Source organism: Bacillus sp. FSL K6-0073 (assembly GCF_038006085.1).
Taxonomy (GTDB): Bacteria; Bacillota; Bacilli; order Bacillales; family Bacillaceae_G; genus Bacillus_A; species Bacillus_A cereus.
In genome coordinates this window covers 1,722,138-1,779,543 of sequence record NZ_JBBOUN010000001.1, presented here as the reverse complement: position 1 = coordinate 1,779,543, position 57,406 = coordinate 1,722,138, and the positions used below count along the sequence as shown (strand labels likewise).

The following is a 57,406-nucleotide window of genomic DNA, read 5'->3' as shown; positions in this document are numbered from 1 at the left end:
CTTTCGTATCTCGTTTCCAATCTAAAGCAAACTGCTCTTCTAAATCTTTTGCTCCTTCTCCTTTAAGCCGTACATGATAATCACGCCAATATCCAAATCGCTTATCTTTCCCTAAGTACTCATCTCCTATATTAAATCCGCCTGTATAGCCAATATCCCCATCAATCGTCGTAATACGGCGATGATTACGATGGTGAAGTGAATAAAATCCGAATGGCAATGCAGGTTTTCTACTATATGTAAAATGCACACCACTTTCCCGCAATTCATTTATCATCTTTCTTTCAAATGATAAATCATTAATGCGATCAACTGATAAATAGACGTTTACTCCTTCTTTTGCTTTCTCTTTTAATAAGTTTAAAAAAGTATGACTACTTTTATCATCCGACAAAATGAAGAAATAAGTGTAGATGGAGCTTTTGGCTTCTCTTATATCAGTAAATAATTGTTTATAAAAAGACTTCCCTTCTACATATAATTGAAAGTCACTATAATGAGGCGCATACTCTGTCGGCATGTTTTTTCCAGCTTCCATTTTCCTACCTAAGGTAACATCGATATGCATACAAATTAAAATAAAAACGAAAATAGCAATAATTATAGAAGTAACTCTTAATATTTTTTTAATCATTTTGGTTTCCTTCCAATCATATTCCTTACTATTTCGTAGTGTTTCATTTAAATATGTTTTCATACGAAATGTATTTCTTATTTTTATTGATACTAAACAGTTAAAGGAGATATGAATATGAGAAAAGGAAAAACTCCTATTGTTTTTATCCCAGGTCTTTTCGGTTCAATGAGCAATATTATTATTCCCGGCACTGGTAATTGGAGTTTTGGACTTTCTGCATTTATTTACGAACCATTCATCATGATGCTAGAAAGTATGGGCTACGAACGAAATAAAGACTTGTTCATCTGTTTTTATGACTGGCGGCAGCGTATTGTTTTTTCTACACAAAAATATTTATTACAAACGATTGCTTATGCTAAAAAGATTACAGGTTGCGATAAACTAAATTTAATTTGTCATAGTATGGGCGGCCTTCTTGGACGTTCTTACGTTCAAAGTGACGAATATAAAAATGATGTGAATCAACTTATAATACTCTGCACACCAAACGCTGGATCTCCACCAAATTATAGTTATTGGACTGGAGGCAGTCTCCCTATCCATGCCTCTTCTAAAATAAATATCGTTCATTTTTATATGGAACAATATATTTGTTACTTCAGCATCTTACATAAAATGAATAAAGTTGAGGCGATACACATTTACTTTCCAGGATTACAAGATGTTATTCCTTGTAAAGATTACGGAAATTATTTATTTATAAAATCCGACTCTTCTATTACATTTCTTCCTTATAGTAAGATGAAAACGAAAAACCCTTTCCTCGATATATTAAATACAAATAGATTTATTATACAAAAAAGAAATATTGAAACGACACTCATTGCCGGAGATGGAGAGGAAACAACTCAATATTTACAAGTCGTCCCTTCACATTCCAAACTGAAATGGACAGACGGCAAAGTCGTCAGTGATTTACTTACAAAACATGGTGACGGTAACGCTGTTCTACATAGCGTTTTTCTTCTAAAGGGACATAAATATGTTTTGCATGCTTCACATAACGAAGTGCTCTACAAAAGCATTCCTATACTACAAAAGATACTCTAAATTTCAAACAAAAAAGGTATGGCATTAAGCCACACCTTTTCACATTAAACAAAATTTCTCGCATCATTATTTCTTCCAAACTTATAAATAGCAATTAAGAAGAATGCAATTGCGAAAGCTAATAAAATTAAAATGTTTAAATACAACTCCGAGAATGGTATTCCCTGCTGTAGTTTTGATATCGTATCTAACAACCAGCGCTGCGGAAGAAAATTAGCTACTTTTTGTACTGCACTTGGCATAATGTCATATGGGAAATAACATCCAGCAAGTAAGCATGTTGGTACAATGATCATATTTTGCATCGCATTTGCCGATGCTGAGTTTTTCGAAAAAGCTACAAGGACTAATGATATTCCAATTGCGATTAATGCAAATAGCATTAGTACGCCCATCATCACTATGAAAGGCATATTGATATTCGTATGAAAAACATTCGTTAGGAATAGGATTGTAATCAAAATTTGTACTGTTAGTATTATCATATTTACTCCGACATTAGATAATATAAACTTCTTCCCATCTATCGGCGTTGATAATAGTCTAAAGTACGTTCTATTCTCTTTTTCTTTTAAAATATGACCTGATAAGTTCGCTGCTGAAAACAGCATAAACATAATAAGGTAACCCATCGTTTGATTTGTCATATCTTTATTTTTCGAAGTATCTTCTAGCGTCTCAGTTTTCATTTTAAATGAACCTTTTTGATACCCTGCGTACATATTATCAAACGCACTTTGATCTGTTCCTGCCACTTTACTAATAGCTGCTATATTATCAATATAATTATATAAATATGATTTTATAAATCCTGTTACTTGATCACCTTTAATCGATGAAATTTCAATATGCTCTGGTTTCCCTTCTCGAACACTTTTTGAAAAACCAGAATCTAATGTAATAACTCCATCAAGTTTTTTGGAAGTGAATTTATCTTCTATTTGAGACTCCTTAACCTTACTCACATTCACATGATTTAATCCTTCTAAAAACTTTATCGTATCATTTGCTATCGGCTCATTTTCTTTATTTACAATCCCGATATTTAACGTTCCTTGCCCTGCATTTCCGTATATCGAGAAGGAAATGAGCGTCCCTATTATCGGCAAACTAATAATAATGAATAACCCTTTTTTATTTTTCAAAAGTACAGATAACGTTTTTTGTATGAGCCATAAAATATCCTTCATACTATAGCCCCTCCCGTCTACGTAATGCAATAATTGCAATTAATAAAAAGAGTGCTGATATTCCAAGGTTTAAAGAAATGACTGGTAGTGCTGCCCCTACATCATTTGCATAAATAATTTTCATAACAGCTGTATTTGCCCAAGTTAATGGCGATAAATTCGTAACGAAATTTTCTTCTACTACGAAATATGCACCTCCAAAAATAGAAGCTAATTGCACAACAACCATAATAATTGCCCTAGACGCTTCAGCTGTTTTCGTGATATATCCGATTCCTAAACCGAAGCTAATTGCTAGAAAGACTTGTGTTAATAAAATAAGAAATATGATTCCAAGATGGTCGCCCCAATTCGCTTGAAAAACAAATTTACTAAATAACATGACGAGTAATATGCACAGGGCATTTGCTACTAGGCTACCAAGTACTTTTCCAATGAATATTTCAGCTTTACTTATAGGTGCAGCAATGAGACGATCTCCTGTTTTACGTATTCGTTCTCCTCGAATTAAAGAACTCGCTCCCATCGCAGCATATAGTGCAATCATCGTTGTCATTACAACCGCATAGTAATCCATAGAACCTGGTTTTTTCGCAGCTTGTAAGGATGTTTCTTTTATATAATCATTATGATTTCCGTTTGAAATAACTGTGCTCACCTTAGTAGGATCTACTTTTGCAACTTCGACCGCTACATTGTACTTATCAACAAATGTTGTAAGCATTCCTTCCACAATACTCCCCTCAATACTACTTTTGTCACTTCCGTAAAATTTTGCACCATCTTTATTTAACTCTACATAAGCAGCATATTTATTTTTCTTCACTTCTTCTTTCCCATCTATACTGCCGGAAGCTTTTTTAAAATGAATACCTGATTTATCCACTTCTTTCGTAAATGCTGCAAATGATTGAGAAAACGTGCTACTCGCTTCATCTTTATATAGCACTTGTATATCTTTAATCGAATGACTATCACTATTAAATGCGTTGGTTAACGCTGTTCCTAACACAAGCATAAGTACAATCGGAAATGCTAACATAAAAACTAAAGTTCTTACGTCTCTGAAATCTCTTTTAATATGCATAATTGCAATATTGAAGATGTTCAATTGATGAACCTCCCTTTACCTTTTCTTCATTTACCTTTTATTTATCTCGTAAGTTTCTTCCGGTTAACGTAAGAAATACTGTTTCTAAGTTTGGAGCCTGCTCCTCTAATGAACGAATTTCAATGTCATGATTAATGAAATGCTGAATAATTTGATTTAAATTATTTAATCCTGCATCCGAGTTTACCTTGATTACGTTCTCTTCAATTTGAACAGCTTTCACACCGTTTATCTCTTTTAACTTTTCTACATCTAAATTTTCTACTGACTTCACTTCAATCCAAATATCTTTCGTATCTGTAATAATCGCTTTTAACTGTTCTTTCGTACCTTCTGCAATCACTTTACCGTGGTCGACAATTGCGATTTTCGTACAAATCTCTTCTACTTCTTCCATGTAGTGGCTCGTGTAAATAATCGTACTTCCCATTTCATTTAATTTACGTACTGACTGCAAAATGTAGTTTCTTGACTGTGGATCAATTCCAACTGTCGGCTCATCCATAATAATCAACTTCGGTCTATGAGCAATTGCACAAGCGATATTCAGTCTTCGTTTCATCCCGCCAGAAAAGTTTTTCGGATAACTTTTATGTTTATCGCTAAGTCCTACAAATTGAAGAGCTTCCTCTACCCTAGCTTTTAATTCGGCTCCTCGTAATCCGTACAACCCAGCAAAGAATTTCACATTTTCATAGGCAGTTAACTCTTCATAAATCGCAATATCTTGCGGAACAATACCAATATTCATCTTTGCAAATCGATTATGTTTCTTTATATTTTTTCCTAGTATGCTAATTTCACCTTCATTACTTCTTAACAAGCCAGCAATCATATTTATCGTTGTACTCTTACCAGCACCATTTGATCCTAAAAAGCCAAATATTTCTCCTTCTTTAATAGATAAAGACATATTATCAACTGCGATGAAATCACCAAATTTTTTCGTTAAATTTTTAATTTCTAATGTATTCATCATTTTCACCCCTATTTCGGTTTCTCTGCTTTTAGTATAAACAAAAAGAATGAACCTGCTCAGTGCAGAAGTTCATTCTTTTCACATGAGAATATTCACTTTTTTCATATGAGATGGTTCATCTTCGTCCCATTCTCTTATATCGGCAACAACATCGTCACTGAAAAGCCACTTGTTCCATCTACAATAATTTTTCCGTTTACTGAAGCTGTTCGCTCCTCCATCCCCATAATACCGAGACCTTTTTTAACAAGAGCTGCCCCTTTTCCGTTATCCTTCACTTGCACCTTAACCATCTTGTTAAGCACATGAATATCTATAGAAATAACTGTAGCATCAGCATATTTCATTGCATTTGTTAGTGCTTCTGTAACATTCTCACCGATAATTTTCCACTGAATGGGAGAAATCATATCTAAGTTCCCTTTATATACAAAAGGAATATTCACATCATTCTTACCGGCAAATTCCTCTATGAATAATTTCATACGATGAATACCAATTTGCTCAGTTGGTGGCTTCATATTTTTTAATGTAATGCGAATACTTTCAATTCCATCTTTTGAAATGTGAATTGCATTTTGTAATAACTCCGCAGATTTTTCTTTATCTATTTCCATTAACCTTTTTGCTGCTTCCATTTGAATAAGCGCACCCGTCATCGAGTGACCAATTTTATCATGAATTTCTTGCGATAACCGATTTCTCTCTTCTAGCTTAAATGTGTATTCAGATTGTCTTATGTACTCTTTATTTTCATGTAAGCTTTTCGTAAGTCGTTGCATATCTTTTCGCATCTTATCATTTTGCGATTCAAGCTTTACTACACGCGATATATATCGATCTGCAATAGTTAAAACGAGAAAAGAAAATGCAACAATTAATCCATAAGTCATTCGAATACTTTCATCTGCAATCGTAATTGGGAGCATCATAACGACAAAGCGTGGCCAATTCTTTTCTATGTAATAGAATGTAATTTCGTATAAGTTCAAAGGTAAAAACAAAATAAAAAATGGATGAACCCTCCATGTAAATAACATAACTACGCCAATGGATATACAGATTAATATTTTTTTATACGTATCTTTTTTAAATATAGAAATCATTACGTTTACAGAAAGGTAAATAAGTAAAGTAAATATAACCCACGGTAAATTTGCTACATTTGCGTAAATATAACTGAACACAATATATAAAAAGACAATTAATTTACTTACAGTTAACCAAAATTCCATATCATTAATCTACTTTCCCTGTTAAGTAATAAATCGCAATTTGTGTGCGATGTTCAAGTCCAGTTTTCCCTAAAACTGATGTAATATAATTTGCAATTGTTCCCTCAGATATAAAAAGCTGTTTCGAAATTTCTTTATTTGAGAAACCTTTTGCAATTAATGCGATAATACTAAGCTCCCTTTCTGTGAAAAGGCTCTTATCAATTTTACATTCTTCCTCTTTACTTTCCATTAAATTAGACTTAATTTTATCGAGGACAACATCTTGCATAACAGTTTGACCGTTATATACTCCTTTTATCGCATCACGAATACGCTCCGGATCGTTATTTTTTAATAAATAACCTTTCGCTCCGTTTTTTACTGCATCCAAAATATACTCATCATCATCAAACGTCGTTAAAATAAGCGGTTTTGTTTTCGTCTCTTCACAAATGAACTTCGTCGCCTCTACACCGTTCATATTTGGCATACGAACATCTAAAAGAGCAATATCAACTTCATGCTTTTTACAATACGCTACAGCATCTTCCCCATCATTTACAGTATCTACTACTTCAAACTCTTCGTATGTATTTAAAATAATTTTCATGCCCTCTCTAATAAAAGAGTTATCATCTGCTATTAATATTTTAATTTTCATGTTTGTTAGTATGAACCTTTCCCTACTAACATTCACATCCTTTCTCCGTATAACATTTCCTACTTGCTCATTATATACTTCTCTTTACCATTTTTTCACACCTTTTTTCATCTAGCTCTCCCGCAAAAAATATATTATTCTTTTTTTACAAAATGTGTAGGGTGACTTATCATTCTTTACGTCTATATAATAGAATGCGTCAAAAAGGAGGGAGAGACCGATTGAGGAAAAACAATTAATTGAAAAAGCACAGCAAGGAAGCGAGCATGCTTTTCGTATCCTTGTACAAACATATCGTCATTATATTTTTCAAGTTATCTTTTCTATTTTAAGACATGAAGAAGATGCGAAAGATGTTACACAAGAAGTATTCGTAAAAATTCACACCTCTCTCCCAAATTATCAATTTCGCGGATTAAAAACGTGGATGGCACGTATTGCCACCAATCACGCTATTGATTATAAGAGAAAGAAAGCTAGAGAAAGTGAAGAACTCTCCTTATGTAAAGAAGCTGAGGAAAATATACAGTCCTCTCATAATATTGAGGCTTTATTATTGACGAAAGAGCAAAAATTACTCATTGCTCAAAAACTGAGAGAACTTCCCGAAAATTACCGTGACGTCGTTCTCGCACATTACTTAGAAGAAAAGAGCTATCAAGAAATTGCTTTACAGGAAAACATCGAAGTAAAAACAGTCGAAATGAAACTGTATCGAGCACGAAAATGGATTAAAAAACATTGGAAGGAGGAAGAGTTTCTATGATGCATTATTCAAAAGAAGATTGGCGCAATTATACATTAGATTTTATAGAAAGCAATGAACGTGAATCTATGGAAGAACATCTTTATGAATGTGATCATTGTTTAGCACTTTATATGGAAAGTATTGATGAACAACATGAAAACCTTCCAATGATAAATGATGATTCATTTACGAACGAAGTTATGACGCAAATTAATTTTGAAACACTACAGTCTAATGAAAATATAAAAACAACCTCACTAAAGCGCACGATCATTCATTACATAATTGCGACTGCGGCTACAATTATTTTTATGGTAAGTGGTTTATTTCAGTATATTTTTACAGCGACATCAAATTTAGAGAAATCTTCAAAACATAACGAGTCTTCTATTTCACAACAAATTGTAAACAAATCGGTAGACACATCGAAAAAGGACGGAGGTTCAAAGCATGAATAAAAATCCCTTTTTAGCACTTGTATTAGGGCTAATTCCTGGGCTTGGACATTTATACTTAAAAAAGCTAGGACGGTTTATTTTATATAGCGGAGGATCACTATTTCTATTCTCCTTTGCAGTATTTTGTACCATAGTAGTAAGAGAACGTGATATTGCTTTTCTTTCTCTATTTTTACTAGCTGTTCTATGGGTAATTAACTTACTAGATTTAGTTATCACCATTATAAACCAAACGAAAAAGCAAGAAGCTGGAGAAGTGATAAATTCCTCTAAAGAGAGCGAACGATTTTATATCATTCTCTTATCCATCATCCCTGGACTTGGCCATTTCCAATTAGGACTTATGCAACGCGGACTTACATTTTTAGTAGCTTGCACAGGAATCGGAAGTATGATCATTTTCGTTGCACTTTTAACATCGCAAGAAAGTTTTCTTATCTTCCTTATTACGTTACCTGTTTTATGGATTTATAATTTCTTTGACGTTGTTCAGCAACTACAGAAAAAAGAACGTGGCGAGCAATTAATTGACCGTACTATTTTCGAAGATTTTGAAGAGCACCGCGAGCAGGGAAAGAAAAGTAAAACATTTGCTTCTATTTTAGCGATGTTCCCTGGAGCAGGTCATATGTATTTAGGCTTACAACGCCGTGGTCTTCAGCTTATGGCAGCCTTCTTACTATCTATTTATTTACTCGACTTATTAAGACTTTCTGCGTTTTTATTTTTAGTACCAATCATTTGGTTCTATAGCTTTTTTGATGCGTTACAGCAAACAGCAAAATACGGAAAAGAACGAGTTCAAGACGAACCCATTATCGATTATTTTATAAATCATCAAAGATGGATCGGTATCGGATTAATTACACTCGGTGGTTATTATTTATTAAATCAAACAGTCCTTCCTATTTTGAATGATTATTTTGTAACTATATTTAATATTCATCTTAGTGAACTATATTATCGCTATTTCCAAACATCTATCGTTGCACTCCTTTTAATTGGCGGCGGCTTTAAATTGTTACTTGGAAATAAAGAAAACAAAGGTGGGACAAGCGAATGAGGACTTGGCGTGTTGGAACATTCTCAATGGGGCTTTCTATTATATCGTTAGGATGCTTTTTACTATTTTCAGTCGTAAAAGGAATTCAAGTATTAGATACACTAACTGCATGGTGGCCAGTTTTACTCATCATACTTGGAGCCGAAGTTTTACTATACCTTCTATTTTCTAAGAAGGAACAATCATTTATTAAATATGATATTTTTAGTATTTTCTTTATCGGTGTTTTAGGAAGCGTCGGAATTGCTTTTTACTGTTTATTATCAACTGGATTACTAGAAGAAGTTCGTCACTCTATTAACACAACGAGGCAAACGAGTAATATTCCAGACGGACAATTTGATATACCTGAATCTATCAAAAAAATCGTAGTAGATGCAGGACATCAACCTCTAACGATAGAGGGAAATAATACAAATCAAATTCATCTTTTGGGAACTTATGAAATGACAACGAAAGCAAATGAAAAACTCAATTTAAAACGAGATGATTTTCTTTCAGTTCAAACGGCTGGAGAAACGATGTATATCACTTTAAAATCATTACCTGTTCAGCATACGTTATTTAATTCAGCACCACAGGTGAAACCAACGCTTGTTCTTCCGCAAAATAAAAATGTGGAAATCCGTGCTTCAAATAACGAACTATCTCTTTATCCAGGTCAATTACAAAATAATTGGTTTGTACAGGAAGGCTCAAGAGTGTCTGTCCATCTTGCAAAAGAAAGTGATGTATCTTTAACAGCAGTAACGAATCAAAAAGAAACCCATGGAAGTACACCTTGGGAACAAGTAGAAGATTTAACGAAAAACGAAAATACTTCTTCAGAAGAACATCCAGAATTAAACAACCAAGAACATTGGTATAAAAATTCGATTAAAACTGGAAATGGGACGTACAAGTTAAATATTGAGAAAGCTTATAATTTGAATATGAGTGTTCTCGAAAAATAAAAAACCTTCCGCAATTGCGGAAGGTTTTTCTCATATAATCGCTTTAATTCCTTCTAACACTAATCCAATCATAAATCCGCAAACCGCCCCGTTCACTCGGATCCACTGCAAATCTTTACCGACATTATTTTCAATCATTTCGATTAACGTTTTATCATCTAACTTATCAAGGTTTTCTTGTACAAGCTTACCAATTTTCGAATGGTTCTTCTCAACAAGACTTACAACTTGTTTTTGTAACCAATCTTCTATTTTTTGAACTGTCTGTTCATCTTCTTTTATTTTATTCATTTGTTTTTGTAAAAATGAAATAACATATTTATCAGCAAATTCTTCATTATTTACAAAAGCAACTGCTCTTTGTTGTACTTGCTCTAGCATCTCTTTTATTTTGTCAGTAGCATCCCAATTCGCAATCCACTTTTCTTTCCAATTTTCTAATTCCTTTAATAAGGCTTCATTTTCTTTTACATTGATAATTTCTTGACGAATCTTCGCTAATATAAGTTGTCTTGTGCTATTATCAGCCTCTTGTAGGCTGTTAATATTACTAATGATAAACTTCTGCAAAATGCCGCCAATTTTATCTTCATCTACAATATTCATAAATGATTTCAAAGTAAACTGCAAGAATCCATCTACTTTTATATTTTCCATCGCCTTCATACCTAAGCTACCGAGCTGGTAACGAGCTTCATCTTGCGCTGTCCAATCTTTTACCTTCACTAATATGTAATCAAGTGTCTTCTCATCATATTCTTGCACAACTAATTGATCAACAAGCACTTGTAAAATGTTATTTGTATTAATTGTATGTAAATACGTCTTTAATTCTTTTTCAATAATAACCGCTAATTTTTCTGTATCGATTGAAACAATCGCCTTCTCAGCAATCGTTACAATGCCTTTTTTCACAGCATCAGACTGCATTTCTCTCTCTGCAATTTGTAGCACCATTTGTGCTAGCTGCATTTCTTTTACTTTATTCGTAATACTTTCTTTCGTTAGCCACTCATTTTCTAACGTATTGATGAGCCCTTTCGTTACTCGTTTACGGTTTTTAGGTAACAAAGCTGTATGCGGAATTGGAATTCCCATCGGGTGACGGAATAAAGCAGTAACCGCAAACCAATCTGCAAGCCCGCCAACTAACCCAGCTTCAAATCCCCCTTGTATAATCTCTCCTGCTACCGTTCCTTGAAAAGGGATAGAAGCCGCAAAGCCTATCCCCATAACCCCAAGCGAAATACCCGCTATATATTTAGTCTGTAATGACATCGTATACACATCCTCTTATTATGTAAAATAAAGCTTTTTTGTTGTATTTATTCCATATTAGTTATCCTTTATATATACTATAAAGAACTATTGTGAAAATAACAAAGATTTTTATGTACATGAAAAAATGAGGCTACAATTAGCCTCATTTTTCTTATACCGTTAACTCCAAACCTTTCCTATAATATTCATTCATTACATCTTTTGGAACCATACTTCCACCCGTTCCCCACACAATATGAGTACCTTTTTTCACCTTCTCTGTTAACTGTTGCTTTTGTAAATACTCATCTTCTTTACATACTTTCACTGGCCCAATCATACCTGCTAGTGCAGAAGGCTCTAAATAAATATTCTCCGTATCAGCTAGTTCTTTTAACAATCTATATAACTCTTCATCACTTACTGTGTAATTTCCACTCAAAAATGGTTCCATCGTTTTACCGACAAATCCAGACGGTCTTCCTACCGCTAGTCCGTCCGCGTCTGTTACATTATCAATCCCGATATCTTGAACAGCAATTTTATCATGAAGGCCTGTCATTAAACCGAGTAACATACAAGGAGAATGTGTTGGCTCTGCAAAGAAACAATGAACGTTGTCTTTATACAATAACTTTAAACCAAATGCGACGCCGCCAGGTCCGCCTCCTACTCCGCACGGAAGGTAAACGAATAAAGGATGCTCTTCATCTACTACAACCTCTAACTCTTCTAATTGCTTTTGTAATCGTGATGCTGCTACTGCGTATCCTAAAAATAAATCATGTGAGTTTTCATCGTCTACAAAATAACAGCTAGGATCCGCATCCGCTTGTCTTCTTCCTTCTTCTACTGCTTTACTATAATCATCTTCATATTCAATAACGTTTACACCTTTACTTCTTAATAAATCTTTTTTCCATTGTTTCGCATCTGCTGACATATGAACCGTTACGTTAAAACCTAGTTTGGCACTCATAATCCCAATGCTTAGCCCTAAATTTCCTGTTGAACCGACCGCAATTGAATATTTGGCAAAAAACTCTCTACATGTATCACTATCTAAAATGGAATAATCATCTTCTTCTGTTAACATACCATGCTGCAAAGCTAATTGTTCAGCATATTTTAACACTTCATAAATGCCACCCCTAGCTTTAATTGATCCTGATATCGGAAGATGACTATCACATTTTAATAATAATTCTCCTAAAATAGGTTGCTTGTAATTTGTCTCTAAAGCTTCTTTCATAGAAGATATTTTCACTAAAGGTGATTCGATTATGCCATTCGTCCCTTTCGTTTCAGGAAAAACTTTCGCAATATATGGTGCAAAACGCTTTAATCTCTCTTCCGCATCTTTTACATTCTTTTCATTAAGTGGTGAATCTTTTATTGCCCTTTCATACTTTTCTATGTTTGGATTTATCCAAAATACTTCTTCTGTTGCAATAAGTTTATTCACTAATGGGTATTCTGCTTGTAATGCCCCTATTTCTTTCATTTTGTTTCCTCCTTATATCCTTGTAGCTCACCATATAATAAATTATAATTAAATTAATTTTAATATAGTTTAACACAAATCGTTAACTTTAGTTAATTTTAATTTAATTTATTTAAATATAATTTAATAACCCTTAAGGAGATTTTCATTATGGAAAATATAGATATTGGTAAAAAAATTGAAAAACAAAGAAAAGAAAAAGGTTTAACTAGTAAAGAACTAGCAAAGATGGCCGATATTACACCATCTATGTTAAGTCAAATTGAGCGTGGGTCTGCTAACCCTTCTATTCAAACATTAAAAGTGCTTGCTAAAGCTCTTGATGTGCCAACATTTAGCTTTTTACTTGAAGATACAAATACAGACGATTTAATTGTACGTTCCCATAAACGAAAGAAAATGATTATTGATAATTTATCATATGAAATGCTTTCACCTGATTTCACTGGAAATTTAGCAACAGCAATTATGACCGTCCCGCCTAATACAGCTTCATCAGAAAATGTGCTAGAACATAAAGGAGAAGAATTAGCATTTGTCTTAGATGGGAAAATCACATTATATTTAAATGAGGAAGAATACGTATTAGAAACTGGCGACAGTGTAAAGATACCTGCTTATTTAAAGCATAAATGGGTGAATCATTTTAAAAAAAATGCCATTGTTTTGTTTTCTGTTACTCCGCCGATTTTTTAATGTATCAATAAAAACAGGATGATTCTTATAAAATGCGGATTATCCTGTTTTTATTAAATAAGAAAGTGAAATTTTTGTTAAAAACTTAACAGTTGGACCCAATCCGAACAATCCTCCTAAAAACATTTTTACAAGTGAAGCTATCCCTCCCATTGATGCTAACGTATCATGAGTCAGATTCATCCCACCACTACCAGAGGCACTTGTAATATTCACATAAAAATAAGAAATACGTAAAAATTAATTAATTTTTCAGAATTTTGTTGAAAAATATGGTAAAATTACTCTTATACTTCTTCTATTTTGCTATTATAGAAATAATTAAATTAGGATACTTTTATCGGATGGGGGAATATATAATGAGTGTGTTATTAAAAGGGCATGAACAGATTGTCAACGAATTAAACATTTTATATCAAGTAATGGTAGCGGAGCAATTAATTGAAGCGAAACAATTAAAAGAAAAAATAGAGAAACAGATTAATAAAATTGAAGCTGATCAAAATCTATCGCTTTACTACTCCCTACTAAACTTTAAATATAAGGTCCTAACCGATTGGACAAACATTAAGTATGATACTTTTAGTCAAATTGTTCGTTTAGACAATCCAATAACTGAAGACTTTATTACTTATTATTATCACTTTTTTAAAGCTGAACATGCTACCATTATTGGAAATTATGATGAAGCAAAAAAAGAATACGAAAAAGCTGAATCCCTTTTAAAACATGTACCAGGCGAACTAGAAGAAGCTGAATATAAATATAAATTTGCTATATTTAATCACCATACAAACAAACCACTTACAGCAATCAATTATGCAAATCAAGCGAAAGAGATTTTCTCAAAATATCCACGTTATGAAATTAAAATAGCTCTATGCGAAAACATTTTAGGCTCATGTTCTGTTTATTTAAAACAATTCGAACAAGCCGAAGAGAACTATAATTCAGCAATCAATATTTTACAAAAGCTGAAAGACGATACACTAATCTTAAAAGTTCGAAATAACTTAGGTTGGCTCTACTCTTCTCAAAATCTATCAACCCTTGCTATTAGACATCTTACAATAGTTACAAACAAATTACCTAAACACCTAAAAGCCAATTTTCTACAAGCCAAAGAACATTTTAGTTTAAATGAAAAAGAACTTGCAAACGATTGGGTTCAAAAAGGCTTAGAAATTTGTAATGAATTAAATAATCAAGAATATAAACACCATTTCACTATCTTAAAAACACAACACACTGGTATTCTAGACGACTTAGAAAACGCAATCATTGCAGGCACTACATATTTTAACAGTAAAGAATTATACGATTATGCACAAGAATATTACGAATTATTAGCAGTAGAATTTCATAAAGTGAATAAAATAGAGAAATCTCAAAAATATTTTTTCAAAACTTACGAAGCAAAACAAAAATTATTAACTAAGGAGGCACTAAGATAATGAAAAAGATTAGTTTAGCTATTTTAACCTTTACATGCATACTTGCTTTTGGCTTTAATAATTTCACTGAAAATCAACAAGCAAAACAACTTCCAAAATGGGATACAGATAAACAAGAAACACATGCAGACCTATAGAAACCTAAAAACCCCTAATAAAGGGGTTTTTAGGTTTCTACAATATAATAATACGCTTATAAAAGATAGCCATACACAGATACTCTCTGTACATGGCTATCTTTTATTTTTTCGGCACCAACAAAATCCCTAAACTAATAATACAAAAGCTCATTATTTGCTGTGCTGATAGACCAAACAGAACCGAATTTTGTTCACTAACAAGCGAAATAATGATTTGAGCAAAACCCTCAATAATTAGAAAAACACTTATATTCTTTCCATTTCCGAGCCTTTCATTTTTCATCCATAACAAGCCCATTATACAAAGAGCAAGGATGATCTCGTATACGAATATAGGGTGATATAAAAGTTTAGATTCATATATTTTCATTCCCCATGGTAGTGTCGTTAGTGCACCTACTTCATGATGTAATAGAAAATAAAAGATAGTGCACACACACAATCCAAAAGGGAGTACATCAAGTAAAATACGAAGCGAAAATTGTTCCTTTTTACTTTTCCAAACAATGTATACACTAGCAATTACGCATCCTACTACAATATGTTGCATACTTCCAATAGCTAATATTGCTTGCACTGGCGCCCCAAAAGCCCATACAGGATTTAAAATTGCTGGTGCAAACTTCCATACAAATACGATGATAAGAAACGCATTTGTTACGGCATCCATCATTTTTTCATATGATGCATTTTGATGCCTCATCTTTCGTTTCATCAACATAAATCCAAATAGACTTCCAATTATAAGAGATACGGGTTGTAATCTCACGATCCACTCCATCATCACGAAATCCCCTTTTAGCTCTCAATCAATTTCTTAAATTTCTTTTCTAATTGATCTGGTGGTAATACACCTCGTACATGATCTACTATAATTCCATCTTTATTAACAAAAAATGTCGTCGGTAAAGAGAATACTTTATAATCTAGTCCAGCTACTCCGTCCATATCTAGTAGAACCGGAAACTCAAATCCATAGCGATTAGCAAATGCGCTTGCTTCTTGTACTGGGTCACTAACAGTTGCATTCACCGCAAAAATTTCAACATCCTTTTTATATTTATCATACATATGAACTAAGTCAGGTGCCTCCATTTCACACGGCCCACACCATGATGCCCAAAAATTAATAATATATGGTTTTCCCTTGGCATCATTTAACGACTGCAACTTTCCGTCCAATCCTTTTAATGTGATGCCAGGTGCTTTAAAACCTACTTGTGGTAATACTTCTTTCTCTTGTAACTCTGCTTGTTTCGCTTTTCTTTCCTTTTCTTCTTTCTTTGAATTATAAAAGTTAACCCCCGCCCAAACGAGAGCACCTACTAGTATAATAGCAATTAGTTTCTTCACTTTTCTTCCTCCTCATTTTTAAAAACCTGTAAATCCACCAAATAGACGAATAAAGAATGCTGTCATTTTCGTCATTTGATTTGTATACAATAAAATACCTGTAATATATGATAAATAAGATATATATAGCGATAAAAAGTATAATGATATAAATGACAACACCTCTATCCACACTACATATAGTAGTGTTTATTCTTAAAAAAAGAGGCTATATGCACTCTCCGACAATAAGTACAATTGACACACAGAATAACCCTACTGTTACATATACCGAGTTCGTATGTAACGGAATAGTAAGCTTAGCAACCTTTTCATTTAACACTTGCTCGATTCGTAAATTTATTGCTGTTTTTGCAAATGAAGCTGTAACACATCGATTTTCCATTGTCTTTATTTTAATTAATTTTAATAACGCGCTACCTAACTCAAATGAAGATTCCATTTTTTTCATCGCATATTTATCTGCTGCTAACTCTTGATACGTATGATATCGTTGTAACAATTCTTTTAATATCGGGATGTACATCATTCCTTCTGCTAATAACGTAAAACAAAATAATTTTAGCGGATCCCAATTATTTTGATGATATTCTTCATGGAAAATAATCGCATCAATCTCTTCATCTGAAAACGTCTGAAGCAAACCTTCCGACATGACAACTTTCGGACGGAATAATCCAATTGTAAACGCTGCAACTTCCGCAGTCGGCAGTATATATATTTGTTTCCCTTTTCTAATAAATGGGATAAGTACTTTTTGTACTTTTTTACTATAGAAAAATTGCCGCCAAATTCTTTTACAAACAATCAATACAGTAATTAATAATAACCCCGCTATTATAATACGAACCATTGATAGTTCTTTCATATGTTTTTCTAACTGAAACAAGCAAAACTTTGAAAGGAAGAATGCCTTATTTTGAAAGAGAAATGGATATGTAACATAATACAATAACAAGCTGAAAAAGAGGGTACTAACAATGAGTGCTAACAATACGATTTTACGCATTTGCCCTTTCATTTCATCGATCCTCTTTTTTTAACTGATTCAATTTGTCTTCTAATTTTTTTATTAAATTCGGATCAGCCTGCTCTAACTCATCTATCATATGTGTTATAACTAAATCTCCAAATTCCCCCACTAATTCCTGTGTCATTTTCTTCGTTTGATTGGATAAGAATTCTTCTTTCGTTTGTATAGCACGATATATGCCACTTCTTTTCACAGTCTGTTTTTCTAAGTGTAATTTCTCTACTAACCTGTTCATAACTGTCATAACAGTATTAAAATTCACAGGCGATTCTTCACTTAATTTCCGCTGGACTTCTTTAATAGTAATACCTTCAGTAGACCAAATAATCTCCATAATCTTCGCTTCAAGCGGTCCAAAGAAATGATTTAATCCTTGCTCATTTAACCTATAGTTTTGCGTAAACATCGTATGACTCCTTTCACACTACGAATTGTAGTACAAATTAAATGAGAGGTCAAACGCAAGTAATACAAACTAAAATTCACTACCTATAAATACGTACCTCATTCTATTCATTATAAGCCTAACTTATCTCCAAATGTATCAAAGAGATACTGCTCTAATATTTGTACACTAAACTTCTCATTACGCCCAAGGGCAAATAATTCCCGATCCTTCGCTACGATAGTATCTAACGGAATAACTACATTATCCACTATTTTTGTAATTTCAATTATATTACTTTTTACATTTACTTCTGTTTTAAATTCAACGTTTTCTAACACTATATGTGAACGTCTTCCTGATGCAAAAAAAGTAAAATTAGGATTTTTAACAACGCCAATTTCAGTCTCTAACGCATATAAATAGTGAAAAATTACATCTCTATGTCCATCTTTTATTATTTTTTCATCCTTCTCATCGTCTAAGTATTCTTTCAGCTTCGTTGTAAATTCAAATCGAAAATCCACTTTTTTCACGCTCCTTCTTTGTATTTCATATTAAATAAATATATTGAAATAATTTTACCATATTGTAATACAACTTCCTATTAAAAGTAAAAACTGTTTTAGAAAATCGCTATTATTTCCGATACCCTTTTAAAATATAAGTATAAATTCAATATGAATGAATGCTTCATTACATCTATTTAAACATATTTTTTCCATTTTTTGAAACATTAGTATGAAATATTATATATCAATGAATGGTTTCTAATTCATTGGTATATATAGTCAGTAGTTTCTTTACTATCCCGATATACTTAAACTACATTTTCTACTTATTCATTACATATAGAGAAGGAATGTAACTCTCTTCTATCGAATTTTTATATAACAAAAATAATTAGGTGGTGCTTTACTATGAAATTAGCTGTCATTGGTGGCGGTGATTTACAAGATTCAAATCACTTGCCTATTAATGAACGCCTTATAGAATTAACAAATAAACAGTATCCAAAAGTATTGTTTATTCCAACGGCTAGTCATGATGATGAAATCTATATAAAATTATTTTTAGACACGTTTGAAAAACAATTACATTGTGAAGTACAAATTTTACGCATTACAACAGATTCACCTTCTAAGTATGAAATAGACGAGATGATTCATTCAGCCGATTTAATTTATCTAGGTGGCGGAAACTATATTCACATGCTTACGCAATGGAAAGAACATAGACTTGATGAAAAATTATTATTGGCTCTGCAACAAGGGACACTTATTGCTGGCTATAGCGCTGGTGCTATGTGTTGGTTCACGTCTAGTATCCGATCAGATTATGAAGGTTCTGGTTATATAGAGAGTAATGGATGGGGGATTGTTAATAAAAGATTTTGTCCACATTATAATCAATTAAACAGAATGAACGCCTTCCATTCCTTTTTACAAAATCATCAAGGGAATATAGAAGGAATTGCACTGGAGGATAATTGCGCTTTATATATTACAGAGGAATCCTTTGAGATTATCGGTGAATCGGAAAAAGCATGGGAGTTTTATATGAGTGATAAAACACTCATTAGACAACATTTTGATATAACTTTAAAAAGCTATTTGTAAACCTGCACTTAAGAAAAAATGTCCCTAAGTCTAATAACTTAGGGACATTTTTTCTATTTAACTAACTAATCGTGTAATTCGTTTCTTTTGCCATGAAAGCTTATAATATGCATACTGCAATAGTAAGCTGACAATAAATGCTGCTGGATACCCGATCCAGATACCTTCTATTCCAAGACTTGTATGGTAAGAAAGATAATATGCTACGGGTACTTCTACAAGCCAAATTGAAACAACTCCAATAACAGTTGGCCAAAGTACTGTACCGCTCGCTCGCATTGTCGCACTAATAATTTGTGCATGACCGAAAATTAAATAACTCCATAACGTAATCATAACTAAGCTATGAGCAATTTCAATTGTAGTTTGACTCGTTAAAAATAGTGATAAAATGTCTCTTGAGAATAAATAAATAAGAGATATTAACACACCACCGATGACGTAGTTCATAATAATTCCGGCCTTCACAACTTTCTGCAATCGATCAAATTGATTCGCCCCAATTGATTGTGCTGCAAAAATAGAAACTGTAATACCAAGGCTAACTGCTGGCATTTGTACATAACTTGCAACTTGATTCACAACGCCGTAAGCAGCTGTTGCATCCGAACCGTAACGATTTACAAATGCGATTACGGCAATCTCAGATAATGAAACTAATATCATATTTATACTTGCCGGTATACCGAGCCTTAGCAATAGCTTTAATAACTCCCCATCCATTCGAAGGTATTTTCTAACCGTTCCATCTAGTTGTAATGGGTGATTTTTCTTCTTTAAATACACAAGCATGACAATAAACGTAATAACTGTAGATATAACAGATGCATAGGCTGCTCCATACACATCTAATTTCGGAGCTCCTAACCATCCAAAAATAAGAACTGGTAATAAAATCATATTTAGTACTGTACTTACAATTAAAAAGTAAAATGGCGTTTTAGAATCTCCTGTACCTCTCATAAATGTTGTATATGCGAAATATAAAAATAATACTGGCATCGATATAAATAAAATCCGTGCATAATGTACACTTATTTCAATAATATTTTCTGGCGTTCCCATTAGATGCATAATATCCATCGCAAAAATACTTCCTATTATCGCCAACACAACTCCAATAATAAAGGTAAATGTCAGCGTCGTACCAACGATAGCTTTTAAACGATCTTCGTTTTTAGCACCAAACGCCTGACCAATTAAAATAGAGCTTCCTGAACCGATACCAATTACAAATGAAACGAGCAAGAAAAATAATGGGAAGAATGCTGATATAGCCGCTAAATCATTAACTCCAAGCCATCTTCCTACTACTACCATACCAAATAATTGTCCAACTGATTGTAGTACATTACTTAATAATAACGGTACTAAAAACATCGACATCGATTTCCAAATCGGTTTACTCTCACTTTCCAACTTATGTGACTCCGCACCTTCTTTATTGTTATCTGCAGGTGGTTTCAAATTTCATTTCTCCTTTTATTAAACATCTATTTTCAATCTCTATCTCTTTGTATAGTTGTTATAATACTGTGCTTCTATTCATTTTCTTTTCATATGATTATAACTTCACCCAATATTGACTTCCATCGGCTGTTCGATCTAAAAATCCATATTCAATTAAATATCTTCTTAAAGTTACGAAATCAGAGTATACATTTTCTATCACTGTATTTACTTCTTTTTCAGTATACTTTTTATTACTATCAAACTTCTTCACTAAATGACGCAATATAATTAATTTACGCTTTTGTTTCTTCGGAAATTTAGAGAGAGGTCCATCTAATCCTTCTGTAAAGTGAGCTTTTAATACTTCATTATTTTCTTCTTCCGTAATATTGTATCGGTCATCCACCATCGTTGCTGTTCTATGAATTGGTACAAATTTCGTTTGTAGTTTTGATTTTTCTTCTGATAATTCCATTAGCGCTAAAAATACTTTTGCTTGCTTCATTTTCTCTCGCAGTGTAAATCGATGATTACGAATTGTTGATGTACTTCCGCCATCCAACTCTTTTACAATTTCTTTATCATTCAGTCCCATATAGAAAAACTGAACCATTTTCTTTTGTAAATCTGTTAATCCAGTAAATTTCTTATCCATATTTAGCAAATAATCAAACATAGACGTATGCTCATTTTGAATATGCAATTGGACGAACTTCTCTGCTTCATACAAAACTTGATTATCTTGATAAATAACACCTTTAATAAATGTTTCACCACAAGCTAAGCAAATGTACCCCTCTTTTTCTTCATCAAACACATACCCTTTCTTTAATTCCTCTATTGACGCATCCCAAAACTTCTCTGAAATATCGCTCATACTAAACACTCCTTCAAAATGTTTATTTAAAAACCAAACAAATCACTATATCGTTTATTATCACTTCATCATCTTATCACAACACAAACAAACATTTCAACGTTTCGTTTGCCCATTTTATAAACTTTTATAAAAACATCTATCAAAAGGGGTTAATACAACGAAAAGCGAATATGTTTATGCAAATTCATTTTATAGGATGTGAAATAGAACATGAATATTCTTCAAGACCCTTGGTTTACCGTTAAGCAAATTGCACAGAACCCATATGCGATTAGTGAATATGGAACCGGTATTCACTCATTCCAAAACTTCAGTATTCAATTTTAACTACAAAAAAGATGTTTCCGTATAAGAAAACACCTTTTACTTTTTATCCCGCTATTTACCGGGCAGTAAGCCTCCCACTAATTAACGTTTCACTTTATATATTCTATTTACAGTCTCTACTAAAACCTTACTTGCTTGTACAAATGTATGCTTTCGATTTCTATCTTCAACAAATTTATTAGCACAACTACTCATAATCATCATACAACTAATTATGACTAACGCTATCTTTCTATTCTTGTAAGTCACTTTATGCCACTCCACTATTACAAAACTTCTTTTGAATTTATCCCATCAAGAAATTTTACATGAATAATAAAACGTGTGAATATGCAATTCTGCATATTCACACGTTTTATCACAATGTTATGATTTAATTTAGTTACAGAACAAGTATACCGAGGTGACTAACTTGAAATTTAAAGCGAAAAAAAATCCATTCCACGTCATTTTCATTACATTATTTATAATTATTTTTTTCGTTTCGTTATTCTTTCAAAATGAAAATTCTATTTTTTTCACTCTCATGATGCTGCTAAATATCGTGAATCTTTCTTCATTCTATTTCTCTCACTACAACGTAACGGAATCATCTCTTGTTGTAAAACACGGTTTCATACTTCGTACTGAAATCCCATTTAAAGACATTCGCCATATTAAGCACTCTGGCAAAAAACTTCGTTCAAAAAAATGGACTAGGCAACAATTAGAAATACATTACAATTTATTTGACTCAGTGACCTCTTTCGTACCACTAGAAGAAGAAAAATTCATTTCACTCTTAAAAGAGAACTGCCCACAGATGAAAGTAATGAATACGCCTGCTAACAAATAATATATTTTGAAGCTTGCATTATTGCAAGTAGATGAAACTTAAAAATGAACATCAAAAAAGCCAAGATTCTATACTCAGAACCTTGGCTTTTTCTATTACTCTTTTGGAGCAATCATTTTCTTTGGATCTACAATTTCATCAAATTGCTCTTCTGTTAGTAGCCCAGATTGCAATGCTGCTTCTTTTAAAGTTAATCCTTCTTTATGAGCATGCTTCGCAATTTTCGCTGCATTTTCATATCCGATATGTGGGTTTAGCGCTGTTACAAGCATTAGTGAGCGATTCACATTTTCATTAATTACTTCTTCATCTGCTTCAATACCAACTGCACAATTGTCATTAAACGAAACAATTGCATCCGCTAATAAGTGAGCTGATTGTAAGAAGTTATAAGCAATAACAGGTTTAAATACATTTAACTCAAAGTTACCTTGGCTCGCAGCAAATCCGATTGTTGCATCATTCCCCATTACTTGCGCTACAACCATCGTTAACGCTTCACTTTGCGTTGGATTTACTTTACCTGGCATAATAGAGCTTCCCGGTTCATTTGCTGGAATAATAATTTCTCCAAGACCACTACGTGGACCACTTGCAAGCCAACGTACATCGTTAGCGATCTTCATTAGATCCGCAGCTAATGCTTTTAATGCACCGTGAGTATATACAACTTCATCATGGCTCGTTAATGCATGGAACTTATTTGGTGCAGAAACAAATTGTTTACCTGTAAATTGACTAATTTCCTCTGATACCATCTCACCAAATTTAGGATGAGCATTAATACCTGTTCCAACCGCAGTTCCACCAATTGCTAACTCTTTCATATATGTATTGCTCTCTGCAATCATACGCTCTGTTTTTTCAAGCATACGGTGCCATCCGCTAATTTCTTGCCCTAAAGTTAACGGCGTTGCATCTTGTAAATGTGTACGACCAATTTTTATAATATGTTCAAATGCAGTTACTTTTTCTGCTAAAGTTTCTTTTAATTTCGTAATCGCTGGTAATACGCGATTTTCTACTGCGATTACACAAGCTACATGAAGCGCCGTTGGAAATGTATCATTTGAACTTTGTGACATGTTCACATCATCATTCGGATGAATATGTACGTCAGATCCCTTCTCTTTCAAAATTTGATTCCCACGATTTGCAATTACTTCATTCACATTCATATTTGACTGTGTACCACTACCTGTTTGCCATACGACAAGCGGAAAATGTTCATTCCATTTCCCTGCAATCACTTCGTCAGCAGCTTCTACAATTGCTTCTGCTTTTTCTTCTGATAGCTTTCCTAATTTTTGATTGCTAAGCGCTGCACTCTTCTTTAAAATTGCAAATGCTTTTACAATTTCAAGCGGCATTTGCTCTGTTCCAATTGGAAAGTTTTCTTTACTACGTTGTGTTTGTGCTGCCCATAATTTATCAGCTGGAACTTTTATTTCTCCTAATGTATCTCTTTCAATTCTGTACTCCATGTTTTCATCCCCTTGAAAATATAATACCTACATCTCTTATAATAACAGACTTCCTCTTAAATGATAAGAATTCTCACTCTTAAATATAGATATTCTATATTTATTTAAAAAAATTCCTCTTGACCTAAACTTAAGTTTAGGCTGTATCCTTTCCATTGTAACCTACTATAACATTACTGGAGGAATTCAATATGAAAAAATATGCTTTTATAACAGGTGCGAATAAAGGAATTGGATATGAACTTGTTCGTCAATTAGCAGAAAAAGATTATCACGTATTTTTAGGTGCTCGTAATGAACAACTTGGACAACAAGCCGTAGAATCTTTAAATGTTTCAAACGTTTCCTATATTCAAGTAGATATTTCAAATTCACAATCCATTCAAGAAGCAACAAAGAAAATTTACGAAACGACTGATCACTTACATTTATTAATTAATAATGCAGGCATAGCGCTAGACTTCAATATGCTACCTAGTGAATTAAATATTGAAACTTTACGCCAAGGATTTGAAGTTAATTTTTTTGGAACTTTCCAAATGATGCAAGCCTTTTTACCATTATTAAAGAATTCAAGCAACAGTAAAATAATAAATGTAACAACTGATATGGCCTCACTAACAATGTTTTCTAATGGTGAAACACATCCAATTAATACACTAGGATATAATTCTTCAAAAACAGCTATTAATGCTTTAACATTAGCTTTTAGTAAAGAATTTGCTACTAACGGTCCAGAAGTATTTGGGGTAACTCCTGGTTTTACAACTACGGATCTTAATGGAAATTCCCCCGGTGGCCATACAACCACTGAAAGTGCTAAAATTATTATTAAATATGCATTAAGTGAAACAAACTATAATGGCAAAATACTAAATAAAGATGGCATTATACCTTGGTAATAAAAGGATGAATGATATGTATTATACAATTGGACAAGTCGCCAAGATGCAACACTTAACAATTTCTCAAATACGTTATTACGATAAACAAGGACTGTTCCCTTTTCTGCAAAGAAACGAAAAAGGAGATCGAGTTTTTGATGAAGAAGCACTGAAATATTTAGAGATGATTTTGTGTTTAAAAAACACTGGTATGCCAATTCAAAAAATAAAACAATTTATCGACTGGTCTATGGAAGGAGAATCTACCATCCTTCAAAGGTTAGAATTAATGAAACAACAGGAGACCAATGTCTTACAGCTCATTCAAGACACTGAAAAAAACTTAAAAAAGATACAACAAAAAATTGCTAAATATGAGAATGAAATAACTTCAGCAAATGCTATTAAAAAATAAAAAAATCACCTTCTACATATTGTAGAAGGTGATTTTTATTTTATGATGCTTGCTTTCCTTTATCTGCATCATCTACATACCAGATGAATTTGCCTGTATATCCGTAAATAACTGCTAAAATTAACGATACGAAGCTTAACCACATAAACGGAACGTATGAGAACGTTGCTACACCTAAAATACCAGCCATAAAAATACCATTATCAGACCATGGAACCATACCTGAAGTTAACGTTCCACCTACTTCTGAGTTACGCGCTAATACACGACGGTCTATTTTTAATTTATCATAGCTATCTTCCATAATTTTTGGTGTTAAAATTAGTGATACATACATCGCACAACCAAATATATTAGCTAAGAATGCCACGATTAATGTAGACAATGTTACATTACCTGCAGAATTTAATTTCTTCTCAAATTTTGATACGATTACTTTTAAAACACCTAGTTTTTCAAGTAATCCACCAAATCCTAAACCGAAAATAATAACGGCTACTGAGCCAAGCATGCCGTTAATTCCACCACGGTTTAATAACTTGTCAACAAACTCAACACCAGATTGAATTGAGAATCCGTTATAAGCTGTTCCAATCGCCTCTCCAAAGTTCATCCCTTGGAAAAGGGTTGCCCAAATTGCACCAATTAAAGCTCCCATTGCAATTGTTGGCATAGACGGTTTCTTCATCGCTAATAGAACGATAACAATGACCGCCGGAACAAGCATCCATATTTTAATATCAAATTGCTTTAATAAAGCTTCTTTTAAAAATTCTACTCGATTCAAATCTACATTATCGCCGCCATACATCCAACCAGCTACAGTAAACATAATACTAGTAATAATATAAGCTGGAACATCTAATACGAGCATAGCTCGAACGTGAGCAATAACATCTACTTTCGCCATAGAAGCTGCAAGAACTGTGCTATCAGAAAGTGGTGATAATTTGTCGCCGAAATAAGCTCCTGAAAGAACTGCACCAGCAACAAGCGGAAGTGGTAAACCAAGGCCTTCACCAATCGCCATCATAGCAATACCTGCTGTTCCCACTGTTCCCCAAGACGTTCCTGTTGCGATAGAAGTTATAGAACAAATAATTAATGTTGCTAATAGGAATATGCTAGGGTGAATAAATTCTAATCCATAATAGATTAATGTTGGTACTACCCCACCAGCAATCCATGTTCCAATTAAAGCACCTACTGCAACTAAAATCAGTATCGCTTCTAATCCGTTAGAAATCCCTTTCGTAATTGCATCTTGCAATTCTTGATAACGAAATCCTAATCTTAATCCAAGCGCAATTACTAAAAACCATGAAATAAATAGCGCTAATTGAATTGGGAGATCAAAAATCGTTTGGAAGGAAAAGACAACAGCAAGAAATAGTAATAAAAGAACTATGATTTCTAGCATCGATGGTAATCTTACACTTTTCATTTTTTTCTCTCCTTACAAGTCGATAACATGACGTATGTCGTCTTACATGTATGTAATATACAATTAGCGAAGACAAAACAAAATTTTCATATTATTTCGATTTATTTTTCCAGTATAATATATTCACAACCCTTTCTATTGTAAAAGTAGATTACGTTTTTCGCAATGAAAAATATAAAAAATGTTGTATTTTTATTTATCCCGATATTTTCGGCCAATAAGACCCCCGCCTTAAAATTCAGTAAGTACAAAGCACTTAGGTAAGAAATTAACTACTGTAAAATTCCGAATTGATATGAACGTATTAAAGCTTCACTTTATTTACAAGGAACAATCCCATACTAACTTTTTTAATATTTGCTGCAATAAAACTTTTTACAACTATCTTCACTTTTTAATTCACACTATTATTTTCCACACAAAAATAGGACACACATCATTAAAATGATGCATGCCCTATCTTTATTTATACATATTTTGTATTTCTTCTTTATTTTTAAGTATTTCCTCAAACTTATCACTACAACCCTTCGGAAATAACACTCCCAGTCCATATGAATGCGCAAATTGAAAATGAGGGTACTTCGCTTTTACCTCATCCCAAAACTTATATACGCCGAAATCACTACTTCTAACTTCAATATCATGAAATAATACAATACCGTTTTTCGCGACTTTCGGTAGCCATGTATTATAATCGTGAGAAACAGCTTCATACGTATGATAGCCATCAATATGCAAAAGATTTATCGTTTCATCTTGAAACCGGTCTACAGCATCATCAAAAGTAGATCGAATTAAATTTCCTATATTAAGGTAGTTATCGCTCACTACTTTTTCTACTATTTGAAAAACCCCTTCTCCATATGGACCTGTATGCCCATCTCCAGCCCAAGTATCTACTGCAAAGCATTTAGTCGATAACCCTCCATCTTTTACTCCCTGACAAAAACTAAAAAAGGAAGCTCCTAAATGTGTACCTAACTCAACTAAAGTTTCTGGTTTTTCAAATCGTACTAAGTCATATGCAAAATCTAAATGTCCACTCCACGCAGATTGTGACCGAATAATAGGACTAAATGTTTCAAATTCAAATGATGGTTTATGAGTAACCCAGTTCATCGCATAACTCCTTCTGCACATATTTTTAACAAACCAAATTACTCTTATCTTTATTTTTTTATCGCCTTGATTATGATTCTATTTCATGAAAATATGAAGAATTTATTCTTTTCTATTGAGGTAAAGCATCATATACATATGGGTCAGTTGGCTTATTAATTTTCTCGATTTTGTTTACTTTTACAAGTGGAAAAACTGTTCCTTTATATGTCGTTTCATCTAATAATCCTGTTATTTTCACCCATGTTTCTTCTGGAATTTTTTCAATATTTTTCCCGGTAACAATCATCCCCCAGACTGATGCATCCGCAATACAACAAGTTATGCCATATCGAGCCACTACTGCTTTATTACCCGTCACATCTTTATCCTTATATATAAACCCTAAGAATGTAATTTCTTTCCCTTTAAACCAATTAACATTTTGACCAATTACATTCATTGTTTGAACATAATCCTTATCCTTTACTTGTAGTTTACGCTGTCCTAACATACTTTTTACTACTTGCTCTTCCGTTTTATAAGTCGTTGCTAAATTTGATGTTTCTTCTGAATCAACTAATACTTCTCGCTCATCAAACTTAACCTGTTTCCCCTCTTTTTCGTTTCTTTCCAGACTTCTCGCCTGTACACTTTGATTCATACCCCTTTTTCCTGCTAAACTTCCATCAATTGTTACACTTCCAAAGAGAAAAGCACTAACTATCGGAACAACAAATAAAACATATACAAAGAAACTTTTTATCCCTGATTTTGATGTTGTATGATGTTTACAACAATTATAATCATGCTGTTTTTCTCTTCCATCCCCCCAAACTTGTACAATACCAAAAATTAAAATTACTACAAAAGCTATATACGTAAATTTGATCATTTTTGGAGCGATAAAATTATAAATATTCCCTGTTACAAGTAGTTTAAATAAGAGCATTGCTAAACCAATTAAAATAATGCCACGAATATAGCGATGATATGCCTTCTGCTCCTCTTTCTCCATTCTTTCTCACCTCCTATAACATTATGATTTGCACGATGGTATACACAGATACAATGACAATTCCCATCAAAAAGAATACAAATCTCTTTTGAAAATACGCAAATAGCATTAACGTATTTTTCATATCAAGCATAGGCCCAAACACAAGAAATGCGAGAAGTGCCTTTACCGAGAAAACATGTCCAAAAGACGCAGCTATAAAAGCATCGGCTGCAGAGCAAATTGATAAAACATAACCAAACCCCATCATAATAACGGGAGCAATTACTTCGTTATGTGCTACTGCATCCAGTACATTCCGATCAAAAAACGTTTGAAATACACTTGCTAAAAAAGCACCAATCAATAAATACTTACCAGTATCAAAAAACTCATCTACAGTGTGATTCATAACATCTTTCCAACTCTTTTTTTTGCTTGTTTGAACTGAAACCTCTACGTCTTTTAAAACATTTCTTTCGCGATAGCAATAATACACAATTAGACCTATGAATAGAGCAACTAGAATTGTTATCCCAAAACGTGCATATACAACGTAATCATTTTTTTGAAACGCATATACAGTAGATAAAAAAACGACTGGATTCATAATGGGTGCACTCAGTAAAATAACAATGCCTACATGAAGTGGTAACCCCTTTTGAATGAGCCTTCTTACAATTGGTATAATGACACATTCACACATTGGAAAAAGAACTCCCACAAATACTGCTGGAATCATTGCAACAATTGGAGATTTCGGCATTACTTTTTGAATCATATCTTCCGTCACAAACACTTGAATAAATGAAGAAACAATTACCCCTAATAAAATAAAAGGTATTGCTTCAAAAATGATACTTAAAAATACCGTATTCACATTCAGCCATTCCTGCGGTATATTTTTGTGCAAATTTACTAGACTTGTAAAATCTACAAAAAATAATAAAAAGAGAAACATAGCGATAAGAGCTATGCCTACTAATTCTTTTGAAACTCTATTAAAGACCAAGCTTCTCGCCTCCATTTTATTTATATGTAAACATGTGCTTGTCCAAATCCTTCATACTACAGCACAAATTTTATAGTCTATTTCTATTCTTAAATCGTAATCATTATGATTTATTGTTGATTTTTCTTTTCCTATCGTTTAATATAAAACGTAATCATTACGATTTAAAGGAGAGATCATTTCATGAAAAAAGTACCTATCACTGTATTAAGTGGTTTTTTAGGATCTGGAAAAACTACCTTACTACATCACATTTTGACTAATAAGAATAACTTAAAAGTAGCTGTTATCGTTAATGATATGAGCGAAGTAAACATTGATGCATCTCTTATAAAAAAGGGTGGTTTTTCACGTACGGAGGAAAAACTAGTAGAAATTCAAAATGGCTGTATTTGTTGTACACTACGAGAAGATTTAATGATAGAAGTGAATCGTCTTGTGGAAAATGGTGATATTGACTATATTATTATTGAATCTTCTGGTATAAGTGAGCCTATTCCAGTTGCTCAAACGTTTACTTATACAGACGAAGTTCTTACCATTGATTTAACGAAAAATTGTCGCCTCGATACGATGGTTACAGTTGTAGATGCAAATAGATTTTGGGATGATTTTGCAGATGGAGAAAGTTTATTAGACCGAAAACAAGCAATCGATGAGAATGATACCCGAGAAGTTATTGATTTATTAATAGATCAAATTGAGTTTGCAAACGTAATTATTCTTAATAAGATAGATTTGCTAGAAAAAGAAGATGTGATAGAGCTTCATCATTTACTAAAAAAATTAAATCCTAATGCAAAAGTTCTTGAATCTTCGTTTAGCAAAGTACCATTACAAGAAATTTTAAACACAAATCTATTTAATTATGAAGAAGCTAGTCAATCGGCCGGCTGGATACAAGAATTAAACAGTGATCATCATACACCGGAAACAGAAGAATATGGTATCACTTCTTTTGTTTACCGCCGCAAATATCCTTTCCATCCCGAGCGCCTTATGAATTGGCTAGAAAAATGGCCTTTAGATGTTGTAAGAGCGAAAGGATTCTTCTGGTTGGCATCTCGTAATAATATGATAGGGCTTCTATCTCAAGCAGGCTCCTCTATTACAATTCAAGGAGCCGGTGAATGGATAGCGGCATTACCTGAAACTGAAAAAAATCAAATGATTACAGAAGAACCAGAAGTATTGAAAAACTGGGATAAACAATATGGAGATCGAATAACCGAACTCGTATTTATCGGAATTGATATGAACTGTTCTTTAATTGAACAATCATTAGATGATTGTTTATTAACAGAAAAAGAAATGCAACAAAACTGGAATACATTTATTGATCCTATCCCGGCTTTTACTTATACTTCATAACAATTAATAAAAGGCTTCAGTAGAATGAAGCCTTTTTACTTTATAGCACTCTTATTTAATAGGTTTGCTTTAATTATGAATACAATTGTACCTAAAACAATTAATATAGCATATACGATACCAACTACATTACCTATTTTTTCTAAGCCAAGCGGTAATATTATAGTAGCAACTCCAACTATATAAGAAAATGCTCCTGAAAGCTTCGCTAATTTATTTTTATCTCCAACAAACGTTTCTTCTTGATATCCTGCTAACAAAAACAACCTCTTTTTCACATGTATTTGATACCCTAAAAAAATGATAAGTAACCCAACAAATAAACAAACTAAAAATCCAGCTAACATATACTCCCCCTCCTCTACAATATTTTACTATACATAAAAAACAAATTAGAAATTTCAGTTTATTAACACGTCATTCTGTGATATATTGCATATTGTATTCAATTTGTATTTTTAGAAAGGAGAATTTTAGATCATATGGATTCAAATCGATTAAAAGGAATTATAATGGTCATAATCGGTGCTTGTTTATGGGGCTTGTCTGGTACAGCTGCACAACAACTTTTTCAATATGACAATGTTTCAACCGAATGGTTAGTTACGATCCGTTTACTTATATCTGGAATTATTTTGCTCATTATTTCCTCATTCGGAACGAGAAAAAAAGAGATATTTAGCATTTGGAAACAAAAATCTGATGCTATTAAAATGATTTTGTTTGGTCTATTCGGTATGCTTGCTGTACAGTATACGTATTTCGCTTCAATTAAAGAAGGAAATGCTGCCGTGGCAACATTATTACAATATTTAGCTCCTATATTCATCACTGTATACTTACTTTTCAAATGGAACGTTCGTCCATCAAAAATTGATTTCATTTCAATTACCCTTTCATTAGTAGGCACTTTTCTCTTACTAACAAACGGGTCTGTCCATAACTTGGCTGTTTCTACACCAGCTATTATTTGGGGGATTTTATCTGGATTATCTCTCGCTTTTTATAGTTTATATTCAAAGGAATTGTTAGAAAAATGGTCTTCCTCCGTTATCGTTGGATGGGGCATGATTATTGGGGGTATTGGTGTAACGATTGTACACTTTATTTCTACAAACGAATTCATTTTATTATCAACTATGAAATATGTAAAACTAAGTACCCTACCGCTCATCACATTTGTCGTCATTTTCGGGACACTTATTGCCTTTTATTTATACTTAGACAGCATACGATACCTGACTCCGAAAGAAACAACATTATTTGGTTGCACAGAACCACTCGCAGCTATTATTTCTTCTGTACTTATATTGCAAGTGCCATTTCAATCTTTTCAGTTATTAGGCGCTTTTTGTGTCATTGTAATGGTGCTCATCTTAAGCCAAAAGCCGGATGAAGGGAAACAAAAATTAAAGCTTGTTCATGCAAAAAAGGAAAATATACAATGAAAGGATTGAATTCACTATGCCTGTCCCTCAAAATTATAAAAAACCAGGAAGAGTTTCAGCAAAATCACTCGTTTTAAATCAACTACAAAATTGGATTATTGAAGGTGTACTGAAGCCCAATGAAAAAATTAATGATGGGGAATTGGCTGAGGCACTAGGAGTAAGCAGAACACCTGTAAGAGAAGCACTTCAAATATTAGAGCTTTCTGGATTAGTGGAAATGGTACCAGGGCAAAAAACGAAAATTGCTCCTATTAAGTTAGACGACGTATCTATCATTTATGAAACGATGGCTGGTCTTCACTCTATTATAGGAAAGCAAGCTCTTCAAAACATTACAGACGCTGATATTCAACTACTTTCTGAAATAAATGAGCATTTTCAGCAATCTATAGAGAAAAAAAACGCAAAACAAGCTTTAGAATTAGATATACAATTCCACAATACAATTTCTTCTATTGCTAAAAACCAATATATTGAACCCTTTCTAGAAAATATGCAACTTCACGTTTTACGTCTTGAATATTTGTTTTTCCAAAACTTTGTTCCAGCAAGTCAATCTATTGAAGAACATCACTCTATCATTCAAGCATTACAGAAGCAGGACGAAAAACAAATGGAACAAATAATGACCCAAAACTGGCTCCGTCCCATGAAAGAAATACAAAAAATAATTTCTACGAAATAAAAAGAGAGCTGGTTACACAAAATCGTAACCAGCTCTCCTTTTACTAATCTATATAGCTACGCCTGAATATTTGCATAATCTTCCATATCTTCGTACTCTTTTTCCAATTCCTCTAAAGACAGCTCGTATAATTGTCGGTCGCGAATCTTAAACACACCTGCTCCAATTAACTCATCAATTAAATGCCTCTTACGATTTTCAACAGCAAAACGGAGTTGACTACTCATCTTTTAAAAAACTCCTTTCTACGATCATTGAAAATGATAATCTCTATCAATTACCACTTTTGATTATAAAAGATGACTCTTTATAAGTAAAGTAATTTCATGAAATATTTACCTTGCAAAGTACTTGTGGCCACATTATATATATGTATGCCGTGCGAAAAATGTTATGACACTTTTTCTTATCCTTTTTCTTTCATACTTTGCAAGTTGTCTCATCATGATTAAATTCACCATCTATTTCTACTTGAATGGTGACATGTTCTACATGAAATTTCTCCTTTAATACATACGTAGCCTCTTTTAATACACTTTGCGTTTCATTCCCTTTAATAATAAGATGACATGTTAATACTTGAAAATCTGATGTGACAGACCATATGTGCAAATCATGAACTTCTTTGACAATCGGAATATTTAATAATGTACTTTTTACCTCTTCAACATTTATGTGCTGTGGTGCACCTTCCATTAATATATGAACCGTATCACGTGTTACACGCCATCCACTAATAATGACTAAAATAGACACAAGAATACTAGCAATCGCATCTGCAGCAGTCCATCCGAAAAATTTAATAAGTAACGCAGCAATAATCGCTCCGACGGAACCCAATAGATCGCCTAGTACGTGCAGGAAAGCACTTCTTAAATTCAAATTACCTTTCACATCTCCGCCTCTCATTAATATCCAAGCTGATAAAATATTAATAAGCAGACCAAGGACTGCAATAATGAGCATCCCATTACTAGCAATCTCAACTGGTTCTTTAAAACGACGGATTGCTTCAATAAAAATGTATACCGAAATGACAATAAGAACGACACCGTTACATAATGCTGCTAACATTTCGACTCGCTTATACCCGTATGTTTTCGCAGTTGTTGCTGTTTTTTCTCCGAGTTTAAACGCAAGTAAACTTAAAGCTAAAGATACTGCATCACTTAGCATATGCCCCGCGTCAGATAGTAGTGCTAAGCTATTTGTTACAAATCCCCCAACAACTTCTGCAATCATAAAACTTGTTGTTAGTAGGAAGGCAATTAGTAACGCCTTTTTATTTTTTGAATGACCATGATCATGCGAATGTCCCATACTTATACTCCTTTAAGTACAATATCTGTATGTTAGTATGAAACAAACTCCCCATCTTTATCCCGAATTGACTGATTGTAAACGCCCGCTTCCTCTGTATACACACTTCGCTATTTTTTAAACAATCCCTTTTTCTCAAATAAAACAAGACTACTTCTTTTTTATTTTCATATTGTTTACTAATGAAAGAATTTTTAAGGAGGTTACTTAAATGAAACGTTTATTTCTCTGTATGGAACGTGAACTTGTTGTAGTGAAAGAACACAATGATAACTATGAAACGACTTATCACTTACAAAATATGCAACCTACCTGTATCGCTGTTGATCCATTTCAAAAGAATCGTATATATTGCGGAACATTTGGACGAGGTCTATGGTTAAGTGACGATAGTGGGGATTCATGGAGACCAATTGGAGATTCTTATCGTTACTTTGATTTCCCTAAAGAAGATGGTATTTTGCACTCCTCTATCACTTCCATAACAATAAGCTCAAATGAACAAGTTAACGGATATGGTGTCGTTTATGTCGGCACAGAACCGAGCGCTTTATTTCGCTCTGAAAATGGTGGTGAAACGTGGACTGAACTTAAAAATATGAAATCATTATTATCTTCTTATACGTGGGCATTTCCGCCTAGACCTTTTACCCATCACGTACGCTGGATTACAGTTGACCCAAATAACCCTAATACAATACACGTTTCAATCGAAGCTGGTGCTGTTATTCAAAGTAACGATAAAGGGCATACATGGATTGATAAAAAATTCGGTGCTCCTATCGATGCTCATCAATTACTTATGCACCCTGAAGCACCAAATCGCCTTTATGCATCATGTGGTGACGGATTTATGGGCGGACCTGATCGTGCTTATCTTGAGAGTTATAACAATGGAAACAGTTGGATCTCATGTAGTGCAGGACTTGAACATCATTATTTATACAGCATGGCTATCGATCCAGCTGATTGTGATACGATTCTCGTTTCTGCTGCGCCAAGTGCTGATCTCGCTCATCATCGTATCCCTTATGAATCTTATATTTATCGAAAAACGAAAGATACTCCGTTCCAGCAAGTACAACAAGGATTACCATCTGCAATCGGTACAGTCATTTCGATGTTTGCGACAAACGAAGCCGAACCACATACGTTCTACACGTTAAATAACAATGGCGTCTTTCAATCCAATGATAGCGGCGAATCGTGGGAACAACTAAATATTCCGTGGAAAGATGAGTATAAAACGCAGCATCCGCATGCACTATTCGTCACTAGTTCTTAACGAAAAAAGACTGCCTAAATGATTTTAGGCAGTCTTTCTTTTATTTCTTTAAATCAATGACAATATCATCTAACACAATATCTTTGCTCTTCGCTTCTTTTTTCGGCACTTCTATTTTCTTCTCTTTCCCATTCACATACTCTACTCCACCATGATTTTCAGGTGTATGTACTCGCAAGTGCACGCGAGGTGTAACGATAAGATTTGTTGCATTTTCGTTTAGTTTTTGGAAGGTGGCACTCCAACTACTTTTATGTGGCTCTGCTACTGTACTACTTCCGCCATTTCCTTCACTAGCATAATGATTTCCTAAATCATCTTTTATTTCTAACTCAACATCCGCACTATCCCATATACTTCTTAATACCTTAGATTCTTCCTGATTGAAAAAAACGATAAATGACATCGGAGTTACTTCCATTTTGTCTATATTTACTTTTATTAATTCATTTTCAGAAACCCCATTAACTTTTACTTCCTTACTATCCATTGCTTTTAAACTAAGCGCGAAATTCCAGTTTCCCTTTATTACATTACCTTCATAATCCAACTCAATTGCCTCTATATCCCACCAAACATTTGCAACATCTAACCTTTCACTACCATGACCACTTATCGTAGTCATACCTACATATTTTCCCTCTCCAACTTTTGTAACGTTCGAACTACCTCCTCCGCCATTAAAGCCCATAACTTGCGGACTTCCAAATGGGAACGGTTTCTCTCCTAAATCTTTTTCGCTCTCAATAGAATATGTAATTGTAATTGTTCTACCATCGAATACAGCATCATTAATTGTAACCTTAACCCCATTACTCTCTTTTGTCATATTCAACTCAGTCGAAAATTCCTTATAATTTTCATATAACCCCGTTCTACCATTATCTAAAAATCGGAATATGTCACCTACAATTGGCAATCCCCCGGCATATGTAGGAAAACCGATACCAAGAGTTGCAACCGATAATCCTACTAAAATAGATGCAGCAGCGACACCCTTCTTCCAACTTTTCATCTTTTTTTTCGTACGTATCGATTGTTTTACATTTCGTTTTACTTTTTCCTTTTCAATTTCAGAAGCCTCAATTTCTTCTAGTTCTTTTTCATCTATATCAATATCATTTAATAGTTCATAAATGTCTTTCATATTGCACTACCTCCAAAACTAATTTTCGTAGCATTTTGTTGTAGTTTCTTTTTCCCCCGGTACACTCGATTATCAATTGCTGCCCGAGTTAATCCTAACTTGTCACCTATTTCCTCTGTCTTCATACCAAGTAAATATTTCATAATGAACACCTTTTGATCTAGCGGTTCTAATTGATTAATGAGCTTCAATAATTCTTCTCTATCTTCCATAACGATTAATTCGTCTTCTGCTGATTTTTCTGTACTGATATGAAACTCATCTGAAATGATTTCTACTGTTTTAGTCGATTTCCGGTAATAATCAATTGCTTTAAACTTCGCAATCGCTGCAATCCACTTTTTAAAATCACTCGGCTCTCCATGAAATTTATTTGCGTTATTCCAAATGGAAAGAAATATATCGTTTATACATTCCTCTATGAGTCCATTATTTTGAATGGGAAGTAGAACTTTATGCGTGATCCCCTTTATGAGTGGTAAGTATGTATCGACAACAAATTCTAACGCGTCTTCTTTTTGCCGCTGTAATCTTTTTATAAAATTTTTCTCATTTGATTTCATGTAGCGATTCCCCTTATTGTTTTGTAACAGCTTTTACACCCTATATAACGTCTGAGAAAATTTTTTCTCTCATCTTTTTTATTTTTTGTATGTAATGGAATACTTTCCCTTAGCCATTTTCTCACATAACTATGCATTCAAAGAAAACTTTCTCAAGTCTGTAATTTAATTCATGTAGTACACTATTTATATAGTCACTCTTTAATTTAGTGTACATTTTATTTCATTAATCTATTTTAAAAATTAGGAGATGAGATGTGTATGTGTGGAATTACAGGTTGGGTAGATTGGAAGGAAGACCTTTCAAATCAACATGTTATTTTAAAAAAGATGGCAAATAGTATTCAGCATCGTGGTCCGGATGCTGAAGGATTTTGGTTTTCACCTCATGCGGCCTTTGCACACCGGCGTTTAATTGTAATTGATCCAGAAGGCGGGACACAGCCTAAGACATTTCGTGCTGGTGATTATACGTATGCTCTTACTTATAATGGAGAAATTTATAATTTCCGTGAACTGAGAGAGCAGCTTCAAAAATGTGGGCATGCATTTGAAACCCATTCAGATACAGAAGTATTACTACATGCTTATTTAGAATGGAAAGAAGACTGCGTGCGACATTTAAACGGAATTTTCGCTTTTGCCTTATGGGATGATCAGAAGCAACAATTGTTTTTAGCACGAGATCATTTAGGTGTAAAACCACTCTTTTTTACAGAAAGAAATGGCAGTATTATTTTCGGCTCTGAAATTAAAGCATTATTAGCGCATCCATCTGTCCCTGCTGAACTTGATGCGGGTGGAATAAATGAAATATTTGGATTAGGCTTATTTCGCACTCCAGGATGTGGCATCTTTAAACATATTCAAGAAGTACGTGCTGGACATTCTATAACATTTACACGTCATAAAAAAGTAGTTACGAAGTATTGGAATTTAGAAAGTAAGTTCCATACAGACTCTATAGAAGATACATCTTCGCATATTTTGTCTATTTTACAAGATACAGTAAAAAGACAATTAATTGCCGATGTTCCTCTCGTTTGTATGTTATCAGGCGGATTAGACTCTAGCGGTATTACTGCACTTGCGGGTAAAGAATTTGCTGCTGAAAATAAAACACTTCATACGTATTCTGTTGACTTTGTAAATAGCGCAAAAGATTTCGAACTGACATTTGCTCGCACTGGTTTAGACGCTCCTTGGGTAAAACGCGTTTCTGAACATGTCGGGACAGCGCATCATGATATCATTGTGAATGCTGAAGAATTAGCAAATCACTTATTCGTTCCCCTTCATGCGAAAGATTTACCGAGTGCTGGTGAAATGGAAACTTCACTATATTTACTATTTTGCGAAATGAAAAAAGATGCGACCGTAGCTTTATCCGGCGAATCGGCTGATGAAGTATTCGGTGGATATCCTTGGTTTCATCAAGAAGAACTACTATATGTAGATAAGTTTCCTTGGCTAACAAATTGGAAAAACACATCTCCTCTTCTACTAAATGAAGTAAGTAACCAATGTAATCTAGAAGACTATATTGATACACGATTCCAAGAAGCGATACTTGAAGTACCTACTCTTGAAGGCGAAAGTAAAAAATCCGCGAAACAACGTCAAATGTTTTATTTATTTTTAACAAGATTCCTTCCTTTCTTACTTGACCGTAAAGATCGTATGAGTATGGCTGTTGGATTTGAAGTTCGTGTACCGTTTTGCGATTATAGATTAGTTGAATATTTATGGAATGTTCCTTTCAACATAAAAAGTATTGATAATATCGAAAAAGGCATTTTACGTAGAGCACTACAACCAGCTTTACCTGACGATGTACGCAATAGAAGAAAAAGCGCTTATCCAACTTCACAAGATCCACACTACTTACAAACAATCCGTAATTTAACACTTGATATGTGTAACAATAAAAACAATCCTATTTTCTCACTTATTAACCATTCCATCTTACTTTCAATTGCTGATCAAAGTAATAAAGTGATTAACAATTTTGAAGCAAGAAGTGCCATGGAGTATATGCTACAAGTAAATGAATGGTTGAAAACATATCACATCCATATTGCTTAACAAAAAGGAGTTCAAGGATAAAAACCTTGAACTCCTTTTATATTAATTAGCACATTGTTTATTATCAGTATCAATAGACCATCCAATAATCGTGGCACAGTCTCTACCTTTCCACTGCAGTACATTTGTTAATACGGGCTCAATCTGCAAGCTATTTCCGTCGTGTAATACTTCTACTAAAGATTGATCATCATCAAACCTTCGTTTGTCACACTCTAAAATACCGTCCGTTGCCATTACAATGTGATTCATTCCTTTTTCTAATCCTCTTACACCTGACGTAAAGCAAGGTGTATTTGCTGCAAAAATATTTTTCCTGCCAATATATTCGTAATTTTTCCGTTTATTTAATCGTCCTTTTCCATTTTTCGTTTTCTCAGAATGGAATAAATACGCGAAACAATCACCAACTGATAACCAATATAAAAATTCGCCTTTTCGTAAACAAATTAAGCAAGCGAGTTCCTCATCATCTTGATCACACTTTTTAATAAATAACTCATCTGTAAATAACGCTAATAAGTACATATGTGTATGATGAAAAGCTAAATGTATTGGATAGGAAAATAACTCTTTTAATTTCTCTTTTCTTTCTGAAATCGCTTCTATTATATAATCAATATTTTTTGTTTTGTGGTGTGTATCAAAAATCATAACAAATTCAAATTGTAATTCAGGATCCCACCAAGCAAGTACCGCATCTCCTCGTTCATATGCATCACTTTCTTGATTTCCCCCATATACGCCGACTGAAAGAGGACCACATTTTTCAACATGTATTTCATCTACATACATCTGTTCATGACTCATCCATTTGAATGTATTCACAACTATCATCCTCTCTCTTGCTAAATGTATACCTTTACACATAGATTACCTTATATTTCAATAAAAATAAACTTTTTCAACATTTTTTATCCAAATAAAAGGATTTTATTTCTAAAACAACGAATATATCTTACTATACGATATAAAAAAGGGGATTTATTATTATGAACAACATTAATCAACATTGGGAGAGCATTTATTATCACTTACGATACGAATACGAGGACAATCTTTCCCACCAAGCAATTCGTATTTTACAAATCGTTTCTCGTGAGAAAGATATAACAATTGGAAAAGTCGCTACTGAGCTTAGCCTTTCTCATAACACAGCATCTGAACATATAAAGCGCCTTATTCAAAAGGGTTTCATCGTTAAAGAGAGAAATAAAAAAGATGAAAGAGTGGTAAACCTTACATTAACAATTGAAGGAATTGAAGTATTAGAAAAACATACTTTACTAGATAAAGAAAAGATAAAAATATTAGAATCACAGTTATCAAAAGAAGAACTACAATTAATTGAAAAAGCATTTTCGTTATTAGCGAAGGAGGCAAAATATGCATTTCCTCGTTAAAGTAATCGTTTCGGCACTTATTATCGGCGTTATCACTGAAGTCGCCAAACATTATAGTACGATAGGTGGCTTTATTGCTGCTCTTCCTCTCGTAAGTTTACTTAGTCTATTTTGGATTTCATTTGAAGGCGGGAATAAACAAGAATTGAGTCAATTTGCTTTAGGGGTATTATATGGATTCCCCGCATCAGCACTACTATTATTTATTGTCTATATTGGTTTAAAAAATTCATTTACACTTAGTACATCTGTCCTACTCGGTATAGGTGTTTGGTGTATCGTTTTTGCTTTTCAAAAATTATTTCAAGCTTAGGGGGAATTAACATTCATAAATTTGTAGAAATAATGGGGCAAAATATAGAAGTACATATAAAAGACCAACTATGAGAAGTCAAGGAGGATTTTTTATATAAATAGGGGGTGTTTCTCTAAAAAAGGGCGTATCAAATAAACCTAAGGATTTTCAAAAAAATGAGAAGTTCATGTTTCTGTTGTGTGTGGTGGAATTTCATAAGGTTTATTGCTTTTAAGAATGGCATAGATAATGTAACACAGCTTTCTAGCTACGGCTCCTATACAAACATAGTAGTGCTTTCCTTGTTTTCGTTTCTTTTCATAAAAGGCTTTTAATACAGGGTCATGTTTATGAGCTGTAATAGCCGCCTGGAATAAGGCTCTACGCAAATGAGAAGAGCCACGTTTGGATATAGACGTACCTGAGGATTCAAATTGCCCAGATTGGGACACAGAGGCATCGATGCCTGCGTATGCGACAAGTTTAGATGGTTTGTCAAAGCGGTGTATATCCCCAATTTCACTTAGTATAGTGGCACCTAAAATCGGTCCAACGCCAGGTATTGTCATGATAGGAGTATCTAAATCAATTAAAAGTTGTGACATTTCTTCTTCACACTCTTTGATTTGATCTTCGATAAAACGAATTTGCTCCATCAACATTTTTAGTTGAAAGGAAAAAGCGTTTTTACAGAAAGTAACACCAAACGAATTAGAGGCTAATTCCATTAGTTTGTTGGCTGTTTTCTTCCCAAGTCGGTTACGACTGGTTTGCTCAATTATTTGTGTTAAATCATCAATAGATATCTGTTCATAGTCACTAGGAGAGGAATATTCAAGTAAGATTTGTGAAGAAGTTTTACCAAAAACATCCGAAAAGATGCTTTGGTACTCTGGGAAAGTCTGATCTAATACGACAAGAGCTTTTCTTTTTAAATCACTCATATTACTTACAAGCGCATTACGAAAGCGGCTCATTTGTTTTAGAGCGAACATTTTCTCGTCCACAAGTGGAGTTTCAACAAAACGGCCGAATCGAATGATATCGGCAATCATAGTGGCATCAATGGCGTCTGTTTTCCGCTTTCTAATTTCTGTTCCTTTTCGCCAGGCATTGGTTTGAATTGGATTTAATACAACGACTGAGAAGCCATGATCCAGTAGAAAAGAATAAATGGCTAACCAATAATGTCCTGTTGCCTCCATTCCAATCATTATTTCTGTAGGAGACTCAATGTATCGGTACATCCAATTTAATAGTGCTTGTCCACCTTCTTTGTGATTCTGAAAGGGAAATGGCTTAGTAATAGGTTTTCCAGTTTGATCGATAATGGACGCATAATGTTTATGTTTAGCGATATCAATACCTAAATAGAACATAGCTTACACCCCTATTTTAATCAGTGTTAGATAGTGTTGTCCTCCTCTGAACTAATAAGCGCTACTACCTCGTAAGAGATACGAAGAATGACCAATGGTCATCAACATCCAACTCATTCGTAAACTACTTATTAGACAGAGGTACCATTCTTTCAACCGAATACAAAGATTCAAGGAGGTGGTCGGCAACACTCTATCTACAAATTTAAGTATCTCATAAAAATAGATACTCTTGGGTTTATAGGTACATCCCGTCCCTAAAAAACCTAACTTAATCATACGAGGAGGTGGTAAACAAACTGTAGTCATTCAAACCGGAATGAGTTGCTCATTTTATGATTGGCTTCCTATTATAAAAAAGCTTTCACAGCACTTTACAGTCGTTTCATACCATCGCCCAGGTTACGGGAAAAGTGAGCTAGGAAATCAGCCACGTACAATAAGGCAAGTTACAAAAGAGCTACATATGTTACTAAACAAACTAGCTATTCAAGAGCCATTTATTCTAATCGGTCATTCCTATGGAGGATTATGTGCACAACATTTTGCGATGTTACATGAAGATAAGCTGCAAGCACTTATTTTAGTTGATTCTACTTCGATGAACTTACACCGTTTAGATGAACTTCATTTACCAATTTCTGATCAAACTGACTCGGATAATATGTGGCTTGAAAAATATAATACATACTCCAAAATGGATGTAGACATGCTTTCTAATAAACTAAAATCTATACTCGCTAACCAATCAAGACAGTACATTGAATTTTCTACCTCTCCTCTGTTATATAAAGCAACAGCTTCTGAACTATATGAGTGGAAAAATTGTGCTCGCTCAATAAAAGAGCTATATAAAACATTAGAAATACCATTAATCGTTATCGGTAGAGATCCTCATTATTCTATTACTCAGTTGACTGAGGGTGGCATGCCAAAAGAGGAAGCGACACAACTTGAATCAATGTGGCAAGAACTGATCCATGAACAATTACAACTCTCCATACATAGCCAATATATACTTGCCAAACATGCTGGTCACGGAATCGAAATTGATCGGCCTGATATTATTATTGAGGCTGTTCAATCTCTATAAATAAAAAAAGGAAGCAACTAAAGTTGCTTCCTTACTTATCTATTCATAATCTTCTTCATCATCGATTTCTTCGTAATACGCATTCCCATTACTTACATAAATAGGGCCATTCGCAACATCAATACGTAATACCCATGCCCATGGCACAGCTAAACGCTTATGTATTGCTCGCCAAAAGCTCATTGATTTTCTTTCGTACTCCTGGAACTCCTGAAGTAACTCTTTATAGGAGGAACCGTCTAACTGAATATTTGCTTCTAGCAAACGAGAATGGGCATAGTACTGCAGCTCTAGTTCAGCAGCAATTTCCATTTCTTCTTCTGTTGCCATACCAATAATTGTTCCATCTGCTGGTGCAATTTCATATACGTTGTGAACTTCAATAAGCCCTTCTTTCTCTTTCTCAAACATGTAAACAGCCTCCTTTAACATATATTTTTTATGTTACAAAGTCATACTTCTACAATAACTTCTCTCTTTCCTCTTTTTTTGATAAACTTTTACAAAATATTTAACCGATGACCTGTTTTCTCTATTCTTTCAGCAGAAATGAAACGATTTTTATCAAAATTTAATTTATACACATCAGGCATATGAAGTGTTTTCCAAAACTCCAAATCATATTTCGAATTAAAATAATTCATTAGTAATACCATAATATTCCCATGCGTACCTATTACAATATTCTTACCTTCATATTTTTTTAATATATTTTGTATACATATTACAGCGCGCTTTTGTGCTACAGTATTTGATTCTCCGCCTTCATATGCAAAACTCCAATCTTTCCACACATTCTGCATAGCATCATTAAAATTTGATACTGGCTCTGTGCTCAATAATCTTTCACGCAAATCTTCTTCATTTTGTATTGATAATTTATATGTATTCGCAATTCCTTGTACAGTTTGGATTGCTCTTTTGTAAGGACTAGAAATAACAACATCAATATGTTTATCTTTTAATAAATGCGTTACATTTTCTGCATCACAGTGCCCTTTTTCAGATAAAGGTCGTTCCCGTTCTTCTTTTGTATATGTAGAATGGGCATGGCGAACAAAATATATTGTTGTCATTTTTTAACCTCCTTTCTTATTTTCCATCTATATTCAATAATAAGATTGGAAAATCCTGTATTACAAAAGAGCACTTTTCATAAGCGCCCCTTTGTTTACATAATAAAATTATTTCATTATAGTTTATTTCTGAATTCCTCACTTATGACAATATCTCGAATAAAGTAATCCATATTACTTAGAAGTTTTTCAAATGCTTTTTCACTCAAATTGTTCATCATAAAGACAATCTCAATCTTATTCCCTTTTTTATCAGTACCATAGAAACTATTTGTTAATACAAATGCCGTAGAACCACCTTTCTGTCCAGCAAATTCGAATATACCCTCTCCTACGGTTCCTTTAAATATATTCTCAACCTCACCTTGCATTTGTGGTGTAAAATAATTTCTGCTATTTATCTTTTCCAATAAACTGATGTAATCCTTCGCATTTGCACCTATAAACCGATCTGACCAAATACGCTGAAAATCCATATCGGCTTTTAACGATATCTCGCGTTTTGTCCATTCTTTCTCGTCTTTCATCCATTCATGTATTTGCCATACATGCTTAACATATTCATCATTAGACATATTACGTAGCTTGTCCAATGCTTTATTTTGAGGAATATGCAGTTCTTTTTCAACATAGCCCCTCATATATAATGCCCCTGTATACGTTGGATAAAATTCATCGTGACTATTTAAGCCTAACTCTTTCAAACTTTCATTTATCCGCGCTGCTCCAAGCTTGTCCAATAAATATGATGCATTCGCATTCGAACTATAATGGATCATTCCTTTCACTACTTCTTCTAAAGAAGTTTGACCACCCTTCACTAACTCTTTACCTTTTACATCATCTAGCCATGCAGGGTGTGCACCACCATCAGTATTTTTCACATAGTATTTTTCTAATTCTTTCAATGAAATTTTCTCGTCTTTTCTTATTTTCCCTTCAGCTACTTGCTTAGCATATTCAATTGCTATAACGATTTTCGACATACTTGCTAGCGGTAATTTTTCTTTTTCATTTATTGATGTCAATGTTTCACCATTTCTTTTAACAATTAAAGAAGTTGTTTTATCATCCTTATGTTCTTTTATGGAATTTAGCACATAATTAGAGTCTTCTTTGGAATTGACATATTCCTTCACTGAAAAGAAAGCTATACAGCCTACTATAGTAATTCCAGCTATAATTCCAACAACTTTTAATCCCCTCATGATACTCCCCCTAAAATAAACATATTATATATTATACTAAATAAATTTCCCTTTTTAAGTAATAATTAGATTATTTATACAAAAATACTTCTTTTCTTAAACAACAAAAAAACATGCCTTCATTAGGAAAGCACGTTTTGTGATATTCTTCACATTGTTTAGTTAAAAAATAAATGTTTACTTACCATGATGTAACATTAAATCACTAAGTTCTTCTTCAATGTGATTTAATTTCGCAACGCCTTCTTTCCATTTATGAATATAACGTGAAACCCCAACGAAAAACAAAACAATAATTGTGGAAAGAATAATACCATATACGATTGCTACAGTACTCATAGTTACACTTCCTTATAATTAGTAATGTGGTTATTAGTTATATTTTTATTATAAACCTTTTTCTTTTAAAATACTTCGATTTCAACTTTTTGTAACAAAATTGTTTTTTCTAACATTTCGTACGTGAAAATGGCATATTTTTCACAAATTATACAAAACTTCACCATATGTACTATTACCATATGAGTTATATTATTAAATAGAATAAAGGGGATGATATACTATGACGACTTGGTTTATTGTAATGTTAGTTGTATTTGGAGCATTTAAAATTATCGTTTCTAGCCTTCCTAACACTGTTATTGAATCCATTATTAGCAAGTACGAAACACATCCACAACTTGAAGAAGAGAATGTGACTATTACAATTCACGGAAATAACGTAGAAGGCGAACAGAAATCAAAAATTATTCATGATTTTAACGAAGGTTTATTTTTAGATCGCTATTATGCACCACCCCATAATGAGGGCACTCCTTTAATTATCAATGCAAAACGGGGTAAAAAAGATTTCACATTTTATATTTACAGTCATGAAGAGCATGTTGATGTTGTAAAACAATATAAAAAGAAGGTAGTTGCTTATAGTTTACGCTCTAAAAACCTTCAAAATAGTGATATGTTCGTGTCAGCTGACTTAGCTTAATACTCATATATTAGAAAAAGGAATCCAAGAAATATGGATTCCTTTTTTTCTCATTTACTGAAAAATAAGCTCTGTCTTCAAACTATCTTTCGGTAACAACCAGCCTTTTTTCTCTAAACTCGCCATTAATAATTCCCTTTGTTTTGTCGCAATACTTTCTTCATTTGTTTTAAATGACACTTCTATTACGAAGTCATCTTCTAATTTTCCGGTATTACTTAATGGCCAAATTTCAATATTTGCTTTTATGTTTTCAAACTCTCCTGTATATCGTTTCATTAATACAGGACCGTAAATACGGGAATTCTTTAACATTTCCTCTCCCCAATTTGTATACAACCATTTGTTCATTTTCCCTGGTAATTTTTCTATTAACATGTTTTGAGCAGCTTGTTCATTTGGTAAATCAAGTATCCCATATCCTTTAGCGCTGTAACTTTTCTTATTTGAAATGCTTAATGTTTTCTTCTCAAATCCCCAATCTATTTCCGCCTCATAACTATCCGTATTACTATCGAATCCTTCTTTTTTAGCTACTTCTAGTGCATCTTGAATTACACCATTTGGAATAGGATATCTTTTTTTATATGTTAGTTCAAAATCTTTACTAAATTCTTTCTTTCGAATTCTAGCAAACCAACCTTCCTCACTTAAACTTTTATTCGCAGTATCTAAAAATTGCACTTGTATTCTTTCATATTTTGTACCAGCCTGGAAATGTTCTAGCACCTCTTGCTTCATCTCTTTGTTATCACCTAATACTTGTTCTGGCTTCAATAATAACTTTACTTCAAAACTAGGTTTCATTGGACTAGCTGCAAACCCTTCCTTAACGTTATAAAGGAAACAACAAAAGAAAATGCTTACGAATACAAATACTTTTTTCATATACCTATCCCCTTTACATTTCAAATGACTTCTATACGTTCCATTGCAAGTGAATATACATTTTCATATCCTGCTGTACTTAGCTTTTGTTGTAATCGATCCGTATCCTCTTTCAAAGCGTGCACTAGCACCGTATGTTCTGGTAATAATGTATTTAACATCTCTTTAACGTCTCTTATACTTTGGTGAACTTTATACGGAACTCGCTTCACCCTACATGTACTCCTTACATGTTCTTTCATAACTCTTTCTGCAAAACTCCCTTTCGCAATATGCCCAGTAAAAATAATGGCATTCCGTTTTTCATTCCGAAGCTGTTCATAGTATAACTGTGCTCGTTTCGTTTGCATATTCGCATCGCTCATTACAACTATTCCGTAACTATTTTGCATACTAATGTCATTATCCATCACTATTATGCTTCTTTTTAAACTCTCCATAATCCGTTTAAGTTCTTCATTATTTTTTATCCAATCTTTATATATGAACATCTCTTCAAATCCAGCCAAAATTTCTTTATCTACTATAAGCGGAAATTCTTTATATCGTTCATATAAATACAATACTATATCTTGCGCCCTACCAAGTTGTGGCAGCGGTAATAATGCTATTCCTTTATTTTGCATAACTCGTTCAATTTCTGCACATAGATCGTCTAATCTTTCATTTTGCGAAACATCATCTGTGTGATAAGCGGCATCTACAATTGCGATTTTTATATTGTGGCCCAATTTCTCAGGTAAATTAGCTCGTAGTATATTAGACTCTGCTGAATAGTCGCCTGAATAAAATACGTATGTATTACACATATCAACTAAAAACCAAACAGCTCCTAATACATGCCCACTATACCCCCACTGAAACCGCAATGTAGGAGTAATTTGTATCCATTCATTTGGATTACTAATCTCATCAATACATACATAATTTAAATCTTTTATATGTTGGTCGCTATAAGGTAACTTCCACCCTTGCATCACATTATAGTTTCTCCATTTTTCATAATATAACGGCAGTTGCTCCTTCGTATAACGAGTCGTCCAAATTTTTTTCTTATATCCATACTTCGCCAATAAAGGTAAACCCATCGTATGATCTTCATGAATATGTGATAAAAATACCGCATCTAAAAATGGAACAACTTCTCCCTCTATTTTTGGATAACTATTCTCATATGATCGATTAATACCACAATCAAATAATATTTTCGTCTCTTTATTTTTTACAAAATAGCAGGAGCGACCGTACTCCCCTGCTCCTCCCCATACTTCCATTCTCATCATGCTACCCCTTTTCGTTTTTGCTCCATATGTTGCAGCAGTAATAAGCACATTGTTGTAAGTCCAACAGAAACAACGGCCATCGCCATTCCTATAGATACTTCACCCTGTTCAAATTGAGCAAAAATAAAAGTTGCTGACGTTTCTACTGATGGAGGTAATACGAGAAGTGATGCTACTAACTCTCTTATTGAAATTGTAAATGTCATCGCCCATCCGGCAAGAATGCCTGGGATAATAAGAGGCAATATTATTTTTCTAAAAATATAAATATAATTTCCCGAAAAAATACTTCCTGCCTGTACGAGAGAATCATCAATTTGTCCGAGTGATGATTTTACATATTGCACCGTGTAAGGTAAAAACAGAACAACATACGTTATGATAACCATAATTGGTGTATTATAAATTGACATAGGCATATATGGTGAATTCCAAAATAGAATAAGACCTACAACCATAACGATTCCTGGTACCATATTCGGTAACATACCGCACATATCAAGCCATTTTTCAGAGTTTTTTTTCCCCTTTCGAATCATAAGTGCCAAAAAGACTCCAATAATTACCGCAATAATCGCTGTTACGAGTGAAAAAAGAAAACTATTCCATAAAGCCTCTAATCCCGGAGACCCTATTGTAAACAATGCCTCATAATGACTTGTTGTAAAGTTATTTACATGTAAACCGCCGCCTCTTAATTTTGAAAAAGAAGCAATAAGTATAGAAAAGTATGGAATTCCAATTGATACGATTAATAAACCAATTACATACATCCATGCTACAACGCGCGTAAATATAGACAAAGTATATCTTTTTGATTTCACACCTTTTCCACTAACCATTGCATATGAATACTTTCGATTCAATACATTTTGCATATACCAAATGAGCATACAAGCACTAAGTAATAAAGAAGATAATGCTGTTGCACTACTAAAATCAATTGGCCAACTCGAAATAAATTTATGAATTTCTGATGTTAACACGTGGAATCCTATTCTACGTCCGAATGTAGCCGGTGTTCCAAATTCAGCAATCGTCTTTACGAAAATGAGTAAAGCACCCATTACATAACTTGATACTAATAACGGCAATATTATTTTTCTTAAGCGATAGAAAAAACTTCCGCCATGAACTGCTGCAGCTTCTTCTTTACTACTCCCAATCTGAAGTAACGTGTTTTTCAGCATGAAATAAAGAAATGGGAATAAATGCAGACTCATAATTAAGACCATACCTCCTAAACTAAAAAACGATGATGAAACTGTCTTTAGCATAGGAAAAAATTGTTCAAAATAGCCGTTAGGTTGCATGAACAAAATCCAGCCCATCGATCCAATATAAGGCGGTGTCATAAATGGAATCATAAAAACAATATCTAACTTACTATACTTTCCTACATCTGTTTTGCTCATAATAAATGCCAATGGAAATGCAAATATTGTAGCTCCTATTACAACGAGTACACCTAGAAGCATCGAATTTAGAAAAATCCCCGCTAATCCACCACTCTGCATCACTTCAAAAGGCTTTAAAAAATTCCAACTGCTATTTTCATATACACTAGAAAATAAAATAAGAAAAAGTGGAATGACGATTAACATCGCCACAAGTAATAACGCTACCGTCATTCCAACTTGTCTTACTGATACGAATCGATTTACCATGGAATCACCATCTTATTGAAATACTTTCTTAAATTGTTTTCCTATTTCATTTTGCTCTTTCTCAACTGTTTTCCAATCAATATTTAATACTGGAATCTCTTCTATATTTGGTCTATTTTCAGCTTTTATATCTGTTCTACCAGGCAATAAATACGCTTTAGAAACTTGTTTTTGTACATCATCGGATAATAAATAATCAATAAACTCTTTTGCACCTTCAACATTTTTACTATCCTTCATAATCCCCGCTGCACGTGGGCTAATAACTGTTCCGCTTTTTGGATATACGATATCAACAGGTTCACCCTTTGCTTTTGCGCTATACGTCATATAATCAACACCCGCAATGACCATATCTTTCGCACCTGTTACAACTGGGTCTAACGCTTCCTGGTTTGCTCCTGCTACTGTAACTTCATTTTTCTTAAGCTGCTCAAATAAATTCCATCCATCTTGTCCATTCTTTTTCACGTATCCTGTTACAAAGTCTAAAGCTGAACCTGAAAGTGCTGGATCTGGAAGATTCACTTTCCCTTTCCATTCTCCTTTCGTTATATCGCTCCAATCTTCAGGCGCCGTCTTCACATTTTTTGTATTGTACACAATCCCTAATGCTGAAGCACTATACCCGAAATAATGGCCTTTATCATCTGACCATTCAGAACGCAGCTTATCAGCTTGTTTCGCCTCTTTATAAGCTAACGTTTGACCCTCTTTCTTTAATCCTTCCATCGCTGGTAAGGAAGCGAGTACGACAACGTCAACGACTGGATTTTTCTTTTCAGCTTCCATTCTCGCTAAAATTTTACCAGTTGTCCCTTGAAACATTTCCACCTTTATACCAGTTTTCTTTTCAAAGTCTTTTTGAATTTTTTCTGCTAACCCTTTTGGCCCTGCACTATATACAACAATTTTCTTTTCATTCATATTTTTACTTTTTGCATCTGCATTACCTGTCTTTGAACTACAACCTGTTACTACAGTAGAAAATAGTAAAGTACATACAAATAAAGACTTAAGCGAACTGAATTTCTTCATACGATTCTCCCCCTATATGATGAATACATTTTTTTGGTACATATAACGATACTGGTTTCCCGATGCTTAGCTTACTATTGTGATAGGCTGTCCAGATGCCTAAAGTCCCCATATTTACTTTCACTTCATAACGTTCTCCTACATATGTAACATGCTGAATTTCACCTGTATACATTTCGCACACATCATTTTTTGTCCAACTCACATGCTCTGGACGAATCATTCTTTTCCCCTCTACAAACCAATTCGCCTTACCAACAAATTTGGCAACAAATTCATGAGACGGTTTCACATAAATATCTTCCGGTGTTCCTTTTTGTAATACTTCTCCTTGTTTCATGACAATAATTTGGTCTGACATTGACATTGCTTCTGTTTGATCGTGAGTAACATACAGTGCAGTTAAACCAATGGAATGAACAATATCCATAAGCTCTATTCTCATTTCTTCTCGCAAAATTGCATCGAGTGCACTTAGCGGTTCATCAAACAAAATAAAATGAGGTTTTGTTACAATTGCTCTAGCGAATGCGACACGTTGTTGCTGTCCACCAGAAAGTTCGTGTGGATACCTTTTCTCCATACCTTGCAGGCGAACTCGCTTTATCGCATCCTCTACTTTTTCTCGTAAATGATTCATTTGCTTTGTAGCTCTTAAACCAAATGCAACATTTTCAAAAACAGTCATGTGCGGCCATAAAGCAAAATCTTGAAATACCATACCGATATTCCGTTCATGAGGAGATGTCTTTATCTTTTTTGTAGCAGAATACATGCACTGGTCTCCAAAATATATTTCTCCCTTATCCGGTTCTTCAAGTCCTGCTATCATTCTAAGTAAAGTCGTTTTCCCACATCCCGAAGGTCCTAAAAGTGTAGTGAATTCCCCTTGTTTCATTACAATCTGCAACGGCTTTAACGCTTGTGTTTTTCCAAATGTTTTTTCTAATCCATTAATTTTAATATCCATCGTCTCACCTCTCTCCCCTCATTCTTAACCTGCTTTCATTCTATATGGAAGATTTATACTGAATGTTAATGTACTGTAAAGATTAAATTAAAAAACTTCTAATAAACTATTTATTTCTATAGATTTTTTCTATAGTTAAAATAAAAAAGGCGGCATCATAATGAATCTCTTAAAATTAGAAATTGTAGTACTTATTAAGAAATACAAAAAGCTTACAATCGTTGCAGAAAAACTTGGCGTTAAACAACCAACTATTACTTTTCATATAAAAAGCTTAGAAGAAGAACTCGGTGTGTCTTTATTTGAATTACGTTCTGGAAGGTATTTCTTAACAGAGGCTGGTGAGGCTTTGCACCATTATGCTTGTAAAATAGATGCACTTATGAAAGAAGCTAGACGTGTCACGCAAGAGTTTAAAGATTTTCATAAAGGTGCTATAACAATCGGCGCTAGTTATGTACCAGCGACTTATCTTTTGCCAGCAGTCGTTCATCAATTTCAATGTGAATTTCCCAATATAAAAATAACGCTACTAGTGAAAACAGCCCCTGAAATTCGAATGATGCTACAAAATCACGAAATCGATCTTGGGATAATTTCCGCTGCTCCATTTGATGAACCACTTTTAAAACAAACGAATATAATGCCCGATACACTTGTTCTTGCCTTTTCCAAAGAACATCATTTTTCAAAGAAAGACAATGTATCGTTACAAAATATAGAAAAGGAACGCATACTATTGCATCGTAACCCATCTACAACAAGAGATTTACTTACACAATGGACGTTAGCGCATAACATTACATTCCAATCAGAAATTGAATTAGACTCATTAGAAACGATGAAACAAATTTTAAAATATGGTAATGGAATTGCCTTGATTTCTAAACTTGCTATCGAACAAGAAATACAACGAAATGAGCTATGCTATATACCAATCCCTGAATTTGAATTTCAGCGTAATATTTATACGATTCATCATGAGGACAGATGGAATTCTAAAATCATTTCTTTTTTACTACAGAGCATCACTTCATTTGCAACAAAAAATTAAAAGGCTGTCGTTATGCACGACAGCCTTTTAAACTATAAATCTATTTATTTTTCTTTGCCTCAATTTTTGCTTGCGCCTCTTCAGCCTTATCTAATGCTTCTGATACTTTCTTCTCTTTTTCTTTCACTTCATCTATACTATCGACAGCTTTAATAATTTTATCGATTCCTTCTTCTTCTACCTTTCTACGCTTTGCCACTCTTTCATTTACTTTCTCTTCCACATCTTTTGCTTTTTGAAGCATATTCTCTGCATTTGATGTTACAGCTTTTTCAAGTGCATCGTCTTTTTTCATTTGTAACACTTCATTTGCAATGTCTTTCGCTTCTAAATACTTACCGTCTTTTAATGCTGTTGCTCCGTGATCCATTTTCTCAGCAACTTCTTTATATGATTTGGCTTCATTTCCTGATTTCTCTTTTTCTGCTTTTTCGAACCACATTGTTGCATCACTATACTTTTCATCTTTCAATGATTGCATACCTGTTTCAATATATGTGTCATAATTGCTACATCCAACCATTACAACTAATAGAAAAAGCATAACAAAACTTAATTTTTTCATGCTGTTGTCTCCTTTTCTTTGCAAGCTCACTTTACTTTAACATACATGAAAAAGAGTTTCAAAAACTAAAATACTAATTTAGTCATTTTTATAATGATAAGTCAAATTTTTATTATTTTCTTATTTTTAAGCGGACACATCTAGTTGTTTTTTCGCCATATGTTGCTTTACTCCAACTAATACAACTAACAATAAACCTCCGCCTATTGTCATCATAACAATGCTAGTTGGCAACATATCTAATAGTAGTCCATATACAATCATACCAAGTGGTGCGATTGCAGTCGCAATTGTTTCAAGTAGGCCAAACACACGCCCTAGGTAGCTCGGATCTGTCGTTTTTTGCATATGTACTTGCATTGGAATGTTTACAATCATAATTGCTATACCAGTTAACATCATAAAAGCAATATAGTAAATAAAACTTGCTACTTTTGGAATGATAACTAACAACGGAAAGACTGTACATAAACTTAAACCTGCAAACAAAAACAGTCCAGTATAAATTGAACGAAACGGATTATTCACTTCTTTACGCACCGATAAAGCAATCGCACCAATTAACATCCCGACTGCTAACATTCCCTCTACAGTACCAAGTTGCTTTGAAGATAAATGCAATGTATGTACGATAATGTATGGAAGTGCAACGGTTAGACCACACGCAAAAAAGTTTACCCACAATGCTATTTTCATTAAACCATATATTTCATGTTTTCGTTTTATATATGAAAAACCTTCTTTTATACTCGTCAAGAAATGCTCTTTACTCTCAGCCACTTCTTTTTTATATAAATCAAATACAATAAATAATTGCAAAATAACCGCTAAAAAGAATGTAATGCTATTCAACAAAAAGAACGACTGAATTGAAAAGAAACCAAATACAACTCCGCCAATAATCGGCCCTAAAATATTTGATAAAGAAGCCGCCGTTTGATTTAAAGCACTCGCTTTTTGAATACGTCCTTCATCTACTAAACTCGGAATAGACGAAGTTAATGCAACGGAATAAAAACTTGCACAAATTGATAATAATGCTGCTGAAATATAAATAAAAAGAAGTGATGGTCCAAATATAGTAGCAAGAATAAACATACTAAGCATCGTTAAACTACTTAATAAATCAGTACCAATGACAAGCCATTTTCGATTGACGCGATCTGCTACAGCACCAGCAATTGGACCACAGATCATCCTTGGAAGTGATCCGCAAACGAGCGTAGTTGCAAACCCCATCCCTGAACCAGTAGTCTTTAATACGTATAACCCCATTGCGAACGTATAAATACCTGCGCCTAATAAAGACGTCATTTTTCCAATCATCATTAAAATGATGTTTCTCGTTGCAATCTTCATTCTTGAATCATGTTGTCCTATACTTATATCTCCCATTTTTGACTCTCTCCCCTTAAAAGTTAAATTGTGTTAAACTTATTATATAATCAACTTTCCGATTTTCACAACATAAAGTTAAATATAATTTAACTTTTTAAATATAAAGGAGCAATAATATGGCAACTCTCGGCGAAAAAATTAAAGCATTAAGAAAAGAAAAAAAGCTTACACAAACAGAGCTGGCAGGTTTGGAACTGACAAAAAGTATGCTTAGTCAAATTGAAAATGGAAAAGCTACACCTTCTATGAAAACATTACAATATATTGCGGAAAAACTTGAATGTGAAATGAGCTTTTTATTAGAAGAAGATGAAAGAGAAATTGTGGAACTCATTCAAAAAATGGAGCCATTAATAAAAGCAAATAAATGCGATGAAGTATACAAGACTTTACTACCTATCGTTCAAACAGAGCTACCTTCTACTTTAAATACAGCTCGCTTATACAAACAATTTGTAACTGCTGCGACGATTATGAAAGATTACAACATTGAATCTTACGTAGAAAAAGCTGTTTCTATTTTTGAAAAATATAAGTTATATCGCGACAGTACAGAAACAAAATTAAAATTATCTTTTGCGATATTCACGCGTAAAAAGTATGCTGAATGTTTACAACTTATATATTATATTAGAAATGATTATGAGGAAAAACATTTAGAAATGGATCTCATTATACATATCGAGTTATGTTTATATGAAGCCATCATCTTACTAGCATGTGGCGATTATGAAAAATGTGAAGAAACGATATTAGAAGCACTCGCATTTTCAAAAAAGCATCAAGTGTATTATAAAACAGATGAATTTTACCGGATTTTATCTTACCAAAAAGTCATTACAGCTGATAAAG

At 33.5% G+C, this 57,406-nt stretch carries 64 protein-coding genes and 1 pseudogene (2 of these 65 only partly in view); 24 read left to right on the top strand and 41 right to left on the bottom strand.

Annotation, left to right across the window (positions count from 1 at the left end; genetic code table 11):
* Positions 1-634, bottom strand: partial view of a cardiolipin synthase gene (gene cls / locus MHB52_RS09425; RefSeq protein ID WP_058839114.1) — the 5' portion only. It extends 578 nt beyond the left edge of the window; the window shows 634 of its 1,212 coding nt (coding positions 1-634); it begins with the start codon at positions 632-634; its stop codon lies off the left edge, out of view.
* 117 nt (positions 635-751) lie between these two features.
* On the opposite strand from cls, the gene MHB52_RS09420 reads away from it, so the two are divergent.
* Positions 752-1,690, top strand: a complete 939-nt coding sequence (locus MHB52_RS09420) for an esterase/lipase family protein (RefSeq protein ID WP_061664945.1) — start codon at positions 752-754, stop codon at positions 1,688-1,690.
* A gap of 44 nt (positions 1,691-1,734) precedes the next feature.
* Here the strand turns inward: MHB52_RS09420 and MHB52_RS09415 are convergent, their stop codons facing one another.
* The 5 genes from MHB52_RS09415 to MHB52_RS09395 form a co-directional block, all read right to left on the bottom strand.
* Complete coding sequence (locus MHB52_RS09415; RefSeq protein WP_061664944.1) at positions 1,735-2,880, bottom strand: ABC transporter permease; 1,146 nt, start codon at positions 2,878-2,880, stop codon at positions 1,735-1,737.
* 1 nt (position 2,881) lies between these two features.
* Positions 2,882-3,991 (bottom strand): ABC transporter permease, encoded by a 1,110-nt coding sequence (locus MHB52_RS09410; RefSeq protein ID WP_001020152.1) that lies wholly within the window; start codon positions 3,989-3,991, stop codon positions 2,882-2,884.
* 37 nt (positions 3,992-4,028) lie between these two features.
* Positions 4,029-4,967, bottom strand: coding sequence for an ABC transporter ATP-binding protein (locus MHB52_RS09405; protein WP_001093811.1), 939 nt, complete (start codon positions 4,965-4,967; stop codon positions 4,029-4,031).
* A 137-nt stretch (positions 4,968-5,104) separates the two neighbouring features.
* The gene (locus MHB52_RS09400; RefSeq protein WP_016117554.1) at positions 5,105-6,205 is read right to left on the bottom strand and encodes a sensor histidine kinase; all 1,101 of its coding nucleotides are present in this window, start codon (positions 6,203-6,205) and stop codon (positions 5,105-5,107) included.
* 4 nt (positions 6,206-6,209) lie between these two features.
* Positions 6,210-6,848: a response regulator transcription factor gene (locus MHB52_RS09395; protein ID WP_050569649.1), complete on the bottom strand. Its 639-nt coding sequence runs from the start codon at positions 6,846-6,848 to the stop codon at positions 6,210-6,212.
* A gap of 220 nt (positions 6,849-7,068) precedes the next feature.
* Between MHB52_RS09395 and MHB52_RS09390 the strand changes: the two genes are divergently transcribed.
* The 4 genes from MHB52_RS09390 to exsE are packed head-to-tail and all read left to right on the top strand — an operon-like array spanning position 7,069 to position 10,070.
* The gene (locus tag MHB52_RS09390; RefSeq protein WP_306461541.1) at positions 7,069-7,614 is read left to right on the top strand and encodes an RNA polymerase sigma factor; all 546 of its coding nucleotides are present in this window, start codon (positions 7,069-7,071) and stop codon (positions 7,612-7,614) included.
* The gene (locus MHB52_RS09385) at positions 7,611-8,054 is read left to right on the top strand and encodes a hypothetical protein (protein WP_000972351.1); all 444 of its coding nucleotides are present in this window, start codon (positions 7,611-7,613) and stop codon (positions 8,052-8,054) included. Before MHB52_RS09390 ends, MHB52_RS09385 begins: the two co-directional genes overlap by 4 nt.
* Positions 8,047-9,117: a hypothetical protein gene (locus MHB52_RS09380; RefSeq protein WP_001039124.1), complete on the top strand. Its 1,071-nt coding sequence runs from the start codon at positions 8,047-8,049 to the stop codon at positions 9,115-9,117. Before MHB52_RS09385 ends, MHB52_RS09380 begins: the two co-directional genes overlap by 8 nt.
* Positions 9,114-10,070, top strand: a complete 957-nt coding sequence (exsE, locus tag MHB52_RS09375; protein ID WP_016117552.1) for an exosporium protein ExsE — start codon at positions 9,114-9,116, stop codon at positions 10,068-10,070. Before MHB52_RS09380 ends, exsE begins: the two co-directional genes overlap by 4 nt.
* Positions 10,071-10,100: 30 nt before the next feature.
* Here the strand turns inward: exsE and MHB52_RS09370 are convergent, their stop codons facing one another.
* Entirely contained in the window at positions 10,101-11,348 is a 1,248-nt protein-coding gene (locus MHB52_RS09370) for a DUF445 domain-containing protein (RefSeq protein WP_061664943.1), read from the bottom strand.
* 154 nt (positions 11,349-11,502) lie between these two features.
* The gene (locus MHB52_RS09365) at positions 11,503-12,834 is read right to left on the bottom strand and encodes a D-serine ammonia-lyase (protein WP_061664942.1); all 1,332 of its coding nucleotides are present in this window, start codon (positions 12,832-12,834) and stop codon (positions 11,503-11,505) included.
* Between the two features lie 150 nt (positions 12,835-12,984).
* On the opposite strand from MHB52_RS09365, the gene MHB52_RS09360 reads away from it, so the two are divergent.
* Complete coding sequence (locus MHB52_RS09360) at positions 12,985-13,530, top strand: helix-turn-helix domain-containing protein (protein WP_016117549.1); 546 nt, start codon at positions 12,985-12,987, stop codon at positions 13,528-13,530.
* Positions 13,531-13,569: 39 nt separating this feature from the next.
* Here MHB52_RS09360 and MHB52_RS09355 read toward each other — a convergent pair whose 3' ends face one another.
* On the bottom strand, positions 13,570-13,746 hold the full coding sequence (locus tag MHB52_RS09355) for a hypothetical protein (RefSeq protein WP_001999537.1): 177 nt from the start codon (positions 13,744-13,746) through the stop codon (positions 13,570-13,572).
* Positions 13,747-13,889: 143 nt separating this feature from the next.
* Between MHB52_RS09355 and MHB52_RS09350 the strand changes: the two genes are divergently transcribed.
* On the top strand, positions 13,890-14,984 hold the full coding sequence (locus MHB52_RS09350; protein WP_000114846.1) for a response regulator aspartate phosphatase: 1,095 nt from the start codon (positions 13,890-13,892) through the stop codon (positions 14,982-14,984).
* Positions 14,984-15,121, top strand: coding sequence for a hypothetical protein (locus tag MHB52_RS09345; protein ID WP_000724010.1), 138 nt, complete (start codon positions 14,984-14,986; stop codon positions 15,119-15,121). The genes MHB52_RS09350 and MHB52_RS09345 overlap by 1 nt, the downstream gene beginning before the upstream one ends.
* Before the next feature lie 103 nt (positions 15,122-15,224).
* On the opposite strand, the gene MHB52_RS09340 is transcribed toward MHB52_RS09345, so the two are convergent.
* From MHB52_RS09340 to MHB52_RS09320, 5 genes are all read right to left on the bottom strand, one after another.
* Positions 15,225-15,905, bottom strand: a complete 681-nt coding sequence (locus tag MHB52_RS09340; RefSeq protein ID WP_137026413.1) for a prolipoprotein diacylglyceryl transferase family protein — start codon at positions 15,903-15,905, stop codon at positions 15,225-15,227.
* Positions 15,906-15,922: 17 nt separating this feature from the next.
* A complete protein-coding gene (locus tag MHB52_RS09335) occupies positions 15,923-16,477 on the bottom strand; it encodes a TlpA family protein disulfide reductase (protein ID WP_000733185.1) in 555 nt (184 codons plus the stop codon).
* A 208-nt stretch (positions 16,478-16,685) separates the two neighbouring features.
* A complete protein-coding gene (locus MHB52_RS09330; protein ID WP_016117547.1) occupies positions 16,686-17,498 on the bottom strand; it encodes a M56 family metallopeptidase in 813 nt (270 codons plus the stop codon).
* 1 nt (position 17,499) lies between these two features.
* Positions 17,500-17,916, bottom strand: coding sequence for a BlaI/MecI/CopY family transcriptional regulator (locus tag MHB52_RS09325; protein WP_016117546.1), 417 nt, complete (start codon positions 17,914-17,916; stop codon positions 17,500-17,502).
* Positions 17,917-18,026: 110 nt separating this feature from the next.
* On the bottom strand, positions 18,027-18,422 hold the full coding sequence (locus tag MHB52_RS09320; RefSeq protein WP_000347526.1) for a DUF3942 family protein: 396 nt from the start codon (positions 18,420-18,422) through the stop codon (positions 18,027-18,029).
* A 393-nt stretch (positions 18,423-18,815) separates the two neighbouring features.
* Here MHB52_RS09320 and MHB52_RS09315 point away from each other — a divergent pair, with 393 nt between their 5' ends.
* Positions 18,816-19,514 (top strand): peptidase E, encoded by a 699-nt coding sequence (locus MHB52_RS09315; RefSeq protein ID WP_061664434.1) that lies wholly within the window; start codon positions 18,816-18,818, stop codon positions 19,512-19,514.
* A gap of 57 nt (positions 19,515-19,571) precedes the next feature.
* On the opposite strand, the gene MHB52_RS09310 is transcribed toward MHB52_RS09315, so the two are convergent.
* The 3 genes from MHB52_RS09310 to MHB52_RS09300 form a co-directional block, all read right to left on the bottom strand.
* A complete protein-coding gene (locus MHB52_RS09310) occupies positions 19,572-20,981 on the bottom strand; it encodes an MATE family efflux transporter (protein WP_061664435.1) in 1,410 nt (469 codons plus the stop codon).
* 97 nt (positions 20,982-21,078) lie between these two features.
* A complete protein-coding gene (locus MHB52_RS09305) occupies positions 21,079-21,843 on the bottom strand; it encodes a DUF2087 domain-containing protein (RefSeq protein WP_061664436.1) in 765 nt (254 codons plus the stop codon).
* A 411-nt stretch (positions 21,844-22,254) separates the two neighbouring features.
* The gene (locus tag MHB52_RS09300) at positions 22,255-22,422 is read right to left on the bottom strand and encodes a hypothetical protein (protein ID WP_000221433.1); all 168 of its coding nucleotides are present in this window, start codon (positions 22,420-22,422) and stop codon (positions 22,255-22,257) included.
* A 163-nt stretch (positions 22,423-22,585) separates the two neighbouring features.
* Between MHB52_RS09300 and MHB52_RS09295 the strand changes: the two genes are divergently transcribed.
* Positions 22,586-23,008, top strand: coding sequence for a PH domain-containing protein (locus MHB52_RS09295; RefSeq protein ID WP_044796727.1), 423 nt, complete (start codon positions 22,586-22,588; stop codon positions 23,006-23,008).
* A gap of 95 nt (positions 23,009-23,103) precedes the next feature.
* Here MHB52_RS09295 and fumC read toward each other — a convergent pair whose 3' ends face one another.
* Entirely contained in the window at positions 23,104-24,492 is a 1,389-nt protein-coding gene (fumC, locus tag MHB52_RS09290; RefSeq protein ID WP_061664437.1) for a class II fumarate hydratase, read from the bottom strand.
* A 191-nt stretch (positions 24,493-24,683) separates the two neighbouring features.
* Here fumC and MHB52_RS09285 point away from each other — a divergent pair, with 191 nt between their 5' ends.
* Together MHB52_RS09285 and MHB52_RS09280 are read left to right on the top strand one after the other, a co-directional pair.
* Complete coding sequence (locus tag MHB52_RS09285) at positions 24,684-25,394, top strand: SDR family NAD(P)-dependent oxidoreductase (RefSeq protein WP_016117541.1); 711 nt, start codon at positions 24,684-24,686, stop codon at positions 25,392-25,394.
* A gap of 16 nt (positions 25,395-25,410) precedes the next feature.
* Positions 25,411-25,791: a MerR family transcriptional regulator gene (locus tag MHB52_RS09280; RefSeq protein ID WP_000291861.1), complete on the top strand. Its 381-nt coding sequence runs from the start codon at positions 25,411-25,413 to the stop codon at positions 25,789-25,791.
* 40 nt (positions 25,792-25,831) lie between these two features.
* Here the strand turns inward: MHB52_RS09280 and nhaC are convergent, their stop codons facing one another.
* From nhaC to MHB52_RS09260, 4 genes are all read right to left on the bottom strand, one after another.
* The gene (nhaC, locus tag MHB52_RS09275; RefSeq protein WP_000843992.1) at positions 25,832-27,235 is read right to left on the bottom strand and encodes a Na+/H+ antiporter NhaC; all 1,404 of its coding nucleotides are present in this window, start codon (positions 27,233-27,235) and stop codon (positions 25,832-25,834) included.
* A gap of 462 nt (positions 27,236-27,697) precedes the next feature.
* The gene (locus MHB52_RS09270; RefSeq protein WP_001104673.1) at positions 27,698-28,357 is read right to left on the bottom strand and encodes a class I SAM-dependent methyltransferase; all 660 of its coding nucleotides are present in this window, start codon (positions 28,355-28,357) and stop codon (positions 27,698-27,700) included.
* Positions 28,358-28,469: 112 nt separating this feature from the next.
* Positions 28,470-29,354 carry a TIGR03943 family putative permease subunit gene (locus tag MHB52_RS09265; RefSeq protein WP_000409938.1) on the bottom strand — a complete coding sequence of 295 codons (885 nt, stop codon included), beginning with the start codon at positions 29,352-29,354 and terminating at the stop codon, positions 28,470-28,472.
* Positions 29,355-29,367: 13 nt separating this feature from the next.
* Positions 29,368-30,360 carry a permease gene (locus tag MHB52_RS09260; protein WP_170962678.1) on the bottom strand — a complete coding sequence of 331 codons (993 nt, stop codon included), beginning with the start codon at positions 30,358-30,360 and terminating at the stop codon, positions 29,368-29,370.
* A gap of 168 nt (positions 30,361-30,528) precedes the next feature.
* On the opposite strand from MHB52_RS09260, the gene MHB52_RS09255 reads away from it, so the two are divergent.
* Positions 30,529-31,716: a GTP-binding protein gene (locus tag MHB52_RS09255; RefSeq protein ID WP_000757681.1), complete on the top strand. Its 1,188-nt coding sequence runs from the start codon at positions 30,529-30,531 to the stop codon at positions 31,714-31,716.
* Positions 31,717-31,751: 35 nt separating this feature from the next.
* Here MHB52_RS09255 and MHB52_RS09250 read toward each other — a convergent pair whose 3' ends face one another.
* Positions 31,752-32,063: a DUF3784 domain-containing protein gene (locus tag MHB52_RS09250; RefSeq protein WP_000879375.1), complete on the bottom strand. Its 312-nt coding sequence runs from the start codon at positions 32,061-32,063 to the stop codon at positions 31,752-31,754.
* Positions 32,064-32,198: 135 nt separating this feature from the next.
* Between MHB52_RS09250 and MHB52_RS09245 the strand changes: the two genes are divergently transcribed.
* Both MHB52_RS09245 and MHB52_RS09240 read left to right on the top strand, forming a co-directional pair.
* Positions 32,199-33,164, top strand: a complete 966-nt coding sequence (locus MHB52_RS09245; RefSeq protein ID WP_000378087.1) for a DMT family transporter — start codon at positions 32,199-32,201, stop codon at positions 33,162-33,164.
* 16 nt (positions 33,165-33,180) lie between these two features.
* The gene (locus MHB52_RS09240) at positions 33,181-33,852 is read left to right on the top strand and encodes a GntR family transcriptional regulator (protein ID WP_001145065.1); all 672 of its coding nucleotides are present in this window, start codon (positions 33,181-33,183) and stop codon (positions 33,850-33,852) included.
* Positions 33,853-33,908: 56 nt separating this feature from the next.
* Here the strand turns inward: MHB52_RS09240 and fbpA are convergent, their stop codons facing one another.
* Together fbpA and MHB52_RS09230 are read right to left on the bottom strand one after the other, a co-directional pair.
* A complete protein-coding gene (fbpA, locus tag MHB52_RS09235; RefSeq protein ID WP_000098302.1) occupies positions 33,909-34,079 on the bottom strand; it encodes a Fur-regulated basic protein FbpA in 171 nt (56 codons plus the stop codon).
* 193 nt (positions 34,080-34,272) lie between these two features.
* Positions 34,273-35,172 (bottom strand): cation diffusion facilitator family transporter, encoded by a 900-nt coding sequence (locus MHB52_RS09230; protein ID WP_000510035.1) that lies wholly within the window; start codon positions 35,170-35,172, stop codon positions 34,273-34,275.
* A 211-nt stretch (positions 35,173-35,383) separates the two neighbouring features.
* Here MHB52_RS09230 and MHB52_RS09225 point away from each other — a divergent pair, with 211 nt between their 5' ends.
* A complete protein-coding gene (locus MHB52_RS09225; protein ID WP_061664439.1) occupies positions 35,384-36,457 on the top strand; it encodes a WD40/YVTN/BNR-like repeat-containing protein in 1,074 nt (357 codons plus the stop codon).
* Between the two features lie 40 nt (positions 36,458-36,497).
* Here MHB52_RS09225 and MHB52_RS09220 read toward each other — a convergent pair whose 3' ends face one another.
* Positions 36,498-37,604, bottom strand: a complete 1,107-nt coding sequence (locus MHB52_RS09220; protein WP_061664440.1) for a DUF4179 domain-containing protein — start codon at positions 37,602-37,604, stop codon at positions 36,498-36,500.
* A complete protein-coding gene (locus tag MHB52_RS09215) occupies positions 37,601-38,167 on the bottom strand; it encodes a sigma-70 family RNA polymerase sigma factor (protein WP_000840015.1) in 567 nt (188 codons plus the stop codon). Before MHB52_RS09215 ends, MHB52_RS09220 begins: the two co-directional genes overlap by 4 nt.
* A gap of 261 nt (positions 38,168-38,428) precedes the next feature.
* Here MHB52_RS09215 and asnB point away from each other — a divergent pair, with 261 nt between their 5' ends.
* Positions 38,429-40,252 (top strand): asparagine synthase (glutamine-hydrolyzing), encoded by a 1,824-nt coding sequence (gene asnB, locus MHB52_RS09210; RefSeq protein WP_061664441.1) that lies wholly within the window; start codon positions 38,429-38,431, stop codon positions 40,250-40,252.
* Between the two features lie 42 nt (positions 40,253-40,294).
* Here the strand turns inward: asnB and MHB52_RS09205 are convergent, their stop codons facing one another.
* Positions 40,295-41,122, bottom strand: coding sequence for a protein phosphatase 2C domain-containing protein (locus MHB52_RS09205; protein WP_061664442.1), 828 nt, complete (start codon positions 41,120-41,122; stop codon positions 40,295-40,297).
* A gap of 122 nt (positions 41,123-41,244) precedes the next feature.
* On the opposite strand from MHB52_RS09205, the gene MHB52_RS09200 reads away from it, so the two are divergent.
* The 3 genes and pseudogenes from MHB52_RS09200 to MHB52_RS09190 all read left to right on the top strand — a co-directional run.
* Positions 41,245-41,655 (top strand): MarR family winged helix-turn-helix transcriptional regulator, encoded by a 411-nt coding sequence (locus MHB52_RS09200; RefSeq protein WP_001059784.1) that lies wholly within the window; start codon positions 41,245-41,247, stop codon positions 41,653-41,655.
* Positions 41,639-41,968, top strand: coding sequence for a DUF3147 family protein (locus MHB52_RS09195; RefSeq protein WP_000545641.1), 330 nt, complete (start codon positions 41,639-41,641; stop codon positions 41,966-41,968). Before MHB52_RS09200 ends, MHB52_RS09195 begins: the two co-directional genes overlap by 17 nt.
* Positions 41,929-42,030: pseudogene (locus tag MHB52_RS09190) on the top strand (alpha/beta hydrolase); the annotation flags it as partial. The gene MHB52_RS09195 and the pseudogene MHB52_RS09190, both read left to right, overlap by 40 nt.
* A 105-nt stretch (positions 42,031-42,135) precedes the next feature.
* On the opposite strand, the gene MHB52_RS09185 reads toward MHB52_RS09190, so the two are convergent.
* Complete coding sequence (locus tag MHB52_RS09185; RefSeq protein ID WP_061663050.1) at positions 42,136-43,329, bottom strand: IS110-like element ISBth13 family transposase; 1,194 nt, start codon at positions 43,327-43,329, stop codon at positions 42,136-42,138.
* 319 nt (positions 43,330-43,648) lie between these two features.
* Here MHB52_RS09185 and MHB52_RS09180 point away from each other — a divergent pair, with 319 nt between their 5' ends.
* The gene (locus MHB52_RS09180) at positions 43,649-44,422 is read left to right on the top strand and encodes an alpha/beta fold hydrolase (RefSeq protein WP_253703439.1); all 774 of its coding nucleotides are present in this window, start codon (positions 43,649-43,651) and stop codon (positions 44,420-44,422) included.
* Positions 44,423-44,461: 39 nt separating this feature from the next.
* Here MHB52_RS09180 and MHB52_RS09175 read toward each other — a convergent pair whose 3' ends face one another.
* The 5 genes from MHB52_RS09175 to MHB52_RS09155 all read right to left on the bottom strand — a co-directional run bounded on the left by MHB52_RS09175 (position 44,462) and on the right by MHB52_RS09155 (position 47,227).
* A complete protein-coding gene (locus MHB52_RS09175) occupies positions 44,462-44,833 on the bottom strand; it encodes a hypothetical protein (RefSeq protein WP_000461766.1) in 372 nt (123 codons plus the stop codon).
* Between the two features lie 89 nt (positions 44,834-44,922).
* Positions 44,923-45,498: a histidine phosphatase family protein gene (locus MHB52_RS09170; RefSeq protein ID WP_061663674.1), complete on the bottom strand. Its 576-nt coding sequence runs from the start codon at positions 45,496-45,498 to the stop codon at positions 44,923-44,925.
* 116 nt (positions 45,499-45,614) lie between these two features.
* On the bottom strand, positions 45,615-46,706 hold the full coding sequence (locus tag MHB52_RS09165) for a serine hydrolase (protein WP_061663675.1): 1,092 nt from the start codon (positions 46,704-46,706) through the stop codon (positions 45,615-45,617).
* 177 nt (positions 46,707-46,883) lie between these two features.
* Positions 46,884-47,045 carry a hypothetical protein gene (locus tag MHB52_RS09160; RefSeq protein ID WP_000108701.1) on the bottom strand — a complete coding sequence of 54 codons (162 nt, stop codon included), beginning with the start codon at positions 47,043-47,045 and terminating at the stop codon, positions 46,884-46,886.
* 65 nt (positions 47,046-47,110) lie between these two features.
* Positions 47,111-47,227, bottom strand: a complete 117-nt coding sequence (locus MHB52_RS09155) for a multidrug transporter MatE (RefSeq protein WP_080119190.1) — start codon at positions 47,225-47,227, stop codon at positions 47,111-47,113.
* A gap of 41 nt (positions 47,228-47,268) precedes the next feature.
* Here MHB52_RS09155 and MHB52_RS09150 point away from each other — a divergent pair, with 41 nt between their 5' ends.
* Entirely contained in the window at positions 47,269-47,691 is a 423-nt protein-coding gene (locus MHB52_RS09150; RefSeq protein ID WP_000214603.1) for a YfmQ family protein, read from the top strand.
* Positions 47,692-47,745: 54 nt separating this feature from the next.
* Here the strand turns inward: MHB52_RS09150 and MHB52_RS09145 are convergent, their stop codons facing one another.
* The 5 genes from MHB52_RS09145 to MHB52_RS09125 are packed head-to-tail and all read right to left on the bottom strand — an operon-like array spanning position 47,746 to position 53,537.
* On the bottom strand, positions 47,746-48,579 hold the full coding sequence (locus MHB52_RS09145; protein WP_000755309.1) for a hypothetical protein: 834 nt from the start codon (positions 48,577-48,579) through the stop codon (positions 47,746-47,748).
* 20 nt (positions 48,580-48,599) lie between these two features.
* Positions 48,600-49,862 (bottom strand): MBL fold metallo-hydrolase, encoded by a 1,263-nt coding sequence (locus tag MHB52_RS09140; RefSeq protein WP_061663676.1) that lies wholly within the window; start codon positions 49,860-49,862, stop codon positions 48,600-48,602.
* On the bottom strand, positions 49,859-51,529 hold the full coding sequence (locus tag MHB52_RS09135) for an ABC transporter permease (RefSeq protein WP_061663677.1): 1,671 nt from the start codon (positions 51,527-51,529) through the stop codon (positions 49,859-49,861). Before MHB52_RS09135 ends, MHB52_RS09140 begins: the two co-directional genes overlap by 4 nt.
* 12 nt (positions 51,530-51,541) lie before the next feature.
* Entirely contained in the window at positions 51,542-52,567 is a 1,026-nt protein-coding gene (locus MHB52_RS09130; protein WP_061663678.1) for an ABC transporter substrate-binding protein, read from the bottom strand.
* The gene (locus tag MHB52_RS09125) at positions 52,545-53,537 is read right to left on the bottom strand and encodes an ABC transporter ATP-binding protein (protein WP_016117529.1); all 993 of its coding nucleotides are present in this window, start codon (positions 53,535-53,537) and stop codon (positions 52,545-52,547) included. The genes MHB52_RS09130 and MHB52_RS09125 overlap by 23 nt, the downstream gene beginning before the upstream one ends.
* Positions 53,538-53,697: 160 nt before the next feature.
* Here MHB52_RS09125 and MHB52_RS09120 point away from each other — a divergent pair, with 160 nt between their 5' ends.
* Positions 53,698-54,591 (top strand): LysR family transcriptional regulator, encoded by an 894-nt coding sequence (locus tag MHB52_RS09120; protein ID WP_001050594.1) that lies wholly within the window; start codon positions 53,698-53,700, stop codon positions 54,589-54,591.
* Between the two features lie 40 nt (positions 54,592-54,631).
* Here the strand turns inward: MHB52_RS09120 and MHB52_RS09115 are convergent, their stop codons facing one another.
* Both MHB52_RS09115 and MHB52_RS09110 read right to left on the bottom strand, forming a co-directional pair.
* Positions 54,632-55,156, bottom strand: a complete 525-nt coding sequence (locus MHB52_RS09115) for a DUF4398 domain-containing protein (RefSeq protein WP_016117528.1) — start codon at positions 55,154-55,156, stop codon at positions 54,632-54,634.
* 126 nt (positions 55,157-55,282) lie between these two features.
* The gene (locus MHB52_RS09110) at positions 55,283-56,551 is read right to left on the bottom strand and encodes an MFS transporter (RefSeq protein ID WP_000502481.1); all 1,269 of its coding nucleotides are present in this window, start codon (positions 56,549-56,551) and stop codon (positions 55,283-55,285) included.
* A 119-nt stretch (positions 56,552-56,670) separates the two neighbouring features.
* Here MHB52_RS09110 and MHB52_RS09105 point away from each other — a divergent pair, with 119 nt between their 5' ends.
* Positions 56,671-57,406, top strand: the 5' portion of a protein-coding gene (locus MHB52_RS09105; protein ID WP_061663679.1) for a helix-turn-helix domain-containing protein. 479 nt of this gene lie beyond the right edge of the window; the window shows 736 of its 1,215 coding nt (coding positions 1-736); the start codon lies at positions 56,671-56,673; the stop codon falls past the right edge of the window.

What these genes read in the sequence shown, in the direction of transcription:
- MHB52_RS09420 (WP_061664945.1), top strand. Translation starts at nt 752, where the DNA reads ATGAGAAAAGGAAAAACTCCTATTGTTTTTATCCCAGGTCTTTTCGGT.
- MHB52_RS09415 (WP_061664944.1), bottom strand. Translation starts at nt 2,880, where the DNA reads ATGAAGGATATTTTATGGCTCATACAAAAAACGTTATCTGTACTTTTG.
- MHB52_RS09405 (WP_001093811.1), bottom strand. Translation starts at nt 4,967, where the DNA reads ATGAATACATTAGAAATTAAAAATTTAACGAAAAAATTTGGTGATTTC.
- MHB52_RS09400 (WP_016117554.1), bottom strand. Translation starts at nt 6,205, where the DNA reads ATGGAATTTTGGTTAACTGTAAGTAAATTAATTGTCTTTTTATATATT.
- MHB52_RS09395 (WP_050569649.1), bottom strand. Translation starts at nt 6,848, where the DNA reads ATGAAAATTAAAATATTAATAGCAGATGATAACTCTTTTATTAGAGAG.
- MHB52_RS09385 (WP_000972351.1), top strand. Translation starts at nt 7,611, where the DNA reads ATGATGCATTATTCAAAAGAAGATTGGCGCAATTATACATTAGATTTT.
- MHB52_RS09380 (WP_001039124.1), top strand. Translation starts at nt 8,047, where the DNA reads ATGAATAAAAATCCCTTTTTAGCACTTGTATTAGGGCTAATTCCTGGG.
- exsE (WP_016117552.1), top strand. Translation starts at nt 9,114, where the DNA reads ATGAGGACTTGGCGTGTTGGAACATTCTCAATGGGGCTTTCTATTATA.
- MHB52_RS09370 (WP_061664943.1), bottom strand. Translation starts at nt 11,348, where the DNA reads ATGTCATTACAGACTAAATATATAGCGGGTATTTCGCTTGGGGTTATG.
- MHB52_RS09365 (WP_061664942.1), bottom strand. Translation starts at nt 12,834, where the DNA reads ATGAAAGAAATAGGGGCATTACAAGCAGAATACCCATTAGTGAATAAA.
- MHB52_RS09360 (WP_016117549.1), top strand. Translation starts at nt 12,985, where the DNA reads ATGGAAAATATAGATATTGGTAAAAAAATTGAAAAACAAAGAAAAGAA.
- MHB52_RS09350 (WP_000114846.1), top strand. Translation starts at nt 13,890, where the DNA reads ATGAGTGTGTTATTAAAAGGGCATGAACAGATTGTCAACGAATTAAAC.
- MHB52_RS09345 (WP_000724010.1), top strand. Translation starts at nt 14,984, where the DNA reads ATGAAAAAGATTAGTTTAGCTATTTTAACCTTTACATGCATACTTGCT.
- MHB52_RS09340 (WP_137026413.1), bottom strand. Translation starts at nt 15,905, where the DNA reads ATGGAGTGGATCGTGAGATTACAACCCGTATCTCTTATAATTGGAAGT.
- MHB52_RS09330 (WP_016117547.1), bottom strand. Translation starts at nt 17,498, where the DNA reads ATGAAAGGGCAAATGCGTAAAATCGTATTGTTAGCACTCATTGTTAGT.
- MHB52_RS09325 (WP_016117546.1), bottom strand. Translation starts at nt 17,916, where the DNA reads ATGTTTACGCAAAACTATAGGTTAAATGAGCAAGGATTAAATCATTTC.
- MHB52_RS09315 (WP_061664434.1), top strand. Translation starts at nt 18,816, where the DNA reads ATGAAATTAGCTGTCATTGGTGGCGGTGATTTACAAGATTCAAATCAC.
- MHB52_RS09305 (WP_061664436.1), bottom strand. Translation starts at nt 21,843, where the DNA reads ATGAGCGATATTTCAGAGAAGTTTTGGGATGCGTCAATAGAGGAATTA.
- fumC (WP_061664437.1), bottom strand. Translation starts at nt 24,492, where the DNA reads ATGGAGTACAGAATTGAAAGAGATACATTAGGAGAAATAAAAGTTCCA.
- MHB52_RS09285 (WP_016117541.1), top strand. Translation starts at nt 24,684, where the DNA reads ATGAAAAAATATGCTTTTATAACAGGTGCGAATAAAGGAATTGGATAT.
- MHB52_RS09280 (WP_000291861.1), top strand. Translation starts at nt 25,411, where the DNA reads ATGTATTATACAATTGGACAAGTCGCCAAGATGCAACACTTAACAATT.
- nhaC (WP_000843992.1), bottom strand. Translation starts at nt 27,235, where the DNA reads ATGAAAAGTGTAAGATTACCATCGATGCTAGAAATCATAGTTCTTTTA.
- MHB52_RS09270 (WP_001104673.1), bottom strand. Translation starts at nt 28,357, where the DNA reads ATGAACTGGGTTACTCATAAACCATCATTTGAATTTGAAACATTTAGT.
- MHB52_RS09265 (WP_000409938.1), bottom strand. Translation starts at nt 29,354, where the DNA reads ATGGAGAAAGAGGAGCAGAAGGCATATCATCGCTATATTCGTGGCATT.
- MHB52_RS09260 (WP_170962678.1), bottom strand. Translation starts at nt 30,360, where the DNA reads ATGGAGGCGAGAAGCTTGGTCTTTAATAGAGTTTCAAAAGAATTAGTA.
- MHB52_RS09255 (WP_000757681.1), top strand. Translation starts at nt 30,529, where the DNA reads ATGAAAAAAGTACCTATCACTGTATTAAGTGGTTTTTTAGGATCTGGA.
- MHB52_RS09250 (WP_000879375.1), bottom strand. Translation starts at nt 32,063, where the DNA reads ATGTTAGCTGGATTTTTAGTTTGTTTATTTGTTGGGTTACTTATCATT.
- MHB52_RS09245 (WP_000378087.1), top strand. Translation starts at nt 32,199, where the DNA reads ATGGATTCAAATCGATTAAAAGGAATTATAATGGTCATAATCGGTGCT.
- MHB52_RS09240 (WP_001145065.1), top strand. Translation starts at nt 33,181, where the DNA reads ATGCCTGTCCCTCAAAATTATAAAAAACCAGGAAGAGTTTCAGCAAAA.
- fbpA (WP_000098302.1), bottom strand. Translation starts at nt 34,079, where the DNA reads ATGAGTAGTCAACTCCGTTTTGCTGTTGAAAATCGTAAGAGGCATTTA.
- MHB52_RS09230 (WP_000510035.1), bottom strand. Translation starts at nt 35,172, where the DNA reads ATGGGACATTCGCATGATCATGGTCATTCAAAAAATAAAAAGGCGTTA.
- MHB52_RS09225 (WP_061664439.1), top strand. Translation starts at nt 35,384, where the DNA reads ATGAAACGTTTATTTCTCTGTATGGAACGTGAACTTGTTGTAGTGAAA.
- MHB52_RS09220 (WP_061664440.1), bottom strand. Translation starts at nt 37,604, where the DNA reads ATGAAAGACATTTATGAACTATTAAATGATATTGATATAGATGAAAAA.
- MHB52_RS09215 (WP_000840015.1), bottom strand. Translation starts at nt 38,167, where the DNA reads ATGAAATCAAATGAGAAAAATTTTATAAAAAGATTACAGCGGCAAAAA.
- asnB (WP_061664441.1), top strand. Translation starts at nt 38,429, where the DNA reads ATGTGTGGAATTACAGGTTGGGTAGATTGGAAGGAAGACCTTTCAAAT.
- MHB52_RS09205 (WP_061664442.1), bottom strand. Translation starts at nt 41,122, where the DNA reads ATGTGTAAAGGTATACATTTAGCAAGAGAGAGGATGATAGTTGTGAAT.
- MHB52_RS09200 (WP_001059784.1), top strand. Translation starts at nt 41,245, where the DNA reads ATGAACAACATTAATCAACATTGGGAGAGCATTTATTATCACTTACGA.
- MHB52_RS09195 (WP_000545641.1), top strand. Translation starts at nt 41,639, where the DNA reads ATGCATTTCCTCGTTAAAGTAATCGTTTCGGCACTTATTATCGGCGTT.
- MHB52_RS09185 (WP_061663050.1), bottom strand. Translation starts at nt 43,329, where the DNA reads ATGTTCTATTTAGGTATTGATATCGCTAAACATAAACATTATGCGTCC.
- MHB52_RS09180 (WP_253703439.1), top strand. Translation starts at nt 43,649, where the DNA reads ATGAGTTGCTCATTTTATGATTGGCTTCCTATTATAAAAAAGCTTTCA.
- MHB52_RS09175 (WP_000461766.1), bottom strand. Translation starts at nt 44,833, where the DNA reads ATGTTTGAGAAAGAGAAAGAAGGGCTTATTGAAGTTCACAACGTATAT.
- MHB52_RS09170 (WP_061663674.1), bottom strand. Translation starts at nt 45,498, where the DNA reads ATGACAACAATATATTTTGTTCGCCATGCCCATTCTACATATACAAAA.
- MHB52_RS09165 (WP_061663675.1), bottom strand. Translation starts at nt 46,706, where the DNA reads ATGAGGGGATTAAAAGTTGTTGGAATTATAGCTGGAATTACTATAGTA.
- MHB52_RS09160 (WP_000108701.1), bottom strand. Translation starts at nt 47,045, where the DNA reads ATGAGTACTGTAGCAATCGTATATGGTATTATTCTTTCCACAATTATT.
- MHB52_RS09155 (WP_080119190.1), bottom strand. Translation starts at nt 47,227, where the DNA reads ATGGTAATAGTACATATGGTGAAGTTTTGTATAATTTGTGAAAAATAT.
- MHB52_RS09150 (WP_000214603.1), top strand. Translation starts at nt 47,269, where the DNA reads ATGACGACTTGGTTTATTGTAATGTTAGTTGTATTTGGAGCATTTAAA.
- MHB52_RS09145 (WP_000755309.1), bottom strand. Translation starts at nt 48,579, where the DNA reads ATGAAAAAAGTATTTGTATTCGTAAGCATTTTCTTTTGTTGTTTCCTT.
- MHB52_RS09140 (WP_061663676.1), bottom strand. Translation starts at nt 49,862, where the DNA reads ATGATGAGAATGGAAGTATGGGGAGGAGCAGGGGAGTACGGTCGCTCC.
- MHB52_RS09135 (WP_061663677.1), bottom strand. Translation starts at nt 51,529, where the DNA reads ATGGTAAATCGATTCGTATCAGTAAGACAAGTTGGAATGACGGTAGCG.
- MHB52_RS09130 (WP_061663678.1), bottom strand. Translation starts at nt 52,567, where the DNA reads ATGAAGAAATTCAGTTCGCTTAAGTCTTTATTTGTATGTACTTTACTA.
- MHB52_RS09125 (WP_016117529.1), bottom strand. Translation starts at nt 53,537, where the DNA reads ATGGATATTAAAATTAATGGATTAGAAAAAACATTTGGAAAAACACAA.
- MHB52_RS09120 (WP_001050594.1), top strand. Translation starts at nt 53,698, where the DNA reads ATGAATCTCTTAAAATTAGAAATTGTAGTACTTATTAAGAAATACAAA.
- MHB52_RS09115 (WP_016117528.1), bottom strand. Translation starts at nt 55,156, where the DNA reads ATGAAAAAATTAAGTTTTGTTATGCTTTTTCTATTAGTTGTAATGGTT.
- MHB52_RS09110 (WP_000502481.1), bottom strand. Translation starts at nt 56,551, where the DNA reads ATGGGAGATATAAGTATAGGACAACATGATTCAAGAATGAAGATTGCA.